The following is a 57,065-nucleotide window of genomic DNA, read 5'->3' on the forward strand; positions in this document are numbered from 1 at the left end:
CCGCTGCTCGCCGGCACGATGGGACAAGGCGACGACCCTGCTTCCGCGACCACCATTGCCGGTACAAAGCCAGGTTGAGGGGCATCCCCCGGCTCAGGTCGAAACGAGCGTCGCCATCGCAGCAGCAATGAGCGCGAAACGCCATACCGACGCGCTGTTGCCGCGACTTGGCGCGGCGCCTGTAAGCTCTCCAGGACGATCTTGAGCTTCTCATCCTCGGACCAGCGCCGCCGCCGGCCCGTATCCACCACCTCAAGCCGCTCGACCTGGGCACTGCGCCTATCACTGTCCATAAGGACAGTTCTCAACAACACGCCTCATTCGGCAAGGCGGCCTTTGCCGGACGGATACAGCCGAGCAGAAGGCCGTCAAGGCGCTTCAGCGCCAGCTCGTCGACATCGTGTCGGATCTGTTGATCCGGCTCGATACCGAAGGCAAGATCGTCAAGCGATCGAAGAAAGTCTGCACCATGATGCTGTTCGGCATGCTCAACTTCAGCCACACTTGGTACGACCCCAAGGGGGATATCGAGCCGAAGGAGTTTGCCGACATGGTGGTGAGCTTGTTTCTGTACGGCTTCGCAGCGCCTGCCGAAAAAGGAGCTGCTGCGCGAAAACAACACGCTTCGTTCGGGCGTTGCAAACCGTCGACCCGAAGGTTCACGCGAAAATCCTCTCGTGGACAACGATCATCCCCGTCGCGAGCATTGCGGCCTCCCAATCTGGTGTGCCCGAGAATTCTCGGGACGAGATCGGTTTGCAACTGGAGGCCCCAGTGTCGCAACGGAAGTGCTGGCAAGGTTGGAGCTCAGATCTCGCCTGAGGTATGGAAGTCGCGAGATTTCGAGAGCCGATTTCCGTGCCGCGGGCTCCCAATTTCATTTGGAAACAATTGCCAAGCTATTGATATTGTTAGGGCGCAACTCTGCGCTTTTTTCCAAATGCGCATTGAAATCCTTGAATAATCAAACTGATTTTGATTCCGCCATTCGGAGGTTCGATCCCTCCCGCCCCAGCCAGCTCTCAAGCTGTTGAGTTCATTCGGTAAGCAGTTTCATCCCAGTCAGGTCTTTTGGGCGCGTTTGGAAACACAGATTCTAAGGCTCGGTCCAGAACGAACTAAACGGCGTGGCCGTGCTGGCTTATCTCCGAGGCTTCCAACCGAACGTATACCGCGGAAGCCGCTCGGGCAGGTCTGTTTTGCCCTCATCGTAGAATAGGGTGCTACGGCGAACGAAGCGGACAACCGGTCGAGATGCGCTTGTGCGGAATTGCAGCCGTGCCGCAGTCCGCCTAGCCGCGGACTCGGGGGGCGGTTGTTGGCCCGCTACCGGGGACCATTACGACCGCAAATTGCGTGGACTTCGTTTCCTTGGCCGACCGGAACGATAGAGACCCCGCACGTCCTGCTGTTGAAAAAGCTCCCCGCAGACGTCACGCAACCATTGGCTTGCCCGGTCGTGATGGAAGCGGGCATGCCAATATTGCTTCACGGTAAAACCGGTGATTGGCACGGGGCAATCGAGCACGCGCAGTCCGTAATAATGAGCCAGCGTTTCGCCGATGTGCCTTGGAAGAGTGGCGATCAGGTCGGTCGTCCCGACGATTGCGGGTAATCCCAGGAAGCCCGGTAGCTCAAGCGCAATGTCAAGCACCATCCGCTGCTCCTGTAGCGCGCCCGCGAGCAACTGATGACCGGTGCCGGAGCGAATGAGGACATGGGCCTCCCGCCTGAAATCCTTAGCGGTGATGCGGTCGCGGATCCGGGCATGGTTTGCGTTCGCCAGGCAGACCCAATCCTGCGGAAATAGCGCCTGCTGGAAGTGTCCCGCATCGAGATCGGAGATGTAGCCGAGCGCCAGATCGGCCTCGCCCGACTGCAGCATTCGCGGAGTATCGCCGCCAATCTGCGCCGCCTGAATGCGGATGCCCGGAGCAACACGACGAACGTGGGCGAGGATGGCCGGGAGGAGCGTGATGTGGCTCGCATCCGTCATGCAAATAGTGAAGCGGCGCTTGGCAGTCGCCGGATCAAACTCGGAGCGAAGCTCCGCCAGACGATGCAGCATCTCCAGCGCTTGTCTGGCCGCGCCGATGAGAGCCTCGGCGCGCGGCGTCGGCAGCATTCCCTGCGGTGAGCGGATGAAGAGTGGATCGTCCAGTTCCTTTCGCAGGCGTGCCAGCCAGATCGAAATGGTCGGCTGACTTTGGCCGAGTTTCTCGGCCGCCTTGGTGACGCTGCCCGTGGTGAATAATGCATCGAAGAGCCTGAGCAGGCGCGGCTCCAGCAGTTTCGTCTCGGTGTGATCCTGAGCTTTCATTGCGAATCACAATAATGGCTATAAGGATCATAGCATATCTTAATGTCGAGCAGCCTGCTACCACGCGACCAACGCCGAGAAAGGCGCTGGGAGAAGCGTTCGGATGAGGATCTGCTTTATCGGAGCGGGGGCCTTAGGCTCGACCATCGGCGGCACGCTGGCGCGCGGGGGAGCCGAGGTCTGGCTGATTGATCCGTTCCAGGCCCATGTTGACACAATCAACGCCAGCGGGCTTCGCATGCTCGAAGGTAGCGCCGAAACCGTCGTGAAGGTCACCGCCTGCACGTCCGCGGCCCAAGTCGGCGTCAAGGCCGACCTCGTCATCGTCCTCGTCAAATCCTACCACACGCGTGAGGCCATCCGGGCGGCAGCGCCGATCATCGGGCCGCATACGGTCGTGATGTCGCTTCAAAACGGTCTTGGCCACGAGGACATCCTGTCGGAGGAAGTTGGTCGTGACCGTGTCATGGCGGGCAAGACCTACGTCGGCGGCGTGCTGCTTGGCCCCGGTCATGTTCGCTCCGGGGTCATCGGCAAGGAAACCATCATTGGCGAGCTCGATGGACGCTTGACGGAACGCGGACAGCGAATCTCCGAGACTTTCAACCGCGCCGGGATCCTCACGCTGCTCAGCGACAACATCCTGGGCACGATGTGGGACAAGCTCTTTATCAACGTCGCTGGCGGTGGCGTTACCGCCATCACCGGCCTGACTTATGGTGGCCTCTATTCGCTCCCCGTCCTTGAGGAGTGCGCGCTGGCCGCGATCTCAGAGAGCATCGCGGTCGCGCGAGCTGCCGGCGTGAAGATCTCGATTGCCGATCCGCGCCGTGCATGGACGATGGCGTCCGCTGGACTACCGCCCGAATTCAAGACGTCGATGTTGCAGAGCTTGCAGTCCGGCAATCTGACAGAGGTCGATTACATTCACGGCTCCGTCGTGCGTTGGGGCGCCAAGCTCAGCGTGCCGACCCCCGTCAACTCGACCCTCGTCGCGCTGGTCAAAGGGCTCGAATACGCCCGCAGCGACTATCCCGGAAAGGCCTGAGGCGATGTCGTTGCCCCGGGCCTATGTCGAACACGTCGCGATCCGCGTGACGGACGTTGATCGTCACGTCGACTTCTTTCGTGAGGTGCTCGGTCTTGCCATTCGCGACGAGCAACCCGCCGATGGCGCCCGCCCGCGTCAGGTATGGGTGCTCGGAAGCGTGCAACTCATCGAGGACCCGAACTTCGTCGGACCGGAGGGGCGTCTCGCCCATCTCGGCATCATGGTCGACGATTACGAAGGCGTGCTCGCCCGTGCCGCCGCCTGGGGCGCCAAGGCGCTACCCGCGGGGCCGAACTGGCTCGAGCTGCCGGGCGGGCTGAACGTCGAAATCTTGCAAGCCAGTGCGGGTGCCGTGGAAGCGGCGCTGGCGATCAATCCACGGGCCTAGGAATACGCGACATGACCAACGAGCGCTACTGGGACGATGCCAAGGTCGGCGACGAATGCGTCACTCGCTCAGTGACGGTTACCGAAACGATGGTGAATGCCTACGCCGAGCTAACGGGCGATTTCACGCCGGTTCATGTCGACGAGGAATACGCCAAGACCACACCATTCGGTACGCGCGTCGCGCACGGGCTGTTTGGTCTGTCGCTGGCCGATGGTTTGAAGACCCGTGCCGACTACCGCTTCCTTCCGGGAATGTCACTGGGGTGGACGTGGGATTTCAAGTTGCCGATCAAGCTCGGCGACACCGTGCATGTGAAGTTTCGCGTCGGTTCAATGCGAACAACTAAGCGGGAAGGGTGGGGCATCGTGGTGCTGCCCTCGGAACTGATCAATCAGAGGGGCGAAGTGGTGCAGCTCGGTGAGCACCGGCTGATGATTCCGATGCGCCCGAAGTCCAACGCCGCAGGAGAGCAGGCATGACCGCGCAGGATCTGCCGCTCAAAGGGATTCGCGTCATCGATTACAGCCATTTCCTTGCGGGCCCGTTCATGGGCCGCTGCCTCGCGGCGATGGGCGCGGACGTCATCAAGGTGGAGCGTCCGAAGCAAGGCGATGCGGGCCGCGCCCACGGCTATTTCAAGGACGGCCAGTCCGGCTACTTTCTGCAGCAGAATATGGGCAAGCAGGGGCTCTGCATCGATCTGCGCGACGAGCGTGGTCTCGACATGATGATGAAGTTGGTCGACACCGCCGACGTTTTCATCGAGAACTACCGCCCCGGCGCACTCGAGCGCCTCGGGCTCGGTTACAAGGCGCTGTCGGCGCGGAATCCCGGACTGATCTACTGCTCGGTCTCCGCCTATGGCCACACCGGTCCCTATGCCGACCGTCCGGGTTTTGGCTTGATCGCAGAGGCGATGTCGGGCGCTCTGGCGCAACTGGGCAATCCCGGCGAAGCGCCGCCGCTGCTGCGGATGCCACTGGCCGACATGTACACCGGCATTCATGGCGTTGCGGCCATCAATGCGGCTCTCGTTGGCCGCGGATCGTCCGGGCGCGGTCAACACATCGATCTGGCGCTGTACGACTGCATGGTCTCGATGCACGACTATGCGGTTCAGCGTTACTTCCTCTCGGGCGGTGCCGACCTGCCGAAGCAGACGGGCAGCGGACAGCCGGACTCGACGGTTTACGGGGTCTTTCCGGCCAAGGACGGCAATCTTGTGATCGCCGCGCAAGTCGATGATGCGTGGCGACGATTGGCGACGTTGATTGGGGGAAGCAGGCTGTCATCCGACGAGCGCTTCACCACGCCTGCGGCGCGGAACGCCCATTATGCCGAAGCGATGGATATCGTGCGCGACTGGACGCTGTCGCAGCCGTCTCGGGATGTTTGTCTTGCCGCGCTCGAGGAAGCAGGTGTGCCGTCCGCTCCCGTGCAGACTATCGAAGAAGTCGTGAAGGATCCGCAGATCCACGCGCGTGGCATGCTGGTCGAGCAGGAGCATCCTGTGCTCGGCAAGGTGACGTTGCCGAACCTGCCATTCCGCTTCTCCGACTGCGACACCACGCTGCGTACTCCGGCACCACTGCTGGGCCAGGACAATCGCCGCATTGCGGGGTCGCTGGGACTGTCGGCTGAGCTCGTCGAGGCGATGGTGCGCGACGGGGTCCTTTACAACGAAGCCGCAGTGCAGGAGTGAGTGATGAGCGATCGTTATGCGGTGATTGGCAATCCGATCGGCTTCAGCAAATCACCCCTCATCCATGGCACTTTCGCCAGGATGACGGGACAAGACCTCGTCTATGAGGCGATCGAGGGTCCCCTCAACGGCTTCAGCGAACGCGTTGATCAATTCCGGACGGAAGGCGCCAAGGGGCTGAATATCACGGCCCCGTTCAAGCTCGATGCTTTCGCCTACGCAAACGAGCTTTCAGAGAGCGCCGACCGAGCTGGCGCCGCAAACTGCCTGAAGTTCGAAGGCGATCGGATCATCGCCGAGAATTTCGACGGGATCGGCCTCGTGCGGGACATCACGGTCAATCTCGGCGTCAAAATGGCCGGCCGGCGCGTCCTAATGCTCGGGGCTGGAGGCGCGGCGCGTGGCGCGCTGCTGCCGTTCCTGCGCCAGGAGCCGCTAGAGCTGGTTCTGGTCAACCGGACGCTGTCGAAAGCGGTGGCATTGGCCGAAGAGTTTGCCGGCTGTGGTCCCCTGATCGTCAGCGGCTATGCCGAGTTGGCCGATCTTGCCGAAGGCTATGACGTCGTCGTCAACGCGACGTCGGCCAGCCTGCGCGGTGAGATGCCGCCGCTTCCCGGCAATGTCTTCCGCGGTGCGGAGCTGGCATACGAACTCGCTTACGGCAAAGGGCTGACCCCCTTTCTGCAAGCGGCCCGCGCCGAAGGCGTGGCCAAGCTTGCCGATGGCGTCGGCATGCTGGTCGAGCAGGCGGCCGAAGCTTTTGCCTGGTGGCGCGGTGTTCGACCGAGCACGGCTCAGGTCATCGCCGAGCTGACTGTCCCCCTGAGCTGACGGGCGATGCCGAACATGCATTCGAAGTCCAGCTTTCTCGTCGGCCTGATCGGCAGCGGCATCGCTGCGTCCCGCACGCCGCCCATGCACGAAGCAGCCGCTGACGCCGCCGGCATCCGCTATCTCTACAAGAAGATCGATCTGACGGAGCTGAAGCTCGGTGTGGAGGCGTTGCCGGAATTGCTGACGGCAGCAAGGCGGATGGGCTTCGACGGGTTGAACGTGACCCATCCCTGCAAGCAGGCGATCCTGCCTCTCTTGGACGAGCTTTCGCCCGACGCGGAGGCGCTTGGTGCCGTGAACACCGTCGTCGTCAGGGACAGTCGAATGACTGGCCACAACACGGACTGGTTCGGCTTCGCCGAGAACTTTCGCCGCAACATGCAAGATGCCCCGCTCGCTCGCGTCGTCCAATTCGGCGCGGGCGGTGCAGGCGCGGCGGTCGCTTTCGCGCTCATGAAGCTCGGGGTGCGGGAATTGACGATCATCGACGTCGATGTGGCCAAGGCACAGAGCCTGGTCGATAGTTTGTCGCCTCGATTCGCAGAGACACGTGTGAAGGTCGGCCACGACGCGGCCGCGGCCGTGGCTGCCGCCCAGGGAATCGTCAACGCGACGCCGATCGGCATGGACAAATACCCGGGCACCCCGCTGCCGACGGCCCTGCTGCGTCCTGATCTCTGGGTCGCCGAGATCGTCTACTTCCCGCTGGAAACCGCGCTGCTGCGGGCGGCACGCGCCCTCGGCTGCCGCACCGTCGACGGCGGAGGCATGGCGATCTTCCAGGGCACCGAAGCATTTCGCCTGTTCACGGGCATCTCACCTGATCCGGACGTCTTTTTCGCCACGTTTGCATCCCTGGGAGGGTGACGTCAGGCCGATGGGCGAGCGGCACGCACAACGCCCGAGAGGAAACGCAAGATGGGCTACACGCTCGATTTCTCGGTGGTTTGGCATGCCATGCCCGCGCTGCTGTGGGGGTGCGTGGGTACGCTGGGCCTGGCGCTCGCGGGCATGACGCTCGCAATGATCATCGGTGTCGTCGGCGTCGCGGCACGCGATTCGAAGGCGGCATGGTTGCGTGCTCTCGTGATCGGTTTCGTCGAGATCGTGCGCAATACGCCTTTCCTGGTCCAGATTTTCTTTCTGTTCTTCGCCCTGCCGCTCATCGGGTTGAAGCTCAATCCGACCGCTACCGCCATTATCGCACTCGGTGTCAATGGCGGCGCCTACGCCATCGAGATCATCCGCGGCGGGGTGCAATCCATTCACAAGGGGCAGGTGGAGGCCGGCTACGCGCTCGGCCTGCACAAAGGACAGGTATTCCGGTTCATCGTGCTCAAGCCCGCGCTTCGCGCGATTTACCCCTCGCTCACGGGTCAGTTCATCATGCTGACGCTGACCTCGTCGATCTGTTCGGCCGTATCGGCTTACGAATTGACGTCGGTTGCCCAGCGCATCGAGAGCGATACGTTCCGCAGCTTCGAGGTCTATTTCTCCGTCACCTTCCTCTATCTCGCGATCTCTTGGCTGCTGATGCTGGGCTTTGCGGTCGTCTCTCACCGCTTCTTCTCATATCCGACACGCTGAGGAGGGCGATCATGACACCGCATTTTGGTCTTCCCGAGTTTGGCTTCCTGTTGCGTGGGCTGCAATGGACGGTGCTGCTGACGGTGGTCGCGTTTGTGGGCGGCTGCACGGCGGGTCTGGCCGTCGCATTGCTGCGCACCTGCGGTCATAAAGGCGTGGAATGGATCACCCGCATCTATATCGGGATATTCCAGGGCACTCCGCTGCTGCTGCAGCTTTTCGTCGTGTATTACGGATTGGCCCTGACCGGGTTGAAGCTCGACGCATTCGTCGCGGTGGCGATCGGTTTCACCGTGAATGCCTCCGCCTTCCTCGGTGAGATTTGGCGCGGCGCGATCCAGGCCGTGCCGCGCGGGCAGACCGAGGCGGCGATGGCGCTGGGACTGCACTATTCGTCCCGCATGCGCGACATCGTGCTCCCGCAGGCGATCCGCATCTCGCTGCCGGCGACCATCGGCTTTCTCGTGCAGCTCATCAAGGGCACTTCGCTCGCCGCCATCGTCGGCTTCATCGAACTCGCCCGCGCCGGTCAAATCGTATCGAACCAGACCTTCCAGCCGTTGCTCGTCTTCGGCGTGGTCGGCGCGATGTATTTCATCCTCTGCTGGCCACTGTCGTGGTGGGGCAGTCGGATGGAGGCCAGGCTCGCCCTGGCCAGTCAAAGGTAGGAACGGCGCACCTGCTCAATCACAAACAGCCATCACCAGGAGGAGATACTCATGTTGTTTTCACCCAACCGTCGCCAGATCGGCATCGCGCTAATGGCATTGGCGGCTATCGCCATCGCAGGCAAATCGCAGGCCGGCACTCTGGAAGACGTGAAGAAGAAGGGCGTCGTCGTCATCGGCATTCAGGGTGACAATCCGCCCTGGGGCTATGTCGATAGCTCAGGAAAGCAGGACGGCATCGATGCCGACATGGGCCGCGCCTTCGCTGAATATCTCGGTGTGAAGGCCGAGTTCGTCCCGTTGGCGGTGGCCAATCGTATTCCGGCGCTGACCACAGGCCGCGTGGACATCCTGTTCGCAACCATGGCCATGCTACCCGAGCGCGCGAAGGCGGTGCAGTATTCCAAACCGTATGTTGCCAACGAGATCACGCTCGTCGCTGCCCAGGCGACGCCGATCAACAGCAATGCCGATATGGGCAAATTCGTCATCGGCGTTCCGCGGTCCTCCACGCAGGATACTCAGGTGACCAACAACGCCCCGTCCGGGACCGAGATCCGCAGATTTGACGATGACGCCGCCACCATCCAGGCGCTGCTCTCTGGCCAAGTCCAGGCAGTCGGCGCGAACTTGTTTTATCCGCAGCGCCTCAACGCCGCAAAGCCGGAACTCGGGTTCGAACCCAAGCTTCACTTCACCGCCCTTTACAACGGCGCTTGCACGCGCCTCGGCGAGAAGGAGTGGAACGAGACGGCCAACAAGTTCATCGACGAGATCAAATCGAACGGCAAGCTGGTCACTTTCTACGCCAGATGGATGAAGGTCCCGGTCCCGGTCTTCCCCGACTCCGTCCCCGGCGTTCCCTTCACCGTCCAGTAGCCACTGCGAGCGGCCGACGCGATCTGCGTTGGCCGCCGCCCAACGGCGGAGATTAGCATGCAGGACCAGATCCTGATCGAAATGAAGAGCGTGCAGAAGTGGTACGGCGGATACCAGGCTCTCCGCAACGTCGATCTCACCGTGCGCAAGGGCGAGAAGATCGTGCTCTGCGGTCCGTCCGGTTCAGGCAAGTCGACACTTATCCGCTGTATCAACCGTCTGGAGGCGATCCAGCAGGGCAGTATCGTGGTGAACGGCCATCGGCTGGACGACAGCATCAAGGCAATCGACGTCGTACGTCAGGATGTCGGCATGGTCTTTCAAAGCTTCAATCTTTTTCCGCATATGACGGTCTTGCAGAATTGCATGCTCGCGCCTATCCGCGCGCGCCGCATCAGCAAAACCGAGGCAGAGGCGACCGCGCGAAAATATCTTGAGCGCGTCCGCATCGGTGACCAGGCCGAGAAGTATCCGGCTCAACTCTCGGGCGGTCAGCAACAGCGCGTCGCGATCGCGCGTGCGCTCTGCATGCAGCCCAAGGTCATGCTGTTTGACGAGCCAACCTCGGCTCTCGATCCCGAAATGGTCAAGGAGGTGCTCGATACGATGATCGGCCTCGCCAACGACGGCATGACCATGATTTGCGTCACCCATGAGATGGGCTTTGCGCGCCAGGTTGCCGATCGCGTCATCTTCATGGCTGAAGGCCAGATCATCGAAGAAGGCGCGCCCGACGCTTTCTTCCGTAATCCACAGCACGCCCGCACCAGGCAGTTCCTTGGCGAGATCCTCGCCCATCACTGAACGGAGTTCTCCTTCGATGAGTCGCCTTGTCTACGTCCTCAACGGCCCGAATCTCAATTTGCTCGGCAAGCGCCAGCCCCACATCTACGGTTTCGAGACGCTTGCGGATGTGGAGCGGGACTGTCGAGCGCTAGGCAAGGAGCTTGGCCTGGAGATTCGCTTCCATCAATCCAACAGAGAATACGAGCTGATCGACTGGATCCACGAGGCACGCGAGACGGCTGCCGGTATCGTGATGAATCCCGCCGCTTTCACCCATACGTCGGTCGCTATCCTGGATGCTTTGAACACGTTCGAGGGGACAGTGATCGAGGTGCACATTTCCAATGTGCACAAGCGCGAGGAATTCCGCCACCACTCGTTTGTCTCAAAACGAGCTGATGGGGTCATCGCAGGGTTCGGCACCCAGGGTTATCTGCTCGGCTTGCGTCGCGTGGCCAAGCTGCTTGATGAGAAGAAGGGATAGCGTCGCATGAGCACACCCGTCCGCCTCTCGGTGATGGGAGCAGGTCTCATCGGCAAGCGACACATCGAGCACGTTCTCGCGCGGCCGGAGGCGATGCTGTCGTCGATCGTCGATCCGGCGCCGGCAGCCCGAGAGTTGGCGGTTTCGCTGAAGGTGGACTGGTATTCGTCCTTCCAGGACATGCTCTCCGGAAATCGGCCGGAAGGGGTGGTTGTCGCCACCCCCAACCAGATGCACGTGGCCAACGGAATGGATTGTATCGCAGCGGGGATCCCAGCGCTGATCGAGAAGCCGTTAGCGGATGACATCGCCGCTGCACAAGCCCTGGTCGAGGCTTCCGAGCGCGCGGGCGTGCCGCTGATCACGGGCCATCATCGTCGCCACAACCCGATGATCCGGCGCGCTAAGGCAGAGATCGACAGCGGCCGGCTGGGCCAGATCGTATCGGTGCATGGCATGTTTTGGCTGATCAAGCCGGACGATTATTTCGACGTGGCCTGGCGCCGCGAAAACGGGGCGGGGCCTGTTTTCTTGAATCTCATCCACGACGTCGACCTGCTGCGGTACCTCTGTGGGGATATCGTCGCGGTGCAGGCTGCCCAATCCAATCGGCTGCGTGGAAATGCGGTCGAAGAGACCGCGGTGATCATCCTGCACTTCGCCTCCGGCGCGCTGGGAACGGTCAATGTCTCCGACACCATCCAGTCGCCCTGGAGCTGGGAATTCACGGCCGGTGAAAACCCGGCCTACAGTCACACGCAGGAGGCATGTTACCAGATCGGCGGCACGGCGGCATCGTTGGCTATTCCGCAACTGGATCTATGGCATCACCCGAGCAAGGCCAGCTGGTGGGCGCCGATTGAGCGCGAGCGGCTGAACTACGAGAAAGCAGACCCGCTTGGCCTGCAAATTGCCAATTTCTGCGGGGTCATCCGCGGTACGGCCGCGCCTGTGGTGAGCGGGCGTGAAGGGCTGAAGACCCTCAGAGTGATCGACGCGGTCAAACGCGCGGCGGAAACCAAAGATTTCGTATCGGTCCGAGATTCGTAAACTCCCTTTTCATTTGGAAGCGACCGCATTCCGGCTGATTTGCGCGATCATTTGCGCGTCGCGGCGCTCAATAGAGCTGGTTCAAGTTCGAAGCCTTAGGAGTGGGGCTGCGGCCTGCCTCGACTGCTCGTCCGTGAAGGCGAGCGCCATGCCTCGAGGAGCATCTTGAGAAATTGACTGGCATGAGGTGATAGCGTCGACCCGTGCCTGCGCACGATTCCGATCGTCCGCGACACCTCCGGCTCGGTCAACCTGACGGTATGAATGATCGGATGGCCGGCCGCCGGCGTCGCGAGCCGCGGCAGTACGGCGATGCCCAGTCCCGCCTCGACGAGACCGAGCGAACCGGAGAGGTGAGAAACTTCATAGGACCAGTTCAACTGCAGGCCGTGTCGCGCCAGTGCATTGTCGATCAACGCGCGGTTGCCACTGTTGCGACCGACGGTAATAACCCGGTGCGACACGATCTCCGACCAGCTTACCTGTTTGCGTGATGCCAACGGATGGTCGTGGCGGCAGGCCAGGACGAAGGGATCTTCGACCAGTTTCTCGAATTCGATTTCGGCATGCGAAGCACCGATGAAATTGATGCCGAAGTCGGCTTCTCCGCGCGCGACCGCTTCCAAGCCCTCATTGGCCCCGATATCTAGAATCCGGATCCGAATGCGCGGATACGCCTCGGCAAAACGGCCGATCGCACGCGGCAGGAAATAAAACACCGCTGTCGGCACCGCAGCCACCGAGACCAAGCCCGAACTTCGCGCGCCGATATCATGGATGGCAAGCACCGACGTCTCGAACTCGTCGATTAGGCGGCGCACCTTCGGCAGGAAATCGCGGCCCGTCATGGTGAGATTGACGTGACGCGTTGATCTTTCGAGCAACGGCGCACCGAGGCTTTCCTCCAGCTTCTGAATGCGTCGGCTCAGCGCCGGCTGCGACAGGTTGAGCGCCTTGGCGGTCCGGACGAAGCTTCCGGTCTCCGCGACGGTAATGAACGCCTTGAGGTCGAGCAATTCTGCGTTCATGGCTGGCTCCTATTATACCGGATGGCGCATTAATACTTCAGATATTTGCATTTTACAGAATAGTTGCAAGAGCCCATGCTCTGTTCGAACGAAGATGTCGCCGAACGGAACAGCTCCAATGAACGATCAGATTGCCATTCCCTGTGTGGTCATGCGCGGCGGAACCTCGCGCGGGCCGTTTTTCCTGGCCAGCGATCTCCCGATCGATTCCAGCGCGCGCGATGCGGTCTTGCTGTCGGTGATGGGGGGCGGCCACGATCTGGGCATCGATGGAATCGGCGGCGGCAATGCCGTCATCAACAAGGTCGCGATTGTTGGACCGGCATCGGTGCCCGGCGCGGATGTCGATTACCTGTTCGCCCAAGTGCGGGTTCGTGAAGGGATCGTCGACACCTCGCCGAACTGCGGGAATATGCTGGCAGCGGTGGGACCGTTCGCGATCGAAGCCGGTCTGGTCGCAGCTGCCGCAGATCGCACCCAGGTGCGCATCCACAATGTCAACACCGGCAAGCTGATTGATGCGACGGTCGCCACCCCGGGCGGGCGGGTGACTTATGAAGGCGAGGCGCGGATCGACGGCGTGCCGGGAACGGCCGCGCCGATCGAATTGTCGTTTCCCAACGCGGCTGGCGCACGCACCGGTCGCCTCCTGCCGACAGGACGACCGGTCGATCGCATCGATGGGATCGACGTGAGCTGCGTCGACGCTGCCATGCCCGTCATGCTGGTCCGCGCGGCGGATCTGGGATGGACCGGCCGTGAGGCACCTTCGGAGTTCGCCGACAGCGACTTCCGCGCCCGGCTCGAAAGCCTGCGCGTCGAGGCCGGACGCCGCATGGGCTTTCCAAATTCCGCGTCCATGGTGATTCCGAAGCCGGTCCTGATCGCACCCGCGACGGACGCGACGTTGCACACGCGGTATTTCATGCCGCACGACTGCCACAGCGCGCTGGCGGTGACCGGCGCGGTGGCGATTGCGACGGCGTGCGTGACGTCAGGGACGATCGCCGCAGAGATGGTCGGGCCGCTGGCGCCGCCGGTGCCCATCACGCTCGCCCATCCCTCCGGCCAGCTCGTGGTTCGGCTTGAGCCCGGCCCGGTCGCCCGAGTGCAGCGGACCGCCCGCCGAATTTTCCAGGGCCACGTCTTCGCCCGGCGAGCGCACGTGCTTCATTCAATCCTGGCGGCCTGAACTCGGTCCGCGCTAGAGCCATCGATAAAAATCAAACACATGGGAGAAACGAGAAATGCACATGCAAGCGCTGGCTGGGTCTCCGAGCACCGAGGTGCGAAAGCCGTTCTACCGTATCCTCTACGTCCAGGTGCTGATCGGTCTCGTGCTGGGTGTCCTCAGCGGTCATTTCTGGCCTGAATTTGGCGCCGCGCTGAAGCCCTTCGGGGACGGCTTCGTCAAGCTGGTCAAGATGATGATCGCGCCGATCGTGTTCTGCACCATTGTGAGCGGCATCAACAGCATCAGCGATTCCCGCGAGGTTGGCCGCACGCTGGTGAAATCCATGGCGCTGTTCTACTTGCTGACCGTGCTTGCACTGCTGGCCGGGCTGATCGCCATATCGTTGATCCAGCCGGGCGTGGGCATGCATGTTTCCGTCAATTCGCTGGATCCGTCGGTAGCTGCAAAATTCACCAAGCAGTCTGGCGCGACCGGATTTGCGGATTTCATGCTGCACATCATCCCGCATTCCTTCTTTGGGGCGTTCGCCGACGGTGAGGTGCTGCCGGTGCTGCTGCTCTCCATCCTGATCGCCTTCGGCCTCAGCCGTGCCGGCGACCAGGGCGCAGTGGTGACGAAGGCGGTCGCCTCGTTCTCCCACGTGCTGTTTGTTGCCTTCGGCTTCATCATGAAGCTGGCTCCCCTCGGCGCTTTTGGCGCCATGGCGTTTACGGTCGGCCGCTACGGCATCCGTTCGATTGGTTCGCTCGGACTGCTGATCCTGACATTCTACATCGCCTGCGCGTTCTTCGTGGTCGTCGTGCTCGGTACGCTGGCGCGGCTGAACGGGTTCAGTCTCTGGAAGACCATCCGTTACTTCAAGGAAGAACTGCTGATCGTGCTCGGCACCTCATCGTCGGAGCCGGCGCTGCCTGGCGCGTTGCGCAAGCTTGAGCAACTCGGGTGCCGCAAAGGCGTGTCAGGGCTCGTGCTGCCGATGGGCTATTCCTTCAATCTGGATGGCAGCGCCATCTATCTCACCCTGGCGTCCATCTTCATCGCCCAGGCCTGCGACATTCACCTGTCATGGGGGCAGATCGCGGCGATGCTCGGGCTGATGCTGCTGACGTCCAAAGGGGCGGCCGGTGTCACCGGGAGCGGCTTCGTCGCGCTGGTCGCAACCCTCTCCGTCATGCCGGATCTGCCGGTGACCGGCGTGGCCCTGCTGATCGGCATCGACCGGTTCATGTCGGAGGCGCGGGCGCTCACCAGCATGATCAGCAACTGTGTCGCAGCCATCACCGTTTCGCTGTGGGAGAACGCCTGTGACCGCGAGCTCCTGGCCCGTGAACTGGGACAGAGTAACGCTCCCGAACCCGCAGCCGGATCGAAGATTGCCGCGGCAGCAGCGGTGCAGGAGGTCAAGAGCTGGATGCCGACAACGCAATCGGCCGCTTGAGGGAGGGATACTTTGGCTGGCGTTGGTCTTCGCGCAGCGAAGACCGCAAGCCTGGCCGGCTCAATCGCAACCGGCGAGGATCCAGATAGATCCGCTATCTCGGGCGGGATGCGGTGCTCCCCTCGCCCAGTGGATCCAAACCGCGAGCTTTGCGATTCACATCTGCACTGGCTTCGCAGCGGCAGCGCCTTCCCAGCCCGGCTCGACTGGAACCACGTACCAGGTGGTCAACACGACCTTTGAAAACAGCCAACGACCATTCTCTCTGACATATTCATCGTCAAAGCGCCCGCCGACCATGATGCTCTTGCCGTTGAGGACAGGGCGCCCGTCAAGATGGCTGTAGCCTTTGCCGCGGTCACCATCGATCTCGACGACATGCGCGTGGATGAACTGGCGCGCCCACTTGATCGGAAAATTGATGAAGAAGGATCGTATCGCCTCTCGGCCGGTGACGGATGGCCGGCCTCCGTAGGAAACCGTGGCATTCTCTGAAAAAAGATCTGCCAGTTCAGCTACCCGGTCCTGATTGACGTATTCGTGATAGGTGCAGCGGAGCGTCCGGATCGCCTCGCGATCGTCATGTTCGGCAAGCCGAATTTCCAGGGCCAGGATCCTTGCTCGCAGGTCCGCATCCTTGTCTGGATTGCTCATGGTCCATCCGTAATGATGTTGTCTGGCTCGTGGTGCCGATGATCGCCGATGATATCGCGGAGCCGCTCCTCGACACGGAGCCGTACTGCCGGATGCGGAAGAATGTAGAAATCGTCGTCGCAAATAGCTTGCATTGTTATCCTGGCAACGTCAGCGGCGCTGACATCGGAGGCCTCCATCCCCGCTCTGACGCGCCGATCGAACGGCGCGCTGTTCGGATTTGATGAGGCCAGATGCGCGGGCCGATGCCTGTCGGAGTCGGCGATAGCCGTCCTGACCAGCGATGGGCACAAGACGTTGACCTTCAGCTTCGAGCCGGCATTCTCGAGGTCTTTCAAGAGGCACTCGGATAAAGCGACGACCGCGTGCTTGCTTGCGCAATAAACTCCCGACCCCGCTACAGCGGTCAATCCCGCGCCCGAGGACGTATTGACGATGTGCCCGTCCTGACCCGCCGCAATCATGCGCGGTACGAAGCTTTGAATACCATAGGCAACTCCCAGGAGATTGACGCCAAGGACCCATTTCCAGTCTTCGGGGGTTGCGGACCAAACCGGGCCCAGCGCTGCGACGCCTGCATTGTTGAAGAGCAGGTGAACATTTCCGAACTCCCCAAATGCGAAGTTGGCGAGATCCTGAACGGCTTCGAAGCTCGACACGTCACATGGCCTCGTGCGCACGGCAACGTTGCTTGGAATCAGGTTTTTCGTGGCCGAAAGCCCGTCGACGTCGACGTCGGCGAGAACCAGATTCATTCCACGTTCGGCACAGGCAACCGCCAATTCGCGGCCAATGCCGCTCCCGGCGCCCGTAACGACGGCGACCCTTCCCTCGAACTGCTTCATGCCGCCGTGATCCCGCCGTCCACGGTGAAAACGGATCCGGTGATGTAACTTGCGGCCGGGGACGCCAGCAGCAGGCTGACGCCGGCAATCTCGCGCGGCATCGCAATCCGTCTCATGGGAACGATGGCTTCGAGAGGCTTTGTTGCGACCTCGTCCAGGAGGCGTCCGCCGCCAAGCGCCGTCCGGAAGAAGCCGGGTGCGATCGCGTTGACCTGGATGTCGAACGGAGCCAGTTCGAGAGCCGCCTGCCTGACGAGATTCACCACCGCCGCTTTCGAAGCCGCATAGGAATATCCTGTGGCCCAAGCTCCGCGCAGTCCCCCTACGGACGCGGTGACCACGATCCGGCCCCGGCGCTGCGCCTTCATATGCCGGGCCGCAGCCTGCATCGTCGTGAATACGCCGGTCTGGTTCGTTGCGAGAACCTCGTTCCATGCGACGAGATCGATGTTTTCGATGTGGCCCTTTGGCGAGACAATTCCCGGCCCGGCGCTGATTCCGGCATTGGCAAACACGACGTCGAGCTTGCCTTTGCGCGCGACAACGTCGTCCATCAGGCGGCGGACGGCATCTGGATCTGCGACATCGACCATCGCAATCTCCGCCCCCGGAATGACCTCTTCGCCGACCCGCCTCAACTCCTTCTCGTTCCTGTCAACCAGGATCAAGTCGGCACCGTTGGCCGCCATTGTCTCGGAAATGGCCAGACCGAGCCCGCTTGCTGCGCCGGTCACGACCGTGACGAGACCGTTGACTGCGAAAAGCTGCTCGGCTGTCAATGACATGAGTTTGTCCTTCATGGGCTGGATTTCGAGTGCACCAGATTCGCGTGTTTCGACGAATGGCGATACGAAGCCTCATCGATCGAGGCGTGTCCCTTATCCAGCCATGCAATTGCGCCCCGGCGCTGCCGGGCTCCCTGTCTGAAGGGGCGTACCGTTGCTGCCACAGACAAGCGCAGTTCGTGAGCGACATTGTCGCAATCGCGACAATCGGCGCAGAAAAATTCCCTACCGTCGGACCGAAGGGCGGGACCGGGCGGACGGACCAGCCGACAGCAAACGAATTGACCGCCGCTAGGGAACGGAACGGCTATCATGACAATCGAGACAAACTGTATTCCGGTCGTTGCTCGAGGCGAGGAGCGAGACGATGTCGTCCGGCTGTTTTCGAAGATCGGGTTTCGACTGCTGCCGTTCCTGATGCTTTGTTACGTCGTTGCCTTCCTCGATCGCATCAATATCGGGTTTGCGCAGCTTCAGATGAAGCAGACGCTACCATTCAGTGACGCTACATATGGACTCGGCGCAGGGATCTTCTTCGTCGGCTATATGATTTTCGAGGTCCCGAGCAATCTCCTGCTGGAACGGATCGGCGTCCGCAAGACAATGCTGCGGATCATGTTTGCTTGGGGCGTCGTGGCCGCGGCCATGGCATTCGTCCAAACGCCCTTTCAATTCTACGTCGCGCGATTTCTGCTCGGCATTTTTGAGGCTGGATTTCTGCCTGGCGTCATACTTTATCTGACGTATTGGTATCCCTCTGCGAAGCGGGGCCAGGTGATGGCAACGTTCATGTCGGCGACGGCGATTGCGCCGCTTCTGGCCGGTCCTCTCTGCGGAGCGACGCTAAAATATCTCGACGGCTTCGAAGGGCTCCATGGCTGGCAATGGCTGTTCATTTCGCAGGGGATTCCAGCCTCCCTTCTGGGCATCGCCGCCTATTTCTACCTCCAGGACAGACCTGAGGAGGCCTCCTGGCTGACAGCCGCAGAGAAGTCTGCGCTGCGGCTTCAGCATGAGCAGGATCATCCCGATGTCGAGACCTCCTCGCATAGCGGGTTCTGGCAAATGGCAACGGACCCCAAGATCTATGGCTTGGTCCTGGTCGACATTCTCCTTCTTGGCGCAAACTACACGATGGTGTTCTCGATCCCATCGATGATCAAGGGCTGGGGCGTTTCGGATCTGTTTCAGGTGGGCTTGCTGTCGACCTTGCCTCACCTCGCAGGCGTGATCGGCACGGTCCTGGTCGGCCGGCATTCCGACAAGCGTCGCGAGCGGCGGTGGCACTATGCCTCATGCGTTGCGGTGGCCGCCCTGGGACTGCTTCTCATGACCCTTGCGCAAGGCAACATCGTGGTTGCAGTGCTTGGCCTTACCGTCGCCGGAGTTGGATTCGTCTCTGCCGTTCCGCTGTTCGTCACGACATGCACGGAGTATCTGTCGAAGGCGAGCATTGCCGGGGGCGTCGCGTTTATCGCGGGTCTCGCCAATCTCGGACCGGTAGTGGCTCCGCCCGTTACCGGGTTCATTACCGCCGCCACGGGCAATCCGGTCTACAGCTTGTATCTGGTCATGGCCTTGCACCTGCTGTCAGGCACCACTTTGCTGGTCACCCTGCGCGGGGCCTCGCCACGCAGCCGGTGAATTGGTCCACACCAAGGCGACTTAGCAAAGGAGAGGGCAATTTGATGATTATCGTCGTTGGATCGGTGGACGGGCGCAGCGAAAGCCTCGATCGCCTCGTGAAGATCAGCCTCGAGCACGTGCATCGGTCTCGCGGGGAGGATGGGTGCATTGAGCACGTCATACAGATCGATTGCGAAGATCCCCTCCGGTTGCGGTTTTTCGAGCGTTGGCGCGATGCGGCTGCTCTCAGGACGCATTTTGCACGATCGGAGTCCCGGGCGTTTGCACAAGAGGTCGCCAGGCTGTGCTCGAAGCCGCCGGTCATGACCATCTATGAGGCCGAGGCGAAATCGTCCTAGGGCCTGCCGTCCGGTTCGCCGTGTTCCGGGGCGGCATAGCCGAAACGGAAGGGACCGCGTCGGCCGAACGGCTTGAATTCTCCCCTCTTGTAGCGCAAGGCGGTCCGCAATCGCCCACAGCACGGAGGGGTTGAATCACAGGCCGATTTGGGCAGCCAATCGGGCGTACACGCGCCTAAAGCTCCATCCGATCAGGCTGACCTTGCGATCGGTCGCTTGCCTGATCTCGGCGATCCGCGATTGGACGGGCGAGATCATCCTGGAGACGCCCCCCTGTTGCGTCCGAGCCTCTAGGGATGCACATTGTAATTCAGAATCGCGAGGTATCGTCGGAGGGGCACGGTCGAGAGGTCGCCGGTAAGACAGCCGGGTATGACGATCACTGAGTGGCCGTCGCCGCGCGGCGCCCTGAGCAGGGCAAGCGTTGTTGCGAGCATGGCGCTGAGTTCGGCGACCGCTCGGACCTCGGCGACAAGGAGGAGGAGTGGCGGTCTGTTGCTGTTGGCGACTCCGCGTTGGGGCTGGTCGCACCGGTCGTCATACCGTCTCCCTGACATGAACGCAGGCAGGCGGCCCACCGGGACTGGCGGCCCGCGAGCGGCAAGCCTCGGCATTATCACGAGGCGACCACCGATGGTCCTCCCCTAGAATGACATCTCAATCGCGACTGTCACGAAAGCGACAATTCAATCCTTCATTTTTTGCGTGTGGCCACGAATGAACAAAGCGGTGCTGAAGGCAGTTCTGCGGAAGAACAAATGGTTCGCCGGCCTTTCCCCGTCACTGGCTGATCGCATTCTGCGCTTGGGCCGCGTTCGAAACGTTGATGATTCCCTGATCTATTCGGCGAGCGATAGCCGCGACGGGTTGGTTGCCCTCGTTTCGGGCCAGGTGCGCCTGACCAGCTTCTCGTTGTCTGGAAATCCATCCTTCCTTCTCATCACCTCGCCCGGGTCCTGGATTGGCGTCACGTCGGCCCTTGACGGGCGTCCCTATGGCTACGACGCATTCGCCATTGGCAAGACCGTGGTCTTTCACTTGAGCCAGGAGCGGCTCGATGCTCTCATCAGCGAGAGCAACGAGTACTATTCGGCGTTTGTCCGAATGGTCTGCGATCATTTGCGCGTTTCGATTCAGAACCTGATCATTGTTCGCAATCGCCGTCCGCTTCATCGGCTCGCGCAGGAATTGTGCAGGCTTGCGGAGCGCCACGGCCGCCAGACCAAGAAGGGATTGGTCATCGATCTGCGCTTGTCCCAGGAGGATCTGGCGGTGATGATCGGCGTCGGTCGCCAAACGATCAACCGGTTGCTCAAGAGTCTCGAGCAGGATGGAATTGCGACGGCAAAGTACACGTCTGTTACAATTCACAACCTGGAGGCAATCGAGCGTCTCAGCATGAGTGAGGCGGTAGATAGTTAAGCACGAACCAAGATCAACGCACGCGGCTCTGCCGAGAAAAACCATACTGGGCCGAGGAGTGCGCGGCAACCTTCAAAGGACGATTCGCTTCACAGCTTCAGCTCAAGGCGTGACCGGCCAATCCGTAGACCCAGGGCTCGTTTTCTTTCCGGTCCAGAAATCGCTTTCCTTTGGACATGGTCGTGACTGTTTCGTTCATCCCGAGGCGGCTCTGTTGAAGAAAGTCCGCAAACAGACCCGTCTGCTCCCGGGTATCCACGCGGGCGAACCTTCCGGCGAGATCCTTGAGATGCACGGCCGTAAGGTGGATCGCGTCACGATCATTGCTGGCAACGATGGGGCCGATCACATGACCGCGCCCGAATTCGCGCTTCATCGAATAGCCGGCGATCTCTCCGCCGTGGCGCAAAACGCAGATTGACGCGCCTTCAGAAAGCAATGCAAGCAGCCTCTGACGGCTGGTGCCGAACGCGCGTTCATCCAGTGCTGCGATCTCTTCGATGTTCTCGGTGGACAGCGAGCTCAATTCGCCGTCGAGAGCAGGCACCGGTGGGGGTGGTGACACGACCTCTCCTTGCCACTGATACACGGTGGCTTCCTTCGTGAACCCCAGTGACAGATAGAGATGATAGGCGGCATGGGTTGAGTTGAGGCTCAAATTCCGGTCGCCACACCGCTCGAAAACCTGCTCCATGAGCCAGCGGCCAGTACCTTGTGCCTGGGTTCGGGGCGTTGTGATCACCAGGCCAATCGTCGCGAACTCGCGGCTATATGGGAACCACATCGCGCTGCCGAAGACGCGTCCAATACCATCGACGGCTACGATGCCATGACCTGCGCGGCGTAGAAAATCCCAATCCTTGGGTCGATGGGGCCAGCCAACACCGGTCGAGAGTGCGTGGAGCAGCGTCACATCAACGTCGTTGATGTCTTTCGCAGCCAGTTCAAAGGACTTCACGCGCACCGTTCGTGCCATCTCGCACTCGTCCGTTCCTTCGCGGGGATGCCAATCTCTGGCACCTCGCGCCCTTTCTCCTCCTGCCACAATAGGGCGGGGCGTATTTCGCCGCACTATCGCACAGAAACTCAGCAGTTTTCCCCTGTTTGGGCCTTCTTTTCGAAATCTTCGGCCTGTCTTGCAATGCAATTCGGTAGGGAAAGCTTCGGCTCGCAGCTACCCTATCGATGTTGGACAAACTGCGCAGGCAGAGTAGGCGCCGTGAATGCTCAAGAAGGGCTTGCGAGGCTAGTCGCTTTTCCCGGCGTCGTCGACACGCCAAGCCAGGCAGAGGCGTGCACCGATGGCATTTTTGTTCAATTCCGATGCTGTAAGGGCGGCAGTCTTCCGCCAGGCCTTTGCGCGCGAGCTCCCCGATCTGGACTTCCATCATTGCAGCGAGAGTTTTGACCCGGAAAAGATACGGTACCTGCTCACCTGGAACGCGCCCGACGATCTCTCGGGTTTTTGTAATCTGGAGGTGCTCTTTTCCATCGGGGCTGGGGTCGACCAGTTCAAGCCGGAGACCATACCCGACCACGTGAAGCTCGTGCGCATGGTCGAGGATGGCATCGTGCGCATGATGCAGGAATACGTCGTCCTCGGGGTGCTGACGCTGCATCGTGAGATGCTGGCCTATCGGGAGCAGCAGAGAAGGGGCGTTTGGCAAGCGCTGGCAACCTCCCAGGCGCCTGATCGGCGTGTTGGCTTCCTCGGCCTTGGCATGCTGGCGCAAGCCGCGATCGACCGCTTGAGGCCGTTTCGATTTCCTCTTGCCGGGTGGAGCCGCAGCAAAAAGGCGATCGATGGTGTCACCTGCTTCCATGGCGCAGATCAGCTTGGCAGTTTCCTGCAAGGAACGGATGTCCTCGTCTGTCTTCTTCCCCTGACGGAGCAAACAAGCGGCATCCTGAACGCAAAGCTCTTCTCGCTTTTGCCGGCGGGAGCGAAGCTGCTGCATGTCGGTCGCGGCCCGCAGCTTGACCAGGGCGCACTCATCGAGGCGCTTGACAGCGGGCATCTGACAGCAGCCATGCTTGACGTTACCGATCCCGAGCCACTGCCGGAGAGCCATCCACTCTGGTCGCATCCGAAGGTGATCATAACGCCGCATATCGCGTCCGTGACGCAACCGCATACGGCAGCACAATCGGTCATAGAGAACATCCGGCGCCACCGCGCTGGACGAAATCCGATCGGCCTTGTCGATCGAACACTCGGCTACTAACGGGAAGAAAACCATGTCACTTCTGGTCACCATCGACACCAATCCGGACTTCGCTCCGAAGAACGCCTTGCCTGCTCCGGAACGGCTTATTTCCGGCGATCCGTCGTTCAAGACTTGGGCCCAGGACGCCTCGAAAGGCGAGAAGGTGCTGACCGGCGTCTGGGAAGCGACACCGGGCGAGACCCATTCTATCAAGGGCACCACCTTCGAGTTCTGCCACATCCTCTCGGGCCTCATCGAAATCGAGGAAAAAGGTGGCGAGACCCGGAGGTATCGGGCCGGCGACAGCTTTGTCATGAAACCCGGCTTCGTCGGGATCTGGCGCACGATCGAGACCGTGCGAAAGATCTACGTCTGCCATTATGACTGAAGCGATGCTGAGGGCAGCACGATCAAATAGTTTCCAGAATATTCGACCTCCGGCGCCACGTCTGACCAGATTCAACGCGGCCAAACACGTCATTCTCAATGAAAAATGCGGCGTGCGGTCCTGTACTGCTCGCATGAGACGGCTTCGTCCCGCCAATCGCAAATCAGGCGGTGATGGCGAGGTCGGGCCCGAAGGCAAGGAACAAGCCATGATTGCATTGAAGGACAAGGATCTGTTTCGCCAGCAAGCGCTGATCGGCGGAACTTGGCGTGATGCGAGCGCGAAAGCGGTTGTTGATGTCATCGATCCTGCGAGCCAGAGAGTACTTGGCACCATCCCCGATATGGGCCGAGACGAGACCAGGGCAGCAATCGAGGCCGCTGCCGCTGCGTTCAAGCATTGGAAGGCAAAGGCCCATGCAGAGCGTGCCGCGCTGCTGGAGCGCTGGTACGACCTCATGCGACATCATGAGCAGGACTTGGCTCTTCTGCTCACGCTGGAGCAGGGCAAGCCGCTTGCTGAATCGCTCGGCGAAATCCGGTATGGAGCGTCCTTCATAAAATGGTTTGCGGAAGAAGCGCGCCGGATCAACGGATCGACCATCCCGTCACCCACCGTCGATCGCCGCATCCTGGTGCTGAAGGAACCGGTCGGCGTCTGCGGGATCATCACGCCCTGGAATTTTCCGAATGCGATGATCGCGCGCAAGGTGGCGCCTGCGCTTGCCGCCGGGTGCACCGTGGTCATCAAGCCCTCCGAGTTCACGCCGTTTTCGGCTCTAGCCATCGCTGTTTTGGCCGAGCGCGCCGGAATTCCAGCTGGCGTGATCAATGTCGTGACGGGCATGCCGGCGGACATCGGCCAGGAGCTGATGGCCAACGATAAAGTCCGCAAGATCTCGTTTACCGGATCGACCCGCGTCGGCGCTTTGCTGATGAAAGGCGCCGCCGATAATATCAAGAGGCTCAGCCTCGAGCTCGGCGGCAACGCGCCGTTCATCGTCTTTGACGATGCCGATATCGACCGAGCGGTCGAGGGGGCGATTGCGTCAAAATTCCGCAATGGCGGGCAGACGTGCGTCTGCTGCAATCGCATCTTAGTGCAAGCTGGCATCTACGACGCCTTCGCCCAGAAGCTCGCCAGCCGGGTCGCGAAAATGAAGGTCGGTGCCGGTACGGAAGAGGGGGTCGCAATTGGGCCGATGATCAACGGCGCTGCGATCGAGAAGATCAAGCGGCACGTCACGGACGCCCTGAACAAGGGTGCAAAGATCATCTCGGAGAGTGAGGCGGTGCCGGAAGGGCGGCAATATGCCCGCCCTCTCGTGCTCGGCGAGGCGACGACTGAGATGCTGTTGGCTTCAGAAGAGACCTTCGGGCCGGTCGCACCGCTTTTCCGCTTTGAGACCGAGGACGAGGCGATTGCGATCGCCAATGGCACGCCTTTCGGCCTTGCCGCCTATTATTACACGGAAAACCTGAAGCGCTCCTGGCGCGTTGCCGAGGCGCTGGAGTTCGGCATGGTCGGCTTGAACACCGGCCTGATCTCGACCGAGGTGGCGCCTTTCGGCGGCGTCAAGCAGTCGGGCCTCGGACGCGAGGGATCCCAGCTCGGGATAGAAGAATATCTCGAGACCAAGGCGCTGCACGTCGGCGGGCTGGACTGAGAGGCCTATCGGATCAGTACCTGAAACAAGAAAAGGGGGCGGCTGAACCGCCCCCTTTTTCCTTGATAGCGCACCGATCTCGATTGAAGCTTTTGAAGAACTGAAGCGCAACGAGAGAACCCGAGGGAACTGCGCTCACGCGCTTTTGCGAAGGGGCTCCAGGCCGACGGCCGCGGCGAGCCCTCCGATGTCAGCGACCTCGGTGTATTCGTAGAAGGGGTTGGCGGGCTCGTGACCGCGGTTCACCCAGACCTTGCTCTTGATGCCGAGGTCGTAGGCGCTCATCAGGTCGTAGCGGAAGGAGGAGGAGACGTGGGTGATGTCTTCCGGCCCGCAGCCCAGCTTGTCAAACATGTACTCAAAGCCCTTCATGTGCGGCTTGTAGGCGCCGGTTTCCTCGGCCGTGATGACCATGTGGAAGGGGGCGCCGAGCTTCTCCACGTTCGACATGATGAGGTTCTTCATGGAATTCGACAGGATGACCAGCGGAATCTCTCTGGCAACTTTGGCCAGACCCGCCGGGACGTCGGGATGTGGACCCCATGTGTGGATCTCTTCATTGATGCGCTGGGCATCCTCCGGCCGAAATGCGATACCGTTGCGCTTGCAAGCGCGCTCTACCGAATTATGCACGACCTCGAAGTACGGCTTCCACGCGCCAAGAACTTCGTCCAGGCGATAGGCAGCGAAATCCTTGATGAAGCTTGCCATCGTCGTGGCGGAAAGTTGAGAGCCATAGACTCTCCTAGCTGCGCCGGCCATATCGAAATTGGTCAGCGTGCCGTAACAGTCGAAGGTGATGTACTTGGGTCTAAACGTTGCCATGGCTCGATCCTTTGGGTCCTCACGCACCGCGTTCCGGTACGAGAGAGATCATAACGGGCAGACCACCGGATAAAGCACCGCTGTCGCGGTGACCGGGAGCAGATTGTGTCGTATCGGATCGGAGCTGTGGCAGAGAGTTGTGCGAAAAGGGCCTCCGACGTGAGCGCCAATGCCTAGCGCCAGCCGATGCCGGCATAAGATGCGGCGCCGATCGTCAACCACAGTCAAAATACCCTTCGTCCGTGTTCAGCCTGGGAGCAACTGCTGTCTTGGTCATCCTACGTTGAGTGCGAAAACATCGCAGTGGCCGCGCAAGCGTTGCGGTTGATCTGGAGGACGACATGTTGAGCAACTCGCTGATTGAGCTCGATCGCGCGCATCTGATTCACCCGGTCTCATCCTATCGCAGCCATGAGGCGGCGGGCGTCCGTGTGCTGAAGTCAGGGAAGGGCGCGACGCTGACCGATGTCTCGGGACGTCAATTGCTGGACGGTTTTGCGGGTCTGTGGTGTGTCAATGCCGGTTACGGACAGGACAGCATCGTTGAAGCGGCCACGAGGCAGCTCCGCGAACTGCCCTATGCGACCAGCTATTTCGGTTTGGGCTCCGACCCGGCTATCCGGCTGGCCGCCAGGCTGGCCGAATTGGCGCCTGGCGATCTGAACCATGTCTATTTCACCTTGGGTGGCTCCGACGCCGTCGACAGCACGATCCGGTTCATTCGGTACTACTATCATGCCAAGGGGACACCACAGAAGGATCAGTTCATTTCCGTCGAGTCTGGCTACCATGGATCGTCGACGGCAGGAGCCGGCTTGACTGCGCTGCCTGCCTTTCATGCGGGCTTCGGAGTGCCTTACAACTGGCAGCACAAAATTCCGTCGCATTATGCCTATCGCAATCCCGCCGGCTCCCATCCCCAGGCGATCATAGCGGCGTCGGTCGCTGCTCTGCGAACCAAGATCGCCGAGCTAGGCGCCGAGCGTGTCGCCGCCTTCTATGTCGAGCCGATCCAGGGATCGGGAGGCGTCCTCGTTCCGCCGCCGTCCTGGCTGAAGGCCATGCGTGCCGTTTGCAAGGAGCATGATATCCTGTTCGTTGCCGATGAGGTCATCACCGGCTTTGGCCGTGTCGGTCCACTGTTCGCCTGTGAAGAGGACGACGTCGTGCCGGATCTCATGACTACCGCAAAAGGACTGACGTCGGGCTATGTGCCGATGGGGGCCGTTCTGATGTCCGACCGCGTCTACAGCACGATTGCCGACGGCGCTGGCAAGGCGGCCGTGGGTCACGGCTACACCTATTCCGCCCACCCGGTCAGTGCAGCCGTCGGGCTCGCGTGCCTTGACCTCTACGAGAACGGCTTGCTGGCAAACGGCCGAAAGGCCGGGCACCGGCTAATGGAAGGTCTTCGCGCGCTGGCCGATCATCCGCTCGTCGGCGATGTCCGCGGTCGCGGCATGCTGGCGGCAATCGAGCTCGTCACTGACAAGGAGCGCAAGACGCCGCTGCCGGCGGAAGCCGACGCGGCGCGCCGCGTTTTCGACCGCGCATGGGACAACGGCCTCATCATCCGCGCCTTTGCCCAGGGCGTACTGGGCTATGCGCCGCCGCTCTGCTGCACGGACGCGGATATCGATGGCATCATCGAACGGACACGGACCACGCTCGACCAAACGCTGGAAGACAGGGACGTCCGCGCAGCGATGAGATGATAATCTGCGCCTGTTTCTTCAGCCGTTGAAGATGCTTTCGAGCGGCAGATGGGACTTCACGATCGGGGACTTCAGCACGACGAAACTGAAGTACTTGTCGATACCGATATCCATCTCGACCAGGCGTTCCATGACCGCCTGGTATTCGCTGATGCCCGCCGTGATGAACTTCACGAGATAGTCGTACCCGCCTGAAACGAGATGGCATTCGACGACAGCATCGATCTTTTCGATGGTCGTGAGAAAGCGCGCGAAATCGATCTGCCGGTGATTCTTCAGGGTGATTTCAGCGAAGACGGTTAGAGTTTGTCCGAGCTTGGCAACATCGATCTGGGCCGAATAGCCGGTGATGAAGCCCTCCGTCTGGAGCCTCTTGACCCGCATCAGGCACGGGCTCGGGGAAAGGTTGATCAGCTCGGCGAGCTCGACGTTTGAAATCCGCCCGTTCTTCTGCAGTTCGCATAAAATCCTGATGTCGATCTTATCGAGCTTCATAGCGATGCCATGAGATCGGGGGCGACAAAGGCGTAAAGACTTTGAGGCTTCTGCGTCATATGCATTGTCATAGCATCAACCAGCCCCTTTTCCCACCGGACGGCGGAAACTGCCTTTAGAACTCACTGACCTTGTCCCAGGCGCTCATTTTCAGCCGCTCCGGCCTGTAGGGGCGCGGGTCGACGATCGGTGGACTGCCCGTAATGATGTCGGCGATCATATGTCCCGCGCCTGGGCCAATTCCAAAACCGTGGCCGCTGAACCCCGCCGCGAGGATGAAACCTGGAATGGACTCAACTTCACCGATTGCGGGAATGCCGTCCGGCGTGCTGTCGATGTAACCGGCCCAGGCATTTGAGATTGCGACGTGCCGGAGCTCGGGCACGAGCTTGCAAGCTCGTCGATGCGTCAGTCGAATCTGCCTCATGTCGGGACGCGGATCGAGCGTCCGGTTGAGCTCCATCGGGGTCACCTCATCGAGCCCCCACTTCGCCAAGGATTCATGGCCCTGCCGCAAGCCCTCGAACGCGCCAGGGCTAAGACTTCGCCATCGGCGCGCGAACATGGGCAGGAATTCGCGGCCAAACCTGAACTGCTGCGGCGTGGGATCGACACGCGCGCGCCCGCTGATGGCGAGCGTGTATCCGCCGTTGCCACGCCGCGTCAGCGACACCAGCCCGGCGTACAAGGCATCAGGCAGGCCGGCTGCACCCGGAGCCAAGGCAAGAATGGAAGATCGCACGGATGCCTGTGGGAAGCGGATTCCAAGCTGGTTGCAGAATGAGGATGCCCAGGCCCCTCCTGCCATGACCACCGTCTTGGTCCGGATGGTGCCGGCTTCGGTCACCACCCCGCTGACCCGGCCGGCAGTGAGCTCTACGCCACGCGCCGCGCAAAGCTGATGGACCGTGCCACCCGCTGCCATGATCCCGCGCGCAGCGACGGGCACGGCCTTTGAGGTATCTGCCGTCCCATCGGTTGGCGAGAAGACGCCGCCTTTCCATTTGCGGCCCGTCGCCATGCCTCGCTCGGTCGCTTCTTCCGCACTCAGCATGTGCGTCGTGACACCGACGGTCCAGGCAAAGTCTCGCCATTTTGCCCAGCCAGCCAGCTCATTTTCGTCGTTCGACAAATACAACAGGCCACAGCGGCGAAAACCCGTATCTTCACGGGTCTCTCCGGCAACTCTCTCCCAAAGATCCAGGCTCTTGGTCGCAAGCGGCAACTCGCGTGCATCGCGGTTCTGTTGGCGGCACCATCCCCAGTTGCGGCTGGACTGCTCGGCGGCGACGCGGCCCTTTTCGAGCAACGCAACCTTCAGCCCGCGCCGGGCGAGATAGTAGCTTGTGAACACGCCCACCACGCCCCCGCCAATGACCACGACGTCGGCCTCACGAGGCAGGGATGGACTGGATTCGATATGCTGGAGCGGCGCGCTCATCGGACAGGGAATCTCCGGTAGTTGCCCGTAGCGTAACCGAGGAATTGCGGCAGGCCCCGCGGACTTTCGCCCTGAGACCGAATATCCTGCGGTTTACTGCCTTTGACACAGGCATATATTGCGAAAATACTTTGCTTGCGCCGCAGCTTGCGGGCGGCGAGACCGATTCACGTGCTCCTGCAATCCAAGGTGCGCCTTATGGCAAGCGCCTAGGCAGGCCTTGCCTCGCAGACTGAAATGCCAAATCGGACTTCGTTTTCAGAAGTTCCTGCTGCTTCGATGCTGGCTTTCGGCGACTCCGGGGTGATTGAAATCGTCAAGATCGGCAGAACCAACCGATCGATCGGCCAAAGTCCATAGAGGCAACTTGCATGAGCCGTGTTCAGGAGCAGGCCTTCGCGGAAGCGATCAAGCCATGACGCGGATGCCATCTGAGCTTCGCTTCGATCGAGATCGCCGATCAGGTGGGCACTGCGCTCTGAGCAACAGCTCTTGCTTCTTGCGCGAAGAGGCCTGAATCATGTCGCAGCCTCCAACGAAGGAATGGCAAGTTGAGCGGCGAATTATTGACCTGTCGAAGGAGCGTGGAGGCGCAAGGAGCCGAAGGCGCCGGCCGCAGCAAGATGACGGCACTGGCTTGAAAAAGGAGGATGCTCTCATGGCCTCTGGCATCCAGGTGGCAAGCCCCGTCGATGTCGCGCTGTCGGTGCGCGAGCTGACCGTGAGTCTGCCGGAAGGAATGGAGCGGGCCTACGCCGTCGAGAACATCTCCTTCGATCTGAAACGCGGACAGATTCTCTGTATCATCGGGGAATCCGGATCGGGCAAGTCGGTCACTGCCAATGCGATCATGGGTCTTCTCCCGAAGGCGATCCGGGTCTCCTCGGGTGCGATCCATCTGGACGGAATGAACATCGTGGGCCTCTCGCCCGACAAGCTCCGCAGCCTGCGCGGCCGCGTCGTGTCGATGATCTTTCAAGACCCTCTCTCGGCGCTCAACCCGCTGATGACCGTGGGAGCTCAGATCGAGGAGGTGATGGCCGCGCACGATGTTGGCACGCCCGCCTCCCGTCGCAGCCGGGCCATGGATCTGTTGGTTGAAGTGGGTCTGCCTGATCCGCAGCTCATGTATCACCAGTATCCATTCCGCCTGTCGGGCGGACAGCGGCAGCGGGTCATGATAGCCATGGCTCTTGCGCTTGAGCCGGCGATCTTGATCGCGGACGAGCCGACCACCGCACTGGACGTGACGACCCAGGCTCAGATCCTCCAGTTGATCCGCGACATCCAGCGCCGCAAGGGCATGAGCGTCATGTTCATCACCCACGACTTCGGCGTTGTGGCGGAGATTGCCGATTCCGTCGTGGTGATGGAGAAGGGTCAATGCGTCGAGCAGGGTGGTGCAGAGCAGGTTCTGAAGTCGCCCAGCCATCTCTATACGCGCCGCCTGATCGCGGCCGTGCCGCATCTGACCGGCAAAAACCGCATTCCCCTGGAAACTGCGGAAAAGATTTCCATCCTGAAGGTTGAAGGCCTAGCAAAAACCTATCGCAGCGGCAGCGCGCTCTTCGGTACGCAGCGCATTGTGCCTGCGGTCAATGGCGTCACGTTCGACCTCACCTCGGGACGCACGCTGGGCGTTGTCGGTGAAAGCGGCTCGGGCAAATCGTCGCTTGGTCGGCTGCTGATCAAGCTCATGGAGTGCGACGGCGGCTCGATCCTGTTCGAAGGCCGCGACATTGCCGGGCTTTCCGAAACCGAGTTTCGCTCGCTGCGGCCAAAAATCCAGATGATCTTCCAGGATCCGTTTGCCTCGCTCAATCCGAGGTCGACGGTTGGGCACATTCTCACGGTCGGCCCGGTCGCGCATGGAACGGCCTACAGGGCGGCTGCCGAGCGGGCGCGGGAGCTCCTGTCTCACGTCGGCTTGGATACGGGAGCTTTTGATCGCTATCCGCACGAGTTCTCCGGCGGGCAGCGCCAGCGCATCGGCATCGCGCGGGCGCTGATGTTCAAGCCAAAGCTGCTGATTGCCGACGAAGCGGTCTCTGCGCTCGACGTATCGATCCAGGCCCAGATCTTGAAGCTGCTGGATCAGATTCAGCGCGAGACCGGCGTCTCGATGGTCTTCATCACCCATGACCTGCGCGTCGCAAGCCAGATCTGCGATGAAATTGCCGTCATGCATCGCGGACAGATCATTGAACGCGGACCGCCGTCCCAGATCTTCCTCGACCCGAAATCCAGCTACACGCGAGAACTGGTGGCAGCGATCCCCGGCGGGCAGCCCGGGAGCATGTCCCAAGATGAAAGCCGCCTCGGACACCAAAGGCAAGGAGAGACGTTATGACCAACCGTTCTGCGACCACATCGAACTACTCGCGGCGCGATGCCCTGCGCATGGTGGCAATTGGCGGTGCTGCCGGCCTCTTCGCGCCCAATCTCTTGGGCAAGCCCGCCTACGCTCGGACCTCTACGGCAAAGCCGACCGGCCGCGTGATCGTCGGGCTTGGACAGGAGCCGACCGTCTTCAATCCGCTGATGGTCCACATTGAAGTCGATGATGGCGTGCATTTCTCGGTTTTCGACGCGCTCTTCCGCATCGATCCTCAAGGCGTTATTCAGCCCAACCTGGCCGTGGAAGTGCCGAACCAGAAGAACGGCGGCATTTCGGAAGACGGTCTCAAATGGCGCATTCGTCTGCGTGACGATGTCCGCTGGCACGATGGCAAGCCTTTCAGCGCCGAGGACGTGAAGTTCACGCTCGAACTGATCACGAACCCCAACTTCCGGAGTTGGCGCACGTCCGGCCATTCTCTCGTGCGCGACATCACGGTGGTCTCGCCCACGGAGATCTCGTGGCGAATGGAAGAGGCCTTTGCGCCGTATTTGTCGTTCCTGACCGAAACCTTCATCGTGCCCAAGCACATCCTCGAGAAAGAGGCCAATCCGAACACCGCCGCCTTCAACCAGGCACCGGTCGGCACCGGCGCGTTCAAGTGGGGCAAGCGGGTTGCCGGCGATCATCTCGAACTCGTTGCCAACACCGAATATTTCGGTGAAGGCCCTCATATCGAGCGGCTGGTCTTCAAATACATTCCCGATCTCACTGTCCTTTATACCCAGTTCAAGAGCGGCGACATCGATCTCGTGGGTCAGCCCTACATCACTCCCGATCACTATGGCGAAGCCAAGACGCTGCCGAACCGCGTGGTGACGTTGGTCCCGAGGGCCTCGTTCGAATCCTTCTACCTGAACCTCGAGCGTCCGCAGTTCAAGGAGCTTGCGGTCCGCGAGGCGCTTTATGCGGCGATCGACAAGGAGGCGATCATCCAGGGGCTCTACTACGGCGTGCCGACGCCGACGGAGACCTTCATGCCGCGGCAGTCCTTCTTCTTCAACGCCAATCTGCCGTTGCACCAATTCGACCTGAATCGCGCGCGCAAGATCCTTGATCAGGCCGGCTGGGCGCCGGGAGGCGACGGCATTCGCACCAAGAATGGTGTTCGTCTGTCCTTTACCAATTCGACCACGTCCGGCGATCCCCTCCGCGAACAGGTGCAGCAGTTCCTGCAGCAGACGTTTGCTCAGCTAGGCGTCGAGATGAAGATATCGAACTTGCCCGCCGCCGTGATGTGGGGCGAGTTCTGGATGCAATCGCAATTCGATTCCGTGATCGTCGGCAGCTCGTACCTGATCGGCGCCGATCCGGATGTCACCAATCGCATTCACTCGCGCTCGATCGGAGTGAAGGGCGGTCGCGGCTCGAACAATGCGCAATATGCAAATCCGGAGGTCGACGCCCTGCTCGACAAGGGCGCGCGCACTTTCGATCCTGAAGCCCGGCGCGCGATCTACTCTCGTGTCCAGGAACTTGTTCGTCGCGACCTGCCCTTCCTTCCGTTGTACCAGAGCAATGCGGTCGAAGGTCTCAAGAAAGGGATCAACGGCTTCGTGCCGAACGGGAATACGCGCACGGAATCCTGGAATGCGCTGGCGTGGTACTGGGCGAGCTGATGTCCTGCCGCCGAACCTGGAAGGGCGGCGAAACGGCATAGTCACGCTAACGGAGGTCTCGGATGTCCGCCTTCCTGCTCAATCGCCTCTCACAGAGCATCGTGCTGCTGGTGATCGTCTCGATCATCGGCTTCACGGTTCTCAACCTCATGCCGGGCGGGCCTCTCGCGCAATTCGGTCTCGATCCCGGCATGACGCAGAAGGATGTCGAGCGGCTTGCAGCGCAGCTGGGGCTGAACCGACCGCTGTGGATCCAGTATCTCGATTGGGCCTGGCGGCTGATTCAGGGCGACTGGGGACACTCGTTCCGCGATGGCTCTGCAGTGCTGGCGGTGATCGGCCGACATCTCCTGGCGACGCTGCTGCTGATGGGCACGTCCACTGCATTGGCGATCGCGGCCGGCACCTGGATCGGCATCCGCGGTGCCACTCACCGTTATTCCCTGTTCGATTACTGCGCGACAGTGGGCGCCATGGTCGCACTCTCGGTCCCAACCTTCTGGTTCGGCCTCATCGGCATCTACATCTTTACGCTGAAGCTCGGTTGGGTTCCTGCTGGCAACATGTACACGATCGGCGACGGCTCGGTGTTGGATTATCTGCACCATCTGATCCTGCCAAGCCTGGTGCTGTCGCTGGTTCATGTCGCGATCTGGAGCCGCTACATGCGCACGGCGACGCTCGAGGCGCTGAGCCAGGATTTCGTCAAGACCGCCCGCGCCAAGGGTGTGAGCGAGCGACGCATCCTGCTGAAGCACGTCGTCGGCAATGCGCTGTTGCCGATGATCACGCTCGCCGGAATGCAATTGCCCAGCATTCTGACAGGCGCGTTGGTGACCGAGACGGTCTTCACCTGGCCGGGAATGGGGCGGCTGTTTCTCGACAGCCTTGGCTACAGTGACTATCCGATGGTGATGGGGCTGTTGATCTTCTCAGCCATCCTGGTCGTATTAGGCAATCTAATCGCAGACATCGTCATCGCTACCGTCGACCCGCGCATTCGTCTGGGCTGAGCCCGCCGGCTCACCCCTGTTACCAGGAGGCAGCAGATATGACCGCCATCGTCGTGCACGCAGCTCCTACTCGCTGGTGGCACAGTCGTGCGGTGGCGCGCTTTATGCGCCATCATCTGGCACTTGTCGGGATCGCGATGATCACCCTGCTTGTGCTGGCGTGCGCCATCGGCCCCTATGCCTTACCTTACGACACGCTCCAGATCGATCTGCGAGCCCGCTTTGCGCCACCTCTCAGCGGTCACCACTATCTCGGCACCGATCCTCTGGGACGTGACTTGGCCGCGCGGCTATTGATGGCCGGGCGTGTCTCGCTGCTGGTGGGATTCTCCGCGATGCTGCTGTCGACACTGATCGGCACCCTGGTTGGCGTGACGGCGGGCTATCGCGGCGGCTGGGTCGGGGCGGCACTGATGCGCACGGTGGACGGCTTCCTTTCTTATCCCTCGATCTTCCTCGTGCTGGCGCTGGCCGCGCTGCTGCGGCCGAGCCCGGCGATGATCACCGTCATCATTGCCGTCACGAGCTGGATGGAGACCGCCAGAATCGTCGAGGCCGAGGTCCGCTCGCTGCGCGAGCGCGAGTTTGTCCAGGCTGCCCGCATGGTGGGGCTGAGCCGCCAGCATATCATGTTCCGCGAGATCCTGCCCAATGCCATGGGCCCGATCATCGTCGCTGCAAGCCTGGCGGTCGCCCGCGCGATCCTTCTGGAAGCCTATATCAGCTTTCTCGGCTATGGCATCCAACCGCCGCTGCCGAGCTGGGGCAACATGCTCAATGGCGCCCAGCAATATCTGGCGAGCGCTCCTTGGCTTGCCATCATTCCTGGCGCTGCGATCACGATCGCGGTGACGAGCTTCAACTTCATCGGCGATGGCTTGCGAGATGCCCTCGACGTGCGAAACGACCACTTCTGATCAGCTCGCGCCAAGCTCGGCTGAACAGAACGGGACATAAGAGAAGCAAACGCCATGCATGCGCCCCGAGTCGACGAGAAGGCAACGCCCTACTGGTGGGAAGCCGCCCCGCTGAAGCCGCTGCCTCCGCAACCCCTACCCAAGAAGCTCGACGTGCTCATCGTGGGCGCGGGCTATGCCGGGCTTTCGGCTGGTTTGGTGCTCGCGCGCGAGGGGCGCTCGGTTGCAGCCTTTGATGCGATGGATCCGGGTGAAGGGGCCTCGACGCGCAACGGCGGTATCACCAGCGGAACGATTCGTCCGGATTTCGCGACGCTCACGCGGCGGTTCGGCGAAGAGAAGGCGCTGGCAATCGAGTCCGAAGGCAAGGCCGCACGCGAATTCCTGTACGATTTCATCAAGACGGAAGGCCTTGCCTGCGATTTCCAGCCGGTAGGCCAATTCAAAGGCGCCTTCGGCTATGAACAATACGAACCCATGGCGCGGACGGCGGAGAGGCTCGCGAAGAAACTCGGGATCGAGGCTTACTCGGTTCCCTATGCCGAGCAGCGAAAGTACATCGGCACGGATGTCTATCGCGGCGGCACGGTTCGGATGGACATCGGCGGACTGCACCCGGCCAAATTTCACGCCGAGCTGCTGCGTGTTGCACTCGCTTCGGGAATGGCTGTCCACGCGCGGACGCCCGTGATCTCGATCGAAAGAGGCGGCGCCGGATTCCGCGTCGTCACCGCGGCCGGTCCGGTGCAGGCGCGTCAAGTGCTGGTTTGTACCAACGGTTACACGGATGGTGCCGTGCCCTTCCTGCGCCGCAGGCTGGTCCCGGTCCGCAGCCGGATCATCGCGACCGAGGAGCTCACCCCCGAGGTCATGGCGCGGCTGATGCCGAAACGCATGATGATCACGGAGAACCGGGAGGTCGGGTTCTATTACCGGCCTTCGCCGGACTGCAAACGCATTCTGCTCGGTGGCCGTGACAGCTCCCGCATCGGCGATCCCGTCGCCCCGAAGCTGCTTCTTCGCAAGGGCCTGGTCCTTCTGTTTCCGGAACTGGAGAGCGTTCGCCTCTCACACAGCTGGTTCGGCAATGTCGCGATGAACCGTGACATGATTCCGCGCATTTTCGAGAAGGACGGTATCGTCTATGCCACCGGCTTTTGCGGCTCGGGCGTGGTCTGGGCGCCATGGGTCGGCATGCATGCAGCCCACAAGCTCATGGGGCATGAGGAGCGGGCACGCACGGCCTTTGATTTCCGACCTCCGGCCTTCATCCCGTTTTATCGAGGCAATCCGTGGTTCATGCCCGCTTTCATTCAGGGCTACCGGATGCGCGACCGCATCGCGATGTGGCGTGCCAGTCGCTGACAGCAGATTGGTCGTCCTACCGCACAATCAATGAAATCCTGTGCCGAACTTGGCTCCAGTGCGATGCGTAATGCTGCGAGCTGCAAGATAGGCTGCAGATCACGCGAGGATCACCAGATAGCCGTTGCCCGTCAGGAATCGGCATTAGGCCGGCAAACTGAGCAAGAGACGTCGACTCAATATGACCACCGCAACTTATCAGACGGGCGATCGTGTCAATGAGGACGTGATCCTGCTCCCATTCGCCCAGTCGCATCTGGAAGGCGCCCTGAGACTCTCCCAGGAGATGTCGTGGCCGTATCGGTTGGAGGATTGGGATTTCGCGCTGCAGTTGGGCTTTGGCTTTGTCCTGCAGCGCGCCGGTGTGGTGATCGGCACGGCGGCCTGGTGGCCATATGGCGAGACCCACGCTTCCGCCGGCATGATCATCGTCTCGAAAGCTGCTCAGGGACGCGGCTACGGGGCCCGACTGATGGACGCGCTGCTCGCAGCGGCAGGACCGCGGATCATCACGCTGAATTCGACCGCCGAAGGTATGGCGCTTTACCAGCGCCGCGGCTTCGTCCCAATCGGTGTCATCCACCAGCATCATGGAATTCCCAGGGAATGCCATGAGGCGCCGGCGCCGGACCTCGTCAGGGCAATGGCTCCAATGGATTTCGAAACGGTCACGCGCCTCGATCGGCAGGCCACAGGTTGGGCGAGGCGCGAGATGCTGAAGCGGTTGATCGAGGTCGGCGACGGATATGTGCTCCTGCGTGACGGCATACCCAGTGGCTACGCCGTTTCCCGTCTTTTTGGCCGTGGGCATGTCATCGGTCCTGTGGTCGCCGAAAGCCCGAGCGATGCGCGCGCATTGATAGAGGCCGCGCTCGCGCCTCTCGGGAATATGTTCGTCCGGATCGATACCTCTACCACCTCGCAACTCGGGGAATGGCTCGAAGGCATCGGGCTGCAGCAAGTCAGCGACGCCACCACTATGGTGCTTGGGACGCAGATGCCGTCGAGCGGGCCGGCGCGCCTATTCGCGCTCGCCAACCAGTCATTCGGCTAGGAGGCATCGGGATGCCGCGCTTGGAGATGGACGGAACGGATATCCCGCACGCTCGCCCGGGCGAGGCGGCCACAACACTCGAAGGGCTGGCGACGCCGGCCCTCCTGCTCGACAGAGGCCGGCTGGATCGCAATCTTGCCCGTCTATCCTCGCGTATGGCCGCGCGCGGTGTCGCGCTGCGGCCCCACATGAAAACCGGAAAATCAATTGACGTTGCCCAACGCGCCTATCCATCGGGGGCGGGACCAATCACTGTCTCAACCCTGGCGGAGGCGGAGTACTTCGCGCAGCACGGCTTCCGGGACATCATTTATGCAGTGGGACTTGCACCCCACACCGCCGCGAGGGCGATGCACCTGCGGAAAGCAGGCATCGATATCAAGGTGCTGCTGGATTCGCCCGAGCAGGCCGCCATGCTTGGCGCGGCCGGTCGTGCCGCTGGTGTGACACCGTCCGCCTTCATCGAGATCGACTGCGACGGTCATCGCGGCGGGCTGACCGCGATCGATCCGAAACTCGTGGTCGTTGCAGCCGCTATGGACGAGGCCGGCGTCAAGCTTGCCGGCGTTCTCGCCCATGCCGGCGAATCCTATGGCCTCAGCGTGCCCGCGGCCCTTGTCTCGGCTGCGGATAACGAGCGCGCCGTAGCCGTCGCCGCCGCAACGACATTGCGCGCGGCCGGCCATGAATGTCCTGTCGTCAGTGTCGGCTCGACGCCGACCGCGCATTTCGCCGAAGACCTGACCGGCGTCACGGAAATGCGCGCCGGCGTCTACATGTTCTTCGATCTGGTCATGCACGGCGTCGGGGTCTGCACGACCGACGACATCGCCATCTCGGTGCTCGCCACCGTGATCGGCAAGAAGCCCGAGAAGGGCTGGATTTTAGTCGATGCGGGATGGATGGCGCTGTCGCGCGACCGCGGCACCGCGGCACAGCGGGTCGACCAGGGATACGGTCTGGTCTGCGATGTAGCCGGCAAGATCTATCCCGACCTGATCGTTTCGCAAGCGAGCCAGGAGCACGGCATCCTCGCCATCAGACCCGGGTCGGCGCGCACCTTGCCCGACCTGCTGATCGGCGCGAAAGTCAGGATCCTCCCCAATCACGCCTGTGCGACGGCGTCGCAACACGAATTGTACAACGTCGTCTCCGCCGACAGCAACGCGATCGAAGCGCGATGGCCCCGGATGCGCGGCTGGTAGGCCGTCGAAAGGATCGCTTCCAATGACCTCGCCCCTTCGACACCTGACGGAAGCCGGCTTCCTCGGAAAATTCTACATCGACGGAGAATGGCGGAAGCCGATCGGATCAGTCACGGCAGCAGCAACCGTCGTCAATCCGGCGACGGAGCAGCCAATCGCTGACGTCGCGCTCGGCGATGACGATGATGTGGACTGCGCCATAGCAGCCGCCAGACGAGCCTTCGCCGGCTGGTTCATGACACCGCCTGCTGAGAGAGCGGCGCTGCTCGACCGGGTTCATGGTTTGCTCCTCCAGCGGCTGGAGTTGTTCGCGCAGGTCCTCACATGCGAGATGGGAGCCGCCATCACCTATGCGCGCCGAGCCCAGGTGCCGCTGGCCGCCGAACATATCCGTGTCGCACGCGACAATCTCGCGACCTATCCGTTCGTCACCCCACGCGGCAGCACCGCGATCATGCACGAGGCGATCGGCGTCTGCGGGCTCATCACGCCTTGGAACTGGCCGCTCTACCAGATCACAGCCAAGGTCGGCCCCGCGCTCGCAGCCGGTTGCACGGTGGTGTTGAAGCCGAGCGAATTATCGCCGCTGAGCGCCTTGCTATTCGCTGAGGTCATGGATGATGCCGGTTGTCCGCCCGGCGTCTTCAACCTCGTCAATGGAACAGGTCCGATCGTGGGCGCTCGTCTGGCGTCGCATGCGCAGGTGGACATGATCTCGATCACCGGCTCGACCCGGGCCGGCGTTTTCGTCGCGCAAGCAGCCGCGCCCACCGTCAAGCGCGTTGCCCAGGAGCTCGGTGGCAAGTCGCCGAATATCATCTTGCCGGACGCCGATCTCAGCCGTGCTGTTCCGCTCGGCGTCGGTGCCGCCTTTCGCAATCTCGGCCAATCCTGCAGCGCGCCGACGCGCATGCTCGTGTCCCGATCGCAGATGGAGGAGGTCGAGACCTTGGCGGCAGCGGCCGCGTCAGAACTGGTGGTCGGCGATCCCCTTGCGGAAAGCACGACCCATGGCCCGATCGCCAACCGGCCGCAGTTCGAGCGCATCCAGACCATGATCGGCGTCGGACTGGAGGAAGGAGCCAAGCTTGTCATCGGCGGGCCAGGGCGGCCCGCCGATCTTCCGATCGGCCTCTATGGGCGGCCGACGATCTTCTCGGACGTTCGTCGCGAGATGAGGATCGCTCAGGAGGAGATCTTCGGCCCCGTGTTGTCGATCATTCCCTACGACACCGTGGAGGAGGCGATCGAGATCGCCAACGACACTGTCTACGGCCTCGGCGCTCACGTGCAAGGCACCGATATGGAGAAGGTGCGCGCAGTCGCCCGTCAGATCCAGTCGGGTCAAGTGCATCTCAACTATCCCGACTGGGACCCTAGCGCACCCTTTGGCGGATACAAGCGTTCCGGCAACGGTCGCGAATACGGCATCGAGGGCATGGAGGAGTATCTCGAGACCAAGTCCGTCCTCGGATTTTATCGATGAATCCTGGCAGTCACCAGAAGCCGCTTTCAAGCCCAGGCATAGAAGCACCCGTGATTGCAACAGTCGACGATCTTTCTTGCGCGTCAGCGTCAACCGAAACCTATTTTCGCGCGGCTGCTGCAATCCTGGCCGTGCGGTCCGACTCCTCGGGACCGGACATGTCGGCGGCGCTGCTGAAGCGTCACTACGGAGTGACCGGCTCGATCGCGGCGTTGTCCTCCGAGATCGAGCGCACCGTTGAAGTCGACACCCCGGACGGCCGTCGGTGCATCCTGAAGACGTCGACCAGACCGGAGGCTGTCGATAGCTTCCGCTTCCAGACCTCAGCCTTGGCAGGCTTGGAGGAGGCCGCGGGCTTCGTTGCACCCGCAGTGCTGCGCACGAGCAGCGGCGCATTGATGTTTGAGGAAGAAGGCATATGCGGGTTCCTGCAAACCCGGCTAGAGGGCATTCCGCTGCACCAGGCGATGCGCACTCCCGACCTGCTATTTCGGACTGGCCGCGCCCTCGCTCGGCTTGATTTAGCGCTTGCGCAAGTCAACGGGCTTGCAGCCCATCGGCCCGTTCTTTGGCATGTCGGGTGCTGGTCGCGGCTGATGGAACTGGAGCAGTACCTACCAAGCCGGCGTGTTACCGATAGTGTTCGCGCCGCCATGGCGGAGTATCTGGAGTCTGTTGAGCCGCAAATCTCGAACGTCGTCTGGCAGGTCACTCACAACGATCCCAGCCCGTTCAACATGATTGCGACTGGCCAGGGACTGGGCTTCATCGATTTTGGTGATGGCTGCTGGAACCCCAGGATCCAGGATCTGGCCATTGCAGCAAGCCACCTCGTATCAGATTCGACGCTTCCTCTGGGGGGCGCCGAACATCTCATTGCCGGCTATGCCTCTGTCATTGCGCTTTCAAGGCTGGAAGCAAGGCTCCTCGTCGGACTGATGCGGGCGCGACAAAGTGCATTGATCCTGGTCAATTACTGGCGCGCCCACCTTTTTCCGGCCGACGCCCACTACATCAAAAAGAACGTCGCGCGTGCCGAGCACGGCCTTTCTATCCTGGAGCCTCTTGATGCAGCGTTGGGCGAGGCGGCAGTCCTGGCGGCAGTATCGTCGTCCTCGCCGTAACGCCGCTTAGGTTCGCTCGAACGACGGGGGCGTAAAATTTGCGAAGTAACCGCGGTATTCTTTCGAAAAGGCAGCAGCACATGTCCACAGATCTCATGCCCAACCGCTACAGACCTGGTGAATCAAACCTTCCTGGCCGCGAAGCCGAGCTCATTGCTCGTCGTGACAAAGTTCTGGGCGCTTCTTATCGGCTCCAGTACCGCAGGCCCGTGCACTTCGTTCGCGGCAAAGGTATGTGGCTCTACGATCCGGACGGGCGGGCCTATCTCGACTTCTACAATAACGTGCCTTGTCTCGGCCATTGCCACCCGGAAGTAAACGCAGCAATGGCTGAGCAGGCGGGTCGAATAAGCGCCAACACGCGCTATCTCGAGCCAACGCTTGTCGGCTATGCCGAGCGGCTCGCCGGGACTTTCCCGAACGAGCTCGATCGCGTGGTGTTTACCTGCACGGGGAGTGAATCCAACGATCTGGCGCTTCGCATTGCGCGATGTGCGAGCGGCAATGAAGGCGTGATCGTTTCCACCTATGCCTATCACGGCACGAGTGCTGCAATAGCTGCGGTTTCGCCGAACCTGGGCGACGCAGTCAAGCTCAGCCCATTCGTGCGGATGGTGTCCCTACCCGGGCCGGCGGGCATACCGGAAGCCCAGGCTGCGGACTATTTCGAGACACAGATTCGTTCAGCCATGATGGATCTGAACCGTCGTGGCATGGGCGTTGCGGCCCTGCTCATCGACAGTATTTTTTCCAGCGACGGCGTATGGGTAGATCCTCCTGGCTTCATCGCGAGCGGAGCTGCGGCGGTGCAGGAGGCCGGTGGTCTCGTCATTGCCGACGAAGTTCAACCGGGCTTCGGACGAACTGGCGCTCACATGTGGGGCTTCGAGCGGCACGGGATCGTTCCGGATCTTGTTACCCTCGGCAAGCCGATGGGCAACGGATTTCCGATTGCCGCTGTCGTTGGTCGCAGAGCATGGATGGACCAATTTGGTGCCACCTCTCGCTACTCGAACACATTCGCTGGAAACACAGTCGGGATAGCAACAGCGGACGCCGTGCTAAAAATCCTGCAGCGCGACCAAATCCCGCAAAAGGCGCTCGCCACGAGCCAGCGCCTCCGAGAGGAGCTGGAGAAGCTCGCAAAGCAGCGTAACGATGTCCGCGCGGTTCGAAACGCCGGCCTCTTCTTCGGCGTCGAAATAGGATCTGAGGGCACCCCGGCAGCAGGTCGTCGTTTGATGGCTTTGGACCTGGTCAACACAATGCGGGATGACGGCGTGCTTATCAGCACGACCGGGGCCAATGAGGATACACTCAAAGTGCGCCCACCGCTGGTTTGCCAAGCCGAGCATGTTGACCTCTTCCTAGCAACCATGGAGCGGGCGCTCATCAAGATCGCAGGTTAGATCGCAGACGGGCGAGCACCTCGCACCGCCTGCGCCGGACTGGGACTCGGCCGGGCTTGAGCAGCTCGTATCACTTAAGCGGCCAAAAACCCGAACATCTTGCGAAGTTCTGGACGATTTCAGCACATTCTATCGCGCGCACGATGCGATGAAGCGTTGATCGGAACTTTGCTTCCGTATCCTTGGCAGCCGAGGTTCGTTGGAACATGTCGCCACGCGTCGAGCGCATTCACAGCGATGAGCGTCTCCCGGCCGAGGCCGACGTCGTCATCGTCGGCGGCGGCATCCTCGGCTCTACGGCCGCCTATTACCTGGCGAAGCGCGGCCTCTCTGTGGCGCTTCTCGAGAAGGGCCACGTCGCCTGTGAACAATCGAGCCGCAACTGGGGTTGGTGCCGCCAGCAGAACCGCGACCGGCGCGAACTGCCGCTCTCGGTGCTCTCCATGCGGCTGTGGGACGAGCTCACGCGCGATATCAATCGGGACCTCGGATTTCGGCGCTGCGGCCTCGTCTATGCGACCCACGACGAGGCCGTGCTCGCCGGCTGGGAAAAGTGGCGCGAGGTCGCTAGGGAGTACGACGTCGACACACGCGTGCTGAGCCGGGCGGAGGTGGCCGAGCGCGTCCCCGAAGCGCGCGGCAAATGGGTCGGCGGGACCTATTCGGCTCGGGACGGCAAGGCCGAACCTGCGCTTGCTGCGCCGGCTATCGCCGAGGGGGCCAGAACTTTGGGCGCCACGATCCACCAGGGATGCGCGGCGCGGGCGCTCGATTTGGCCAATGGCAAGATTGCGGGCGTGCACACGGAGAAGGGCTATATCAGAACCAGCGCGGTGCTTTGCGCCGCCGGCGCCTGGTCCTCGCGCTTCCTTCGGCCGCTCGGGATCAGTTTCGCCCAAGCGAGCATCCGGCAGACCGCGCTGCGTTCCACCCCCACAATCAATATCGGCGAGGCGGTCTCCACACCCTACTGCACGATCACGCGCCGACTGGACGGTAGCTACACGCTTGCGATCAGCGGAAAGGCGAACCTCGAAATCACGCCCCAGGCTATCCGGTATAGCCGGGAATTCATGCCGCAGTTCTTGCGTCGTTTGAAAAACGTCAGGCTCGGCGTCGGCCAATCGTTCGTTTCTGGGCCGGATTCAATGCCCGCGCTGCTCACCAACGACGATCGGATCTTCGAACAGAATCGCGTGCTAGATCCTCCGCCCTTGAAATGGCTGATGAGCCAAGTGGTGGAGAGTGTCCGGAAGACCTTCCCCCAACTCGGCGAAATAAAGATCGATAGCGCCTGGGGCGGCTTCGTCGATTGCACGCCGGACGCAGTGCCCGTGGTGTCGCAGGTGGACGGGGTGGAAGGCCTCGTCCTGGCGGCGGGCTGCTCGGGGCACGGCTTCGGTTTAGGCCCGGGGCTCGGCTATCTGGCCGCAGATCTCGTCGTCAACGACACTCCTTGCGTCGATCCCACACCGTTCCGGCTGTCGCGTCTGGTCGACGGCTCGAAGCTGGACATCGCCGCCATCTGAAGATCGAGCCGGCGATCGACCAGGTCGCGGCCTGATCCCGACTTAGCAATCCCTAAAGGGCGTTTCCTCCCCAACTTGAGCCACTCCTTCGGAGTGGCTTTCTCTTTATGGACAAGACGATTTGGCCAATCGAGGTGACTCGCCCGAACATGCACCGATTGGGCCCGGACGAAAGCACCGCCAGCTTGCCGGCCAATGGTTCAACGGGCAGACTTCTCTCCCAACGGACGAACGACCGCGCCGGCGTTCATGATGTCCGCCGGATCAAAGGCGGTCTTGATCCGGCACATCGCCGCAATACGCCCGACATCGCCGTACCGCTTCAGAAGGTGCTTCTTGAAACGACCGACGCCGTGCTCCGCGCTGAACGTGCCGCCGAGCGCCGCGGCTGTGTCGTAGAGTTGCAACGAAAGGCTGCTTTCGATCCCTTTGGTGAACTCCAGCCGGTCGACATCGGGAGGAACGAGCACGTTGTAGTGCAGATTGCCGTCGCCGACATGGCCGTAGACGGACAGTTCAAGGTTGGCGTCATACGATCGCACCTGCGCGCCGGCCAGATCCAGAAAGCGCTGAATGGAGGAAAGTGGTACCGAGATGTCGTGCTTGACCGATCCGTTCCGGCGCTTCTCGCCCTCGGGGATGGTCTCGCGGAGCCGCCACATCCCGGCCCGCTGTGATCCGCTCTGCGCCAGCAATGCGTCCTCGATCCATCCGGACTCGATCACCTCGGCCAGAACGGCTTCCATCAGTTCATCGAGATCGAGATGGCGTGAGGAAGAGGCGAGCTCGACGAGCACGGCACCTGCCGGGCCTGCTCGAAGGGAGGACGGGTCGATCATTGCTTCGGTCGCGAGCGTGATGGATCGGGCTGCCATGAATTCGAACGTGGTCAGCAGGTCTGCGGATTCGCGACGGACCAAGCCGAGAAGTTCGGCGAGCGGCACGCCGCTCGCGAGCTTCAGCCAGGCAGTCGCGCGGCGGACCGGCAAAGGCGCGAGACGCAACACTGCGCCGGTGACGATGCCGAGAGTCCCCTCGCTTCCGACGAAGCACTGCTTGACGTCGTAGCCGGTGTTGTTCTTCCGCAGCTTGCGCATGTCGGAGACCACCGTGCCGTCCGCCAGCACCGCCTCGATCCCGAGCAGCAGATCGCGAGTCATCCCGTACCTGACGACTGACAGCCCGCCGGCGTTCGTGCCGATGTTGCCGCCGATCCGGCAACTGCTTTCCGCGCCGAGGCTGAGCGGCAACAGAAGTCCGGCCGCCGCCGCGGCGTCCTGTGCGTTCTTCAGGATGACGCCGGCATCGACAGAGATGCTCATGGAGACGGGATCGATTTCGCGAATCCTGTCCATCCGCTCGAGGCTCACGATGATTTGGCGCCCGGACGCATCGGGCGTCGCTCCGCCGCAGTAGCTGGTGTTGCCGCCCTGCGGAACGATCTCAATGCCGCGGTGCGCCGCCAGCCGCACGATGTCGACGACTTGTTTCGTCGTCGTCGGCCTCAGCACGGCAAGTGTGGATCCCGTGAAGAGCTGACGTTGATCCGTTGTGTAGGTGGCGATCCGCTCTGGGTCGTCAACGATGCCCCCGCCGTCCAAAAGCTCGCGAAAGGCATGAACGTGTACTGACTGCGACATGCTTCAGCTCCCGATTGGCATCGGATCATCTTTGCGCGTTTGTGCGGCATTGCTTGCCGTTCGGTGGCGGTTTCGAAGACACCGATGCCGAAATGCCAGGATTGTCGGCAGTTTGCACCGCTGCAACCTCGTCGAAGGTCTCCATTGTAGCTTCTGAACGTGGGATCAGAGGTGAGGATGCTTACGTCAACACGCTTGCATGCGTGATGCCGCGAGCCACGGCCAAGTGAGTTTCAAGTAGCTCCGTTGCCCATCGCTCTAAGCTGCTCAAGAGCGTTTCGTTTGGAAACGGCAGCCAAGCAATTGAAATTGCTGAGGCGTGTTTTGACCATTTTTTCCAAATGCGCATTGAAATCATTGAACAATCAAACAGATTTTGAATCCGCCATTCGGATTCTGATCCGTTGCGCTCAAAAGCACGCTCAAGCGCTTGAGTTCGTTAGGTACAGAAGGCCGGTAGGCGCGGGTCCTTGGGGGCGTTTGGAAACCGCTGCTAACTCTCGGCACACCGTCCAGAAAAGTCTCCCGAGTTACACTGCCACACTCCTCAGGCGGCCAGCTCAAAGTCATGCTGCCTGCTGAATTCGTTCTTGCCCCTCGCCGGGAGTGTTTGGCTCCAATCGGACTTGGGTAACGGCTCTTCGGCTAGCCCCGGGACCGAGCCAATTGATCAGAGCTTTATGTTCCTTTAGCGAGTTACCAAGCGCGGAAAACACGACGGTACTGATAGCTTGTTGTTAGCTGCGCAGGTGGTCAACCAGCTTGTGCCGAGTGACATAGCCTGCGTTCACGCCGGGGATAATCGTCCGGAATGTTTGACGAAGGTCATTGCCCCATTTTGACAAGACCTCTCGATCCTCCTTTGTTTCCGCTAAGTGTCCTGAGGCGCTCTCAGTGGGGAACAACCATTTTTGCGCCTGAGACGGATGCATTTGCCTGCGGAACCGAAGCACCCGAATGAGACTCAGGATCATTTGCCGAGATAGCGGGATGTCGAACGCTCGCTTACTGCCTCCCTTGGGCTTTGGGATGTGGAGCGTACGCCGTCGGAAATTGATGTGTTCGGGTCTGGTCTGCTGCAAGGCGGTGGGTTTTCCGCGCGTGATTGTAGATGGCCCGCAGCGTCCGCATGCTGCCATTCACGATGTACGGACCGTTCTCCCTAGTAAGCTGATCATGCTTTTTGGCGACGCGAGCGGGATCATTCGCGAGATCCAGCAAAGGGGTCTTAAGCCATTCGGAAAAAAGACGTTCAACGTGATCGCGATACCCGCTGATCGTTTTCTCGCTACGGCCTTTTCGGATCAAGTGAGCTTCCAGGTAGCGTTGCCAAGCCTGCTCCAGGGTAGCGCCCCCTTCAGCACCATTACCATCAGTCGCGGCTTGTTCGGAGTTTCCGTTCTCCCTCGCTTTCGGGTGCTGCCCCTTGCTGATCTGAGCAAGATATTCCTTGGCAATCGCGCGGGCTGCCCTGGTCGTCAACTCACTGGCGTCACCAATCGATACTCATGGAGGAGGCCCGCTTTCCTCGTTGTCTGATATCACCTTGAACAGTGAAGGTCCTTTTTCGCTTCCCGACAACCACGAAGAAGCCTTTCAACTCGGTGTCGTGAGCCAGATACCAGCCATCTTCAGGAGTCGGCAGCTGGCGCCGTCACACAATTCCCTTGGGAAGCGATGAATTCACAAACTGCGGGCCGTGAGAGGGAGGCTTCCGTGGCCGTTGCCATTGCCGTCTGCTCAACAATTGGCGGGATGGCTGCGCGTTACCGCAGCGGCTATCTCGTTCCCGGCGGCGTGGAGCGTTCTCTCACGCAGAAGCCTTGGCGACCGGTGAACGCCTTCACCTGGAATCATCCACATCCCAAATCCTCGCTCCCACCCCAATCCGTGGACTGCGCTCAGCTTTCTGATCGCTGATCCCGCATGCTCAACGCCCCCCGAGGTAGTGAGCGTCGAGTATCTGCTGCACGGTAGCCATGGAGTGTCCGGTAATCGCCGCGATTTCGGGCACTGAGCAATTCGACAGTGCGAGCCGGGTGACGGCTGTTCCGCGTAAATCATGGAAGTGCAAATCATTCAGCGACGTTTTTTTGAATGCCTTGTCCCAGCTCGTTCGGAAACCGTCCTCAGTCCAGGGTCGGCCGAACGAGTCGAGCAAAATGGTGACGGCTGAGCGCTTCTGCTTACGCGCAGTATCAAGGGCCGCCTTCAGCGGTGGTCCAATCGGGATCGTTACGCGCTGCCGGCCTTTGCTACCGCGCCCCTTTGACTGACGCATCCGGATATACGTGCCATCGGACACGCTAACGACCTTCGAAAACCTGGTCCAGTCGTCGGTCACGTTCGGCCTGTCGGACGCAGTTCATGCCAACGGCGCGGTCGAGAACATCACGCTGACCGGCGCCGGCAGACCGTGGCAAGATTTTTATTGCGCAGTAGCTTAAGGACCGTTGGCTGGAGCAATGAGAAGCAAGATGCGGCATTTCTGGTGCGGGACCCCATCGGTCGGCGAAAAGAAGCCCTCGCAAGGCATCGATTCATGGTTGTCCCGGCAGGACTCGAACCTGCCTACTAGATTGTTGTGAGCGGCAGAACATTGGTCAGCTTAGTTGATCTTCCTGCGGTTTTGTTCGAGTCCAACAGCTCTCGCTCCGTTTCGTTCGCGCCGTTTCTGGTGCAAAACTGGTGCGGTGCTCCGAAACTGGCCAGGTCGGCCATGATTGCTTTCACGATCGGCCCTTTGCGGTAGCCTCGGCATGGCTCTGGAGCCCGATTTAATCGGTCTGGAGCCCGATTAAATTGGTCTGGGGCCCCGATTTAATCCGCCTATCCAGGCATGTGCCGGACAACCGCGTGCGTTTAATGAGCGTTTAACGCTTTTGCGCAACAGATAGATCACCAGCGCGGAATTAGTCCTAATTAACTGTGCGAGCCGAGCTCCCGAGGGAGGGGAATCGGATGGGACTGCTTTTTGTTGGAGTGCTGGCAGGAGTCCTGATCGGCTTTGGCTGGTTCGCGCCTTCCCGAGGGTATTTTCTTGGCTGCGCGTCACCCCCCTGTTTCGACAGGGTTGCAATCGCCCGACCCGCGCAGCCAACGCCGACGGCATTGGCGCCGGATCCTGCGATCGTCAAATCGAATACTGCAACTCCGGCAAGGTCCGGCAAGAAATCATCTCCAAAGAAGCGCGGATCGGTCGATCTCGCCAAGGCGGCGTCCCCGCTGACGAGGATCAGCGTCCCGGCATCCGAACGGCCCGCGGAAGTATCAGATCCTGTCCTGGAAAAGGCGAAGGTCACCATCGCGACGAAGATGGAGGATCCAGGATCGGCCGAATTCACCGATATGAAACGCACAATACGAAAGAACACGCTTGGACGCCCCGTGGATACGATTTGCGGGCGTGTGAAAGGAAGAAGCGCATCAGGCGGCGAGACCGGAGAGAGACCGTTTCTTTATCTCGTGAAGGAGGATGAAGCATATGTCGTCGACGGCAAGTCGGGGTCGGCGGCGTCAACGGCGTATCGAAATATCTGCAATTAGGGAATGCGTCGACTGCGTAACCGCGCGGTACGCGCCCAAATGATTTGAGCGGAAAGAATTTCCACCCAGGCGCGCCAGGTAATCCCGCAGTGGATAAGGCACTGGCGGCGGCACTGCGCAGCTCTCGTGATGATGCATTCAGGACGAATGCAGCAGCAGGGGAGACGCAATACGGAATGGGAATATCACGGAAGCTCTTTTCATATCGAGGAAATCATGGACGACATAACCAACTCCTCAAAGCGGCTCGATGGATCGCTTCACTTGCCGGTTCTGGTGATCGTCGAACCGCTCCTGTTGTCTCGCACGTGTATTCTGACCGTCCTCAAGCGGGAATTGGCGGAATTCGAGATCCTCGACATGGCAACGGTCGAAAGCCTGGACTGCACGTCAACCCGCGATGTTCGTCTGGTGGTGCTGAGTATCGCAGACAAGCCCATCGACGATCCCTCGGTTGAGGGCAATCTCGCCTTCGTTGCGGAGTGTTGTCCCAACGCCGCCGTTGCAGTCCTGTCAAACCATGACGACGAGCCGACCGTGCAGGCCGCCATGCAGCGGGGCGTGCGCGGCTTTCTTTCTAGCTCGCTGCCGATCGAGATCGCCATAGCCGGCCTGCGCCTTGTCCTTGTCGGCGGCGTCTACAGGCCGTTGCCCGTGGCCGGGATGAACAGGATACCGGATTTTGAGCCGCCAGATGCGCGCGGGCTTGCGCCCGCATATCTTGTGAACGAGGGAGCCAGAGTGACTATCGACAGGAGCGTGACGGATCTCACGCCTCGTGAGCAACACGTTCTGGCCGAATTGGAACTCGGCCTGCCCAACAAGCTGATCGCCGCCAAATTGAACCTCTCGGAAAGCACGGTCAAAATGCACATCCAGCATATCATGAGGAAATGTGCTGCGCACAATCGGACGGAAGCCGTGCTCCGCTGGCGCGGCCGGTTGCCGGCGCAGGGGCGCGATCACGACCCCGGCGCAGCCCCAATGCTGGAGACCTAATCCTCTCTGAATGCACCACGGAAGCTGTCGAGCAGGGGTCTGAGCGCGTAGAGAGCCACGGTACCGCGCCCTGTCGTGATGAACACTTGAACCGGCATGCCGGGGACGATCTGGATGTCGTTTGCGACGATCTGCGCGTCGTCGATCCGGATTTTGGTCGCGTAGTATGGCTGGTCGGTACGCTTGTCGAGGAGCCGGTCTGCGGACACGTGCACGACAGTTCCCTTCAGGCGAGGCACGCGACGCTGATTGTACGGTATGAGGTGAACCTCGGCATTGAGGCCGGGATGAACCACATCGATGTCCTCGGGCCTCAGGCGCGCGGTCACGATGAGGCGGTCTTGCCGGGGCACCAGGTCCATGAGCGGAGCACCCGCTCCGATGACGCCGCCGGCCGTATGAATCCGCAGATCGGTTATCACGCCGTCCTCGGGCGCCTTGATTTCTGTTCGCGATAGCTGGTCCCTGGCCGCAAGCAACCGCTCGCGGAACTGGAATATCTGGTTCTGTGCTTCACGAAGCGACTGTGCGATCTCGTTCTGCCTCTCGCTCTCGAGTTTGAACAATGTGGCCTGCTGTTCGCTGATGACCTGCGCGGCGCGGGAAATCTGCGCGGCGATCTCGCCGCGGCGGCCCTCAACGTCGGCCAGCTCGCGCTGCAGGTTCAGGAGTCGCGGCCGCCGTTCGAGCCCCTTGTTGACGAGGGTCGCGACCATATCCAGTTCCTCCCGGACGATGTTGACCCGCTGCCCGGTGGCGCTCTCCTGCGCTGTGAGACCTTCGATCTCCTTCTCGACTTGACGCCTTCGTTCGCGAATGACCGCAAGCTGCGACTCGTGAACCTGCAGGCGTGCCTGAAAAATGAACTGTTGAGCCGATACCGCGGCGGCGGCGACTCCGTTCTGCCTGCTGTCCTGTTCCAGCTCGTCCGGAATCGCGATCCTCTCAAATCTCTGCTGCTCGGCTTGAAGCCGTGCGGCACGAGCAACTGCATCCCACAATTGGCCTTGAAGGCTTTGCATCTCCGAGCCGGCCCGGGTGTCGTCCAGCGCGATCAGCGTTTGGCCGCTTCGCACGATATCGCCATCCGAAACCAGGATCCTTTTGACGATACCGCCTTCCAGATGCTGAATCGTCTTGCGGCTCGATTCCGATTCCACGACGCCGGACGCGATCGCGGCGCTCTCGAGAGGTGCGAGGCTCGCCCATGTACCAAGCCCCAGCATGAAGCAGAGCACCATCAGATTGCCCGCGACGGTGATACCGCGAAGCCTTGCGCGTGGAGAGGTCGGCGTGGGCGTCGAGCACCATGGAAATTCCAGAGGCTCGAAATCGTCGATTGCGGTCACCACGACGCCAGATCGTCGGGCGGGCGGGGGGCTCGCCGGCGCTCGCCTGAGCTGGTCCCAGATCATGGGAAGTCTCGAGACGGCGGGAAGCATCCGGATGGTGAGAGAGTTCCAGATCATGGCGCTATCTGTGAAGTAACCTGGGGTCGGCTCAGGTGCCGTTCAAAGATGTCCTCGCTGTCGCCGAAGGCGGCGACCGCACCGTCTTCCATGATGGCAATCTTGTCCGTGGCGGCGAGGAGACCCATCCTGTGAGTGACGACAACAAGGATGACACCTGCGAGCTTCATGCGCTCGATGGCATCCAGGAGCATTCGCTCGCCCCCATAGTCGAGGCTGGCGTTAGGTTCGTCGAGAACGATGAGGCGTGGACTGCCGAAAAAGGCGCGGGCAAGACCGAGGCGCTGCCGATACCCGCGTGAGAAGGTTGTTTCACTGTGAACCACCGTGTCGTAACCCTGCGGCAGGCGCATGATCGCCCCATGGATTCCGGCGAGCTTGGCCGCTTCGACGACCTTACGCCGGTCGGCATCTTCTAGGCGTGCGATGATGTCGTTGATGGTGTCGCCGATCAGGTTGATGTCCTGGGGGAGATATCCGAGGCGGTCGCCGTTCCGGCCATCGCGAAGCAGCGAGACGTCGGTATTGTCAAGGAGGACACGGCCATGCGTCGGCATCGACAGCCCGGCGATCACCTGGCCGAGCAAGGACTTGCCTGACCCGGACGGACCGATAATGCCCAGGCATTCTCCGGGCATGAGGCTGAACGAGACGCCGTTCAGCAGAAGATGGTCGGTCCCCGCAAGCCACACGCCGACATTGTCAACGACGAGGCCGCTTCGCGCCTGCGGCGGGAAAACCCCCGCGGTCTCTTGTGGGGCGATGGGGAATGCGGCGAGAAGTGCGCCGAGCCGCTGACAGGCGCTCACCGCCGTCACGAGTGATTTCCAGCCTGCGACTGCACTTTCTACCGGCGCGAGCGCCCGGCTGAACATCAGCGTGGAAGCAAAGATGATTGCCGGACTCTTCCCGTGATCGAGGACGAGCCACGCGGCGGCCCCCATGATCAAGACCTGCGACAGCGCGCGAACCGGCTTGGTGACCAGTGAGACGATCTCGCCGCGCCGAAGTGCTACGTCGTGCTCTCTGCGCGCGTGCTGCGCGTCATCGTGGATCATGCGCGCAGCGCTATCGAACATTCCCATGGCGCGGATCATGTGGATGTTGCCCGCGGCAGTCTGGAGGCGAACGCTGCTTCTGGACAGCGCGGCGCCGGATCTGCGCAGAACGTCTTCCGTGACCAGCTCTCCGGCAATCGTGAGCGCGAACAGGAGGGCGATGCAGCAGGCGCCGACCACGCCAAGCAGGGGATGGATCAGAACGAGGACAAGGAGGAACAAGGGCGCCCAGAGCGCGTCGAACAGCATCGTACATGCGCCGGACTCGATGAACTGGCGCAGCACGGTGAGATCCCGATATGCGCCAGACGCTTGCGTCCAATCGCTGCGAAATGCCGATTCGAGGCCGGCCGAAAGCACACAAGGACGAAGGCGATCGTCGAGCCAGCCGCCGAGGCGTCCAAGGACGGCGCGCCGCAATGCATCGAACACGCCGCCGACGACCACCGTGATCGCGACAATGAGCGTGAGCAGAAGCAGCGTGTCGCCGCTCCGGCTCGACAACACCCGGTCGTAGATCTGAAGAAGATAGATGGAGGGCGCAAACAGAAGCAGATTGTAGCTGCAGCTGTAGGCGAAAACGAGAGCTAGCGGTCCCGCGCAGGACCGGAGGGCTGCGTGCAGTGGCGTCCGGATCTGCGGCAGGATGGGCAACCGAATGGGCGGCATCAGCATGATCGTCACCGCCTGAAATCGAGATCCGGCGCACTTGGCCGATGGCCAACGCAATCCGGCAACGGCATCGGTAGATCATTGGCGTGAATTCCAGGACCGGCGGCCGCGGCCGCCGGTCCCGCCAGTCGGACGAGCAGCTGGTCAGAGCGTATCGAGATGGAAGGTCACTCCGCCACCCCATGCGAAGTTGCCGTCTCCGCCATCGCCGCCGATGCCGGCCACAACTTCCTGGTGCTGGTCCACCATGACCTTGTTGATCTGGGTGGCATCCGTATTGGCGTAGACCTTGGAGGTATCGTAGCCGCTGTAGGACTTCTGGCTTCCGTTCGACTCGGCGTCTCCGCCATGGGCCTTGGCGAACCACGAGGCCTTGGCGTTGGCGCCGCCGGCATCCCAATCCGCCGTCTGTTTGACGTGATCGCCGGTGTTGACGTGCACGTCGGCACCTTCCGCCTTGTTGGTCGGATCGTAGTTGACAGTCGGCTTGCTGATGATGGCTCCCTTGAAAGTACCGTCGCCGCCATTTCCGGCACTTTGACCACCGGTGTCGATCGATTTGACTTTGATCGTATCCGAGATGTTGATTGCCTTTGGCATCATTTGAGGCCTCCGTCGTTTTGTTGGCTGTCGTGCAACATCCATCCCGATCAGGCGGACGCGCACGGCAAGTCTGATCCGCTCGTGCGCGAGGGCGATAGATGTCAAATCGGACACCATCCGGTTTGGTGGGCTGACGTACGAAAGTACGACATTTCGTCAGGGGAGGGCGCCTCTGCGCGGGCTTTGCACGCGAAGAGTGGCGACGGCGCGTGCCGCGATGCGATCGGCCATGCGAGAGATGCGACGTTTCGCTACGCCACCAGGTGAAGATCCGACAAGAGATGCGCGGCATCGCCTCCTAGCGCGAGGTTGCCGTAGCCGCCGTCCCCGCCAACTCCGGCGATCTGGGTCGCACTCTGGTCGATGTGTACGTTGTTGACCTGATCGGCTACGGCCGTCGAATGTGGACCTGCGATTGCTATGTTGATGGGTGCATAGATCGCGACGCTGACGTCGATCAGACTGCCCGCAAAATAACCGTTGCCGCCATTGCCTGCGCTGTTCGAGCCGGTCGCGATCGTATCGGAGCCGCCCCACAGATGATGGGAGAGAAGGCTTGCATGGCCGCCCGCTGCGGCGTTGTCGTTGCCGCCGTGCCCGCCAATGCCAGCGACCTGGACCGCGGATTGATCCACGGAGACATCATTTATCTGGACCGCGTAAGCGCTGGAGCCATAGCCCGCGATTGCGATGTTGATCGGGTTGTACACGACAACCGAGGTATGGACGAGTTCCCCGTAGAACGTGCCGTCACCGCCATTGCCGGCCTGGCTCCCGCCGGTTTGAACGTCCCAGGCGCTCCCTCCGTTGCTTGATCCCCAGCTGGGGTCGAGCGTGATGACGCTGCCGCCGGCGGCCACATTGCCATGTCCGCCACTTCCGCCGACGCCCGCGATCTGCGTGGCCGATTGGTCGATGTCGACCGTGTTCGACTGACTTGCATGCGCAGAGCCGCCCGGGCTCGCCAGCGCAATATTGATCGGATGATAGATCACCACGGGCGCGTCCACCAACGCACCCGAGAAATAGCCGCTGCCGCCGTTTCCAGCGCTGTTGTCGCCGCTCGCGATCATCCCGGAGCCTGAAGACGTACTGATGCTCCCACCCACTGCAACGTTGTCGTTGCCGCCATGGCCGCCGACACCGGCCATCTGAAAAGCGGATTGATCGACATTCAAATTATTGGACTGGTTGGCCAGGGCGACCGAGCCGTATCCCATGCTCACCGAGATGTTGATCGGTTCATAGATCAACAGGGACGCGTGAATGATTCCTCCGTAGAAGTGGCCGTCCCCGCCGTTCCCGGCCGTGTTCGCCCCACTCTCGACCGAAGCAATGCCGGGATGTGATGCGCCGGCAGCAGGCTTCGTGGACGAAACATCCAGGCCCGCCGGAGCGTGGTTGCCGGCGTGGCCGCCCGTGTCGCCCCCCGATGCCTGATGTTCGGATCGAACCGGGTCGGAGTCATGATGCTGGGTATTCGCGCTCGCGAGGTGCGCTGCAGGACCTACAAGCGGGCCGGGATGATGGGTCGGGGCGCCACCGCGGACCGCGTCGGCCACGAACGAAGCACTCTGCGCAGGGCCCGGTTCGCCCTCGCCATCGTACCCATCGTGGTGATGAGAGGCGTGATGCAGCCGGATTCCATCCGACATCCGCGAAAAATCCATCGTAGCCTCCCTCATCGCAATCGCTCCGCGCGATCGGACGGGTTCTGTACTCCGGACAGAATGTCATCCTGGAAAGGTCGAATGCCCAGTCGTCAGTTCGGATATGGCGATTCGTCTGGCAGCCGTCACATCGGCTACATCCGTTCGGGTGCGGTTACAGCCTTTGCATCAATTCCCCCGGTCCGCGCGCTCATCTCGCCTGCGGCCAAAATGAATCCGCCGCATTGCCGGATTTAGGCCGCATTGCGACCTAGGTCGCGGCCAAAGCTCCTGTCCGGCCAGGGGCGCAACACCGGGGGTTTTATGTCCGGTCATTTGCGATTTTGTTTCGCCGCTTTTGGACTTCTTGCAGGTCTCTCGACGTCGTCAGCGTCTGCGAACCCATTTTCCGCATTCTTCAATACCGAGCCCGCGACGCCCCCTGCACCCGCTTCAGCGGAAGTGGCGT

Annotated in this window: 52 protein-coding genes; 35 read left to right on the forward strand and 17 right to left on the reverse strand. The window is 61.3% G+C overall.

Annotated elements, in window-relative coordinates; translation table 11 throughout:
• Nucleotides 1-293 (reverse strand): IS66-like element accessory protein TnpA (tnpA, locus tag JQ632_RS25520; protein ID WP_212405347.1); only part of this gene is annotated, 293 nt, incomplete at its 3' end.
• Between the two features lie 107 nt (nucleotides 294-400).
• On the opposite strand from tnpA, the gene JQ632_RS25525 reads away from it, so the two are divergent.
• Nucleotides 401-964, forward strand: coding sequence for a hypothetical protein (locus JQ632_RS25525; RefSeq protein WP_312015663.1), 564 nt, complete (start codon nucleotides 401-403; stop codon nucleotides 962-964).
• A gap of 375 nt (nucleotides 965-1,339) precedes the next feature.
• Here the strand turns inward: JQ632_RS25525 and JQ632_RS25530 are convergent, their stop codons facing one another.
• Complete coding sequence (locus JQ632_RS25530; protein ID WP_212405348.1) at nucleotides 1,340-2,320, reverse strand: LysR family transcriptional regulator; 981 nt, start codon at nucleotides 2,318-2,320, stop codon at nucleotides 1,340-1,342.
• A gap of 103 nt (nucleotides 2,321-2,423) precedes the next feature.
• Between JQ632_RS25530 and JQ632_RS25535 the strand changes: the two genes are divergently transcribed.
• Genes JQ632_RS25535 through JQ632_RS25590 form a run of 12 tightly spaced genes read left to right on the forward strand, consistent with a single transcriptional unit; the run spans nucleotide 2,424 to nucleotide 11,752 of the window.
• On the forward strand, nucleotides 2,424-3,368 hold the full coding sequence (locus JQ632_RS25535) for a ketopantoate reductase family protein (RefSeq protein WP_212405349.1): 945 nt from the start codon (nucleotides 2,424-2,426) through the stop codon (nucleotides 3,366-3,368).
• A 4-nt stretch (nucleotides 3,369-3,372) separates the two neighbouring features.
• A complete protein-coding gene (locus JQ632_RS25540; protein WP_212405350.1) occupies nucleotides 3,373-3,759 on the forward strand; it encodes a VOC family protein in 387 nt (128 codons plus the stop codon).
• 11 nt (nucleotides 3,760-3,770) lie between these two features.
• Complete coding sequence (locus JQ632_RS25545) at nucleotides 3,771-4,241, forward strand: MaoC/PaaZ C-terminal domain-containing protein (RefSeq protein ID WP_212405351.1); 471 nt, start codon at nucleotides 3,771-3,773, stop codon at nucleotides 4,239-4,241.
• Nucleotides 4,238-5,464 (forward strand): CaiB/BaiF CoA-transferase family protein, encoded by a 1,227-nt coding sequence (locus JQ632_RS25550; RefSeq protein ID WP_212405352.1) that lies wholly within the window; start codon nucleotides 4,238-4,240, stop codon nucleotides 5,462-5,464. The genes JQ632_RS25545 and JQ632_RS25550 overlap by 4 nt, the downstream gene beginning before the upstream one ends.
• Before the next feature lie 3 nt (nucleotides 5,465-5,467).
• Nucleotides 5,468-6,295 (forward strand): shikimate dehydrogenase, encoded by an 828-nt coding sequence (gene aroE / locus JQ632_RS25555; RefSeq protein ID WP_212405353.1) that lies wholly within the window; start codon nucleotides 5,468-5,470, stop codon nucleotides 6,293-6,295.
• Nucleotides 6,296-6,310: 15 nt separating this feature from the next.
• Nucleotides 6,311-7,165, forward strand: coding sequence for a shikimate dehydrogenase (locus JQ632_RS25560; protein ID WP_212405354.1), 855 nt, complete (start codon nucleotides 6,311-6,313; stop codon nucleotides 7,163-7,165).
• 51 nt (nucleotides 7,166-7,216) lie between these two features.
• Nucleotides 7,217-7,885: an amino acid ABC transporter permease gene (locus JQ632_RS25565; RefSeq protein WP_212405355.1), complete on the forward strand. Its 669-nt coding sequence runs from the start codon at nucleotides 7,217-7,219 to the stop codon at nucleotides 7,883-7,885.
• A gap of 11 nt (nucleotides 7,886-7,896) precedes the next feature.
• A complete protein-coding gene (locus JQ632_RS25570) occupies nucleotides 7,897-8,553 on the forward strand; it encodes an amino acid ABC transporter permease (RefSeq protein WP_212405356.1) in 657 nt (218 codons plus the stop codon).
• A gap of 51 nt (nucleotides 8,554-8,604) precedes the next feature.
• Nucleotides 8,605-9,432, forward strand: a complete 828-nt coding sequence (locus JQ632_RS25575; RefSeq protein WP_212405357.1) for a transporter substrate-binding domain-containing protein — start codon at nucleotides 8,605-8,607, stop codon at nucleotides 9,430-9,432.
• Between the two features lie 57 nt (nucleotides 9,433-9,489).
• A complete protein-coding gene (locus JQ632_RS25580) occupies nucleotides 9,490-10,236 on the forward strand; it encodes an amino acid ABC transporter ATP-binding protein (RefSeq protein ID WP_249152527.1) in 747 nt (248 codons plus the stop codon).
• Nucleotides 10,237-10,252: 16 nt separating this feature from the next.
• Nucleotides 10,253-10,702, forward strand: coding sequence for a type II 3-dehydroquinate dehydratase (gene aroQ, locus JQ632_RS25585; protein ID WP_212405358.1), 450 nt, complete (start codon nucleotides 10,253-10,255; stop codon nucleotides 10,700-10,702).
• 6 nt (nucleotides 10,703-10,708) lie between these two features.
• On the forward strand, nucleotides 10,709-11,752 hold the full coding sequence (locus tag JQ632_RS25590) for a Gfo/Idh/MocA family protein (RefSeq protein ID WP_212405359.1): 1,044 nt from the start codon (nucleotides 10,709-10,711) through the stop codon (nucleotides 11,750-11,752).
• Between the two features lie 95 nt (nucleotides 11,753-11,847).
• Here the strand turns inward: JQ632_RS25590 and JQ632_RS25595 are convergent, their stop codons facing one another.
• The gene (locus JQ632_RS25595) at nucleotides 11,848-12,780 is read right to left on the reverse strand and encodes a LysR family transcriptional regulator (protein WP_212405360.1); all 933 of its coding nucleotides are present in this window, start codon (nucleotides 12,778-12,780) and stop codon (nucleotides 11,848-11,850) included.
• Between the two features lie 118 nt (nucleotides 12,781-12,898).
• Here JQ632_RS25595 and JQ632_RS25600 point away from each other — a divergent pair, with 118 nt between their 5' ends.
• Nucleotides 12,899-13,972 carry a 4-oxalomesaconate tautomerase gene (locus JQ632_RS25600; RefSeq protein WP_212405361.1) on the forward strand — a complete coding sequence of 358 codons (1,074 nt, stop codon included), beginning with the start codon at nucleotides 12,899-12,901 and terminating at the stop codon, nucleotides 13,970-13,972.
• A 61-nt stretch (nucleotides 13,973-14,033) separates the two neighbouring features.
• Entirely contained in the window at nucleotides 14,034-15,413 is a 1,380-nt protein-coding gene (dctA, locus tag JQ632_RS25605) for a C4-dicarboxylate transporter DctA (protein WP_409363516.1), read from the forward strand.
• Between the two features lie 156 nt (nucleotides 15,414-15,569).
• On the opposite strand, the gene JQ632_RS25610 is transcribed toward dctA, so the two are convergent.
• From JQ632_RS25610 to JQ632_RS25620, 3 genes are read right to left on the reverse strand one after another with little or no spacing between them, the layout of a single operon-like run.
• Entirely contained in the window at nucleotides 15,570-16,067 is a 498-nt protein-coding gene (locus JQ632_RS25610; RefSeq protein WP_212405363.1) for a nuclear transport factor 2 family protein, read from the reverse strand.
• Nucleotides 16,064-16,912 carry an SDR family NAD(P)-dependent oxidoreductase gene (locus JQ632_RS25615; protein ID WP_212405364.1) on the reverse strand — a complete coding sequence of 283 codons (849 nt, stop codon included), beginning with the start codon at nucleotides 16,910-16,912 and terminating at the stop codon, nucleotides 16,064-16,066. The genes JQ632_RS25610 and JQ632_RS25615 overlap by 4 nt, the downstream gene beginning before the upstream one ends.
• Nucleotides 16,909-17,697 (reverse strand): SDR family NAD(P)-dependent oxidoreductase, encoded by a 789-nt coding sequence (locus tag JQ632_RS25620; RefSeq protein WP_212405365.1) that lies wholly within the window; start codon nucleotides 17,695-17,697, stop codon nucleotides 16,909-16,911. Before JQ632_RS25620 ends, JQ632_RS25615 begins: the two co-directional genes overlap by 4 nt.
• Nucleotides 17,698-18,009: 312 nt before the next feature.
• Here JQ632_RS25620 and JQ632_RS25625 point away from each other — a divergent pair, with 312 nt between their 5' ends.
• From JQ632_RS25625 to JQ632_RS25635, 3 genes are all read left to right on the forward strand, one after another.
• A complete protein-coding gene (locus JQ632_RS25625; protein WP_212405366.1) occupies nucleotides 18,010-19,341 on the forward strand; it encodes an MFS transporter in 1,332 nt (443 codons plus the stop codon).
• 44 nt (nucleotides 19,342-19,385) lie between these two features.
• Nucleotides 19,386-19,682, forward strand: coding sequence for a putative quinol monooxygenase (locus JQ632_RS25630; protein WP_212405405.1), 297 nt, complete (start codon nucleotides 19,386-19,388; stop codon nucleotides 19,680-19,682).
• 717 nt (nucleotides 19,683-20,399) lie between these two features.
• Nucleotides 20,400-21,104 (forward strand): Crp/Fnr family transcriptional regulator, encoded by a 705-nt coding sequence (locus tag JQ632_RS25635; protein WP_212405367.1) that lies wholly within the window; start codon nucleotides 20,400-20,402, stop codon nucleotides 21,102-21,104.
• A 97-nt stretch (nucleotides 21,105-21,201) separates the two neighbouring features.
• Here JQ632_RS25635 and JQ632_RS25640 read toward each other — a convergent pair whose 3' ends face one another.
• Nucleotides 21,202-22,080 (reverse strand): GNAT family N-acetyltransferase, encoded by an 879-nt coding sequence (locus tag JQ632_RS25640; protein ID WP_212405368.1) that lies wholly within the window; start codon nucleotides 22,078-22,080, stop codon nucleotides 21,202-21,204.
• 325 nt (nucleotides 22,081-22,405) lie between these two features.
• Here JQ632_RS25640 and JQ632_RS25645 point away from each other — a divergent pair, with 325 nt between their 5' ends.
• The 3 genes from JQ632_RS25645 to JQ632_RS25655 all read left to right on the forward strand — a co-directional run bounded on the left by JQ632_RS25645 (nucleotide 22,406) and on the right by JQ632_RS25655 (nucleotide 25,365).
• Nucleotides 22,406-23,329 (forward strand): glyoxylate/hydroxypyruvate reductase A, encoded by a 924-nt coding sequence (locus tag JQ632_RS25645; RefSeq protein ID WP_212405369.1) that lies wholly within the window; start codon nucleotides 22,406-22,408, stop codon nucleotides 23,327-23,329.
• A 13-nt stretch (nucleotides 23,330-23,342) separates the two neighbouring features.
• Entirely contained in the window at nucleotides 23,343-23,699 is a 357-nt protein-coding gene (locus JQ632_RS25650) for a cupin domain-containing protein (RefSeq protein WP_212405370.1), read from the forward strand.
• Nucleotides 23,700-23,907: 208 nt separating this feature from the next.
• The gene (locus tag JQ632_RS25655; protein WP_212405371.1) at nucleotides 23,908-25,365 is read left to right on the forward strand and encodes an NAD-dependent succinate-semialdehyde dehydrogenase; all 1,458 of its coding nucleotides are present in this window, start codon (nucleotides 23,908-23,910) and stop codon (nucleotides 25,363-25,365) included.
• A gap of 135 nt (nucleotides 25,366-25,500) precedes the next feature.
• Here the strand turns inward: JQ632_RS25655 and JQ632_RS25660 are convergent, their stop codons facing one another.
• A complete protein-coding gene (locus JQ632_RS25660; RefSeq protein ID WP_212405372.1) occupies nucleotides 25,501-26,190 on the reverse strand; it encodes a haloacid dehalogenase type II in 690 nt (229 codons plus the stop codon).
• 341 nt (nucleotides 26,191-26,531) lie between these two features.
• Between JQ632_RS25660 and JQ632_RS25665 the strand changes: the two genes are divergently transcribed.
• Nucleotides 26,532-27,905, forward strand: coding sequence for an aspartate aminotransferase family protein (locus tag JQ632_RS25665; protein WP_212405373.1), 1,374 nt, complete (start codon nucleotides 26,532-26,534; stop codon nucleotides 27,903-27,905).
• 18 nt (nucleotides 27,906-27,923) lie between these two features.
• Here the strand turns inward: JQ632_RS25665 and JQ632_RS25670 are convergent, their stop codons facing one another.
• Together JQ632_RS25670 and JQ632_RS25675 are read right to left on the reverse strand one after the other, a co-directional pair.
• Entirely contained in the window at nucleotides 27,924-28,400 is a 477-nt protein-coding gene (locus JQ632_RS25670) for an Lrp/AsnC family transcriptional regulator (protein ID WP_212405374.1), read from the reverse strand.
• Nucleotides 28,401-28,515: 115 nt separating this feature from the next.
• Nucleotides 28,516-29,841 carry an FAD-binding oxidoreductase gene (locus JQ632_RS25675; RefSeq protein ID WP_212405375.1) on the reverse strand — a complete coding sequence of 442 codons (1,326 nt, stop codon included), beginning with the start codon at nucleotides 29,839-29,841 and terminating at the stop codon, nucleotides 28,516-28,518.
• Between the two features lie 658 nt (nucleotides 29,842-30,499).
• Between JQ632_RS25675 and JQ632_RS25680 the strand changes: the two genes are divergently transcribed.
• The 11 genes from JQ632_RS25680 to JQ632_RS25730 all read left to right on the forward strand — a co-directional run bounded on the left by JQ632_RS25680 (nucleotide 30,500) and on the right by JQ632_RS25730 (nucleotide 44,960).
• Nucleotides 30,500-32,191 (forward strand): ABC transporter ATP-binding protein, encoded by a 1,692-nt coding sequence (locus JQ632_RS25680; protein WP_212405406.1) that lies wholly within the window; start codon nucleotides 30,500-30,502, stop codon nucleotides 32,189-32,191.
• Nucleotides 32,188-33,858: a peptide ABC transporter substrate-binding protein gene (locus JQ632_RS25685; RefSeq protein ID WP_212405376.1), complete on the forward strand. Its 1,671-nt coding sequence runs from the start codon at nucleotides 32,188-32,190 to the stop codon at nucleotides 33,856-33,858. The genes JQ632_RS25680 and JQ632_RS25685 overlap by 4 nt, the downstream gene beginning before the upstream one ends.
• A 62-nt stretch (nucleotides 33,859-33,920) precedes the next feature.
• On the forward strand, nucleotides 33,921-34,871 hold the full coding sequence (locus JQ632_RS25690; RefSeq protein ID WP_212405377.1) for an ABC transporter permease: 951 nt from the start codon (nucleotides 33,921-33,923) through the stop codon (nucleotides 34,869-34,871).
• 38 nt (nucleotides 34,872-34,909) lie between these two features.
• Complete coding sequence (locus JQ632_RS25695) at nucleotides 34,910-35,788, forward strand: ABC transporter permease (protein WP_212405378.1); 879 nt, start codon at nucleotides 34,910-34,912, stop codon at nucleotides 35,786-35,788.
• 54 nt (nucleotides 35,789-35,842) lie between these two features.
• Entirely contained in the window at nucleotides 35,843-37,153 is a 1,311-nt protein-coding gene (locus tag JQ632_RS25700; protein ID WP_212405379.1) for an FAD-binding oxidoreductase, read from the forward strand.
• Between the two features lie 181 nt (nucleotides 37,154-37,334).
• Nucleotides 37,335-38,207 (forward strand): GNAT family N-acetyltransferase, encoded by an 873-nt coding sequence (locus JQ632_RS25705; protein ID WP_212405380.1) that lies wholly within the window; start codon nucleotides 37,335-37,337, stop codon nucleotides 38,205-38,207.
• An 11-nt stretch (nucleotides 38,208-38,218) separates the two neighbouring features.
• Complete coding sequence (locus JQ632_RS25710; protein WP_212405381.1) at nucleotides 38,219-39,412, forward strand: alanine racemase; 1,194 nt, start codon at nucleotides 38,219-38,221, stop codon at nucleotides 39,410-39,412.
• Nucleotides 39,413-39,434: 22 nt separating this feature from the next.
• Nucleotides 39,435-40,898: an aldehyde dehydrogenase family protein gene (locus JQ632_RS25715; protein ID WP_212405382.1), complete on the forward strand. Its 1,464-nt coding sequence runs from the start codon at nucleotides 39,435-39,437 to the stop codon at nucleotides 40,896-40,898.
• A gap of 50 nt (nucleotides 40,899-40,948) precedes the next feature.
• Entirely contained in the window at nucleotides 40,949-42,022 is a 1,074-nt protein-coding gene (locus JQ632_RS25720; RefSeq protein ID WP_312015664.1) for a phosphotransferase, read from the forward strand.
• Nucleotides 42,023-42,102: 80 nt separating this feature from the next.
• Nucleotides 42,103-43,431 (forward strand): aspartate aminotransferase family protein, encoded by a 1,329-nt coding sequence (locus JQ632_RS25725; protein ID WP_212405384.1) that lies wholly within the window; start codon nucleotides 42,103-42,105, stop codon nucleotides 43,429-43,431.
• Nucleotides 43,432-43,637: 206 nt separating this feature from the next.
• The gene (locus tag JQ632_RS25730; RefSeq protein WP_212405385.1) at nucleotides 43,638-44,960 is read left to right on the forward strand and encodes an FAD-binding oxidoreductase; all 1,323 of its coding nucleotides are present in this window, start codon (nucleotides 43,638-43,640) and stop codon (nucleotides 44,958-44,960) included.
• A 200-nt stretch (nucleotides 44,961-45,160) separates the two neighbouring features.
• On the opposite strand, the gene JQ632_RS25735 is transcribed toward JQ632_RS25730, so the two are convergent.
• From JQ632_RS25735 to JQ632_RS39660, 3 genes are all read right to left on the reverse strand, one after another.
• Nucleotides 45,161-46,600 carry an FAD-binding oxidoreductase gene (locus JQ632_RS25735; RefSeq protein WP_249152528.1) on the reverse strand — a complete coding sequence of 480 codons (1,440 nt, stop codon included), beginning with the start codon at nucleotides 46,598-46,600 and terminating at the stop codon, nucleotides 45,161-45,163.
• Nucleotides 46,601-47,605: 1,005 nt separating this feature from the next.
• A complete protein-coding gene (locus tag JQ632_RS39655) occupies nucleotides 47,606-48,082 on the reverse strand; it encodes a hypothetical protein (protein WP_249152529.1) in 477 nt (158 codons plus the stop codon).
• A gap of 448 nt (nucleotides 48,083-48,530) precedes the next feature.
• Nucleotides 48,531-48,944 carry a tyrosine-type recombinase/integrase gene (locus JQ632_RS39660; protein ID WP_312015665.1) on the reverse strand — a complete coding sequence of 138 codons (414 nt, stop codon included), beginning with the start codon at nucleotides 48,942-48,944 and terminating at the stop codon, nucleotides 48,531-48,533.
• A 617-nt stretch (nucleotides 48,945-49,561) separates the two neighbouring features.
• Here JQ632_RS39660 and JQ632_RS39665 point away from each other — a divergent pair.
• Nucleotides 49,562-50,146: a hypothetical protein gene (locus JQ632_RS39665; protein ID WP_249152530.1), complete on the forward strand. Its 585-nt coding sequence runs from the start codon at nucleotides 49,562-49,564 to the stop codon at nucleotides 50,144-50,146.
• Nucleotides 50,147-50,362: 216 nt separating this feature from the next.
• Complete coding sequence (locus JQ632_RS25755) at nucleotides 50,363-51,145, forward strand: response regulator transcription factor (protein ID WP_212405386.1); 783 nt, start codon at nucleotides 50,363-50,365, stop codon at nucleotides 51,143-51,145.
• Here the strand turns inward: JQ632_RS25755 and JQ632_RS25760 are convergent.
• The 4 genes from JQ632_RS25760 to JQ632_RS25775 all read right to left on the reverse strand — a co-directional run bounded on the left by JQ632_RS25760 (nucleotide 51,142) and on the right by JQ632_RS25775 (nucleotide 56,617).
• Nucleotides 51,142-52,560 carry an HlyD family type I secretion periplasmic adaptor subunit gene (locus tag JQ632_RS25760; protein ID WP_249152531.1) on the reverse strand — a complete coding sequence of 473 codons (1,419 nt, stop codon included), beginning with the start codon at nucleotides 52,558-52,560 and terminating at the stop codon, nucleotides 51,142-51,144. The genes JQ632_RS25755 and JQ632_RS25760 overlap by 4 nt on opposite strands.
• A gap of 50 nt (nucleotides 52,561-52,610) precedes the next feature.
• Complete coding sequence (locus tag JQ632_RS25765) at nucleotides 52,611-54,347, reverse strand: type I secretion system permease/ATPase (RefSeq protein ID WP_212405409.1); 1,737 nt, start codon at nucleotides 54,345-54,347, stop codon at nucleotides 52,611-52,613.
• Between the two features lie 141 nt (nucleotides 54,348-54,488).
• Entirely contained in the window at nucleotides 54,489-54,947 is a 459-nt protein-coding gene (locus JQ632_RS25770; protein WP_212405388.1) for a hypothetical protein, read from the reverse strand.
• 251 nt (nucleotides 54,948-55,198) lie between these two features.
• Nucleotides 55,199-56,617 carry a hypothetical protein gene (locus JQ632_RS25775; protein WP_249152532.1) on the reverse strand — a complete coding sequence of 473 codons (1,419 nt, stop codon included), beginning with the start codon at nucleotides 56,615-56,617 and terminating at the stop codon, nucleotides 55,199-55,201.
• Between the last annotated feature and the right edge of the window lie 448 nt (nucleotides 56,618-57,065).

Source organism: Bradyrhizobium liaoningense (genome assembly GCF_018130955.1).
GTDB lineage: Bacteria > Pseudomonadota > Alphaproteobacteria > Rhizobiales > Xanthobacteraceae > Bradyrhizobium > Bradyrhizobium liaoningense_C.

Coding starts and splice junctions, on each gene's coding strand:
- JQ632_RS25590 (WP_212405359.1), top strand. CDS start 10,709: ATGAGCACACCCGTCCGCCTCTCGGTGATGGGAGCAGGTCTCATCGGC.
- JQ632_RS25630 (WP_212405405.1), top strand. CDS start 19,386: ATGATTATCGTCGTTGGATCGGTGGACGGGCGCAGCGAAAGCCTCGAT.
- JQ632_RS25680 (WP_212405406.1), top strand. CDS start 30,500: ATGGCCTCTGGCATCCAGGTGGCAAGCCCCGTCGATGTCGCGCTGTCG.
- JQ632_RS25705 (WP_212405380.1), top strand. CDS start 37,335: ATGACCACCGCAACTTATCAGACGGGCGATCGTGTCAATGAGGACGTG.
- JQ632_RS25530 (WP_212405348.1), bottom strand. CDS start 2,320: ATGAAAGCTCAGGATCACACCGAGACGAAACTGCTGGAGCCGCGCCTG.
- JQ632_RS25690 (WP_212405377.1), top strand. CDS start 33,921: ATGTCCGCCTTCCTGCTCAATCGCCTCTCACAGAGCATCGTGCTGCTG.
- JQ632_RS25635 (WP_212405367.1), top strand. CDS start 20,400: ATGAACAAAGCGGTGCTGAAGGCAGTTCTGCGGAAGAACAAATGGTTC.
- JQ632_RS25560 (WP_212405354.1), top strand. CDS start 6,311: ATGCATTCGAAGTCCAGCTTTCTCGTCGGCCTGATCGGCAGCGGCATC.
- JQ632_RS25565 (WP_212405355.1), top strand. CDS start 7,217: ATGGGCTACACGCTCGATTTCTCGGTGGTTTGGCATGCCATGCCCGCG.
- JQ632_RS25700 (WP_212405379.1), top strand. CDS start 35,843: ATGCATGCGCCCCGAGTCGACGAGAAGGCAACGCCCTACTGGTGGGAA.
- JQ632_RS25580 (WP_249152527.1), top strand. CDS start 9,490: ATGCAGGACCAGATCCTGATCGAAATGAAGAGCGTGCAGAAGTGGTAC.
- JQ632_RS25730 (WP_212405385.1), top strand. CDS start 43,638: ATGTCGCCACGCGTCGAGCGCATTCACAGCGATGAGCGTCTCCCGGCC.
- JQ632_RS25710 (WP_212405381.1), top strand. CDS start 38,219: ATGCCGCGCTTGGAGATGGACGGAACGGATATCCCGCACGCTCGCCCG.
- JQ632_RS25645 (WP_212405369.1), top strand. CDS start 22,406: ATGGCATTTTTGTTCAATTCCGATGCTGTAAGGGCGGCAGTCTTCCGC.
- JQ632_RS25575 (WP_212405357.1), top strand. CDS start 8,605: ATGTTGTTTTCACCCAACCGTCGCCAGATCGGCATCGCGCTAATGGCA.
- JQ632_RS25640 (WP_212405368.1), bottom strand. CDS start 22,080: ATGGCACGAACGGTGCGCGTGAAGTCCTTTGAACTGGCTGCGAAAGAC.
- JQ632_RS25675 (WP_212405375.1), bottom strand. CDS start 29,841: ATGAGCGCGCCGCTCCAGCATATCGAATCCAGTCCATCCCTGCCTCGT.
- JQ632_RS25545 (WP_212405351.1), top strand. CDS start 3,771: ATGACCAACGAGCGCTACTGGGACGATGCCAAGGTCGGCGACGAATGC.
- JQ632_RS25595 (WP_212405360.1), bottom strand. CDS start 12,780: ATGAACGCAGAATTGCTCGACCTCAAGGCGTTCATTACCGTCGCGGAG.
- JQ632_RS25715 (WP_212405382.1), top strand. CDS start 39,435: ATGACCTCGCCCCTTCGACACCTGACGGAAGCCGGCTTCCTCGGAAAA.
- JQ632_RS25685 (WP_212405376.1), top strand. CDS start 32,188: ATGACCAACCGTTCTGCGACCACATCGAACTACTCGCGGCGCGATGCC.
- JQ632_RS25775 (WP_249152532.1), bottom strand. CDS start 56,617: ATGGATTTTTCGCGGATGTCGGATGGAATCCGGCTGCATCACGCCTCT.
- JQ632_RS25765 (WP_212405409.1), bottom strand. CDS start 54,347: ATGCTGATGCCGCCCATTCGGTTGCCCATCCTGCCGCAGATCCGGACG.
- JQ632_RS25570 (WP_212405356.1), top strand. CDS start 7,897: ATGACACCGCATTTTGGTCTTCCCGAGTTTGGCTTCCTGTTGCGTGGG.
- JQ632_RS25600 (WP_212405361.1), top strand. CDS start 12,899: ATGAACGATCAGATTGCCATTCCCTGTGTGGTCATGCGCGGCGGAACC.
- JQ632_RS25770 (WP_212405388.1), bottom strand. CDS start 54,947: ATGATGCCAAAGGCAATCAACATCTCGGATACGATCAAAGTCAAATCG.
- JQ632_RS25665 (WP_212405373.1), top strand. CDS start 26,532: ATGTTGAGCAACTCGCTGATTGAGCTCGATCGCGCGCATCTGATTCAC.
- JQ632_RS25610 (WP_212405363.1), bottom strand. CDS start 16,067: ATGAGCAATCCAGACAAGGATGCGGACCTGCGAGCAAGGATCCTGGCC.
- JQ632_RS25625 (WP_212405366.1), top strand. CDS start 18,010: ATGACAATCGAGACAAACTGTATTCCGGTCGTTGCTCGAGGCGAGGAG.
- JQ632_RS25655 (WP_212405371.1), top strand. CDS start 23,908: ATGATTGCATTGAAGGACAAGGATCTGTTTCGCCAGCAAGCGCTGATC.
- JQ632_RS25620 (WP_212405365.1), bottom strand. CDS start 17,697: ATGTCATTGACAGCCGAGCAGCTTTTCGCAGTCAACGGTCTCGTCACG.
- JQ632_RS25550 (WP_212405352.1), top strand. CDS start 4,238: ATGACCGCGCAGGATCTGCCGCTCAAAGGGATTCGCGTCATCGATTAC.
- JQ632_RS25670 (WP_212405374.1), bottom strand. CDS start 28,400: ATGAAGCTCGATAAGATCGACATCAGGATTTTATGCGAACTGCAGAAG.
- JQ632_RS25735 (WP_249152528.1), bottom strand. CDS start 46,600: ATGTCGCAGTCAGTACACGTTCATGCCTTTCGCGAGCTTTTGGACGGC.
- JQ632_RS25695 (WP_212405378.1), top strand. CDS start 34,910: ATGACCGCCATCGTCGTGCACGCAGCTCCTACTCGCTGGTGGCACAGT.
- aroQ (WP_212405358.1), top strand. CDS start 10,253: ATGAGTCGCCTTGTCTACGTCCTCAACGGCCCGAATCTCAATTTGCTC.
- JQ632_RS25615 (WP_212405364.1), bottom strand. CDS start 16,912: ATGAAGCAGTTCGAGGGAAGGGTCGCCGTCGTTACGGGCGCCGGGAGC.
- JQ632_RS25650 (WP_212405370.1), top strand. CDS start 23,343: ATGTCACTTCTGGTCACCATCGACACCAATCCGGACTTCGCTCCGAAG.
- dctA (WP_409363516.1), top strand. CDS start 14,034: ATGCAAGCGCTGGCTGGGTCTCCGAGCACCGAGGTGCGAAAGCCGTTC.
- aroE (WP_212405353.1), top strand. CDS start 5,468: ATGAGCGATCGTTATGCGGTGATTGGCAATCCGATCGGCTTCAGCAAA.
- JQ632_RS25725 (WP_212405384.1), top strand. CDS start 42,103: ATGTCCACAGATCTCATGCCCAACCGCTACAGACCTGGTGAATCAAAC.
- JQ632_RS25535 (WP_212405349.1), top strand. CDS start 2,424: ATGAGGATCTGCTTTATCGGAGCGGGGGCCTTAGGCTCGACCATCGGC.
- JQ632_RS25760 (WP_249152531.1), bottom strand. CDS start 52,560: ATGATCTGGGACCAGCTCAGGCGAGCGCCGGCGAGCCCCCCGCCCGCC.
- JQ632_RS25660 (WP_212405372.1), bottom strand. CDS start 26,190: ATGGCAACGTTTAGACCCAAGTACATCACCTTCGACTGTTACGGCACG.
- JQ632_RS39665 (WP_249152530.1), top strand. CDS start 49,562: ATGGGACTGCTTTTTGTTGGAGTGCTGGCAGGAGTCCTGATCGGCTTT.
- JQ632_RS25540 (WP_212405350.1), top strand. CDS start 3,373: ATGTCGTTGCCCCGGGCCTATGTCGAACACGTCGCGATCCGCGTGACG.
- JQ632_RS25755 (WP_212405386.1), top strand. CDS start 50,363: ATGGACGACATAACCAACTCCTCAAAGCGGCTCGATGGATCGCTTCAC.